This is a genomic window from Bacillus sp. ISL-77 (assembly GCF_018613105.1).
Genome location: NZ_JAGGQY010000033.1, coordinates 1 through 57,671, shown reverse-complemented (window position 1 = coordinate 57,671; position 57,671 = coordinate 1). Strand labels below are relative to the sequence as shown.

Genomic DNA, 57,671 nt, shown 5'->3' with positions numbered 1-57,671 from the left:
ACGATTAATCCGATGTCTGCGCTCAAACTGCTGGAATCGAAGGTCCCAGATTCTTCAAAGCTCGTAAGTATTTGCTCAAACCAAGCACCATCGCTGCCAACCTCTCGAAAAAAACTGGTTCCAGCCATGAGCTGGAGTATCGCTTGAAGCAAGTAAACCGGTCCCATGAAAATCAGTAAAATCATAAAAAAGTCCTTAAAGCGATTTTTTGTTAAATGAAAAGTATGATCGAGTATTTCTCCAAAACCTTTTGGGCTAGAAAACTTTTTATCCACAGGTAATATCCTCCTAGAATAATTATCAATAAGAATTATTTTAACATTATTCAGATATATTTAGTGTAAAAAGTTGTCAAAGAACGTAAATTATGGACTACTTCCAAAGGAATTTTACGTAAGAGATCTGTTTTTCGAATAATATTGTAATTTTTGTCAAAGAATAAATAATGGTTTTGCTTTTTACATATTAGTAAAAGTAAGAAAAAGAGGGACAGAAAGTTGAGGTATAAAACATGCTATGGAAATGGAAACAAAAGCAGCAAATAATGAATTATAACGCTGAAGGATATTATATCGTTGATCAAAAATTAAACACCCAGCGGAATCCCACATTAGTTTCTGTCATTACCCCAGTTTATAATGCTGAAAAATATCTAAGAAAAACGATTAACTCTGTCCTAAATCAATCCCTTGGCATGGAAAATTTGGAATATATATTAATCGATGATGGTTCTACCGATTCCTCAAGAGATATTTTATTAGAATACTCTTCAAAATTTGATAACATCATTGTCGTTTTTCTTAAAAGAAATACTGGTACACCTGGCCGTCCGCGTAATATCGGTATTCAATTGGCTAGCTCCAAATATATGACTTTTTTGGATGCGGATGATTGGCTTGAACCCAATGGACTCGAAGTATTATCGACCATTTTAGAGGGAACAAGTGATGATTATGCAGTTGGGAAAACCATTCAAATTCAAGCAAAAGGTAAGACAATTATTATCGGAGAGCATGAATCATGTAAAGAAAGAAGAAGTGAATCACCATTTTCGATCCCACATATCTTTCATCATTTAGGACCCAGGGCACGAATGATAAAAACGAGTGTAATAAAGGACAATCAGATTTTTTTTCCTGAAATGAAATTTGCTGAAGACAAACAATTTTTCATTGACGTTTTAACGCATTGTCAGTCAATTTCCACGACGCAACATCCAATTTATTATTTGAATCGAATCGATAATCAAAACACTCGTTTGTCAAATCAGACAAACATTATCCAAAAGACAAATTGTAATCTTAAAGTGATTAACCATATTATCAACAAGAATTTAGAAATAGAAAAAAAGAAGATGGTTTTAAATCGATTATATGAATTTGATTCAATTACGAGATTTTTCACTACACCTCATTTTCAAAAAACAAGGCTTAAGCGCGTCTATTACTATAAGTTTAATCAAGTGTTAAAAACAACGAAAAAGTTAAATTATGAGTTTTCAGGTGAATTCTTTCAACCAATGAACAAAGTCGTATATAACTTGTACACTGATCGAAAATATAAGCAACTTGAGAACCTTTTTGCGTGGGATAAGAATGAAAAAATAAAGGATGTCATCATTAAAGATAATCTTCCCTATGTTGTTGTCCCCTTTCTAGAAGACCCATTCAAATATATAAGAATTCCAATGCATTCGACATTTGAAGAAGAATATGTTGATAAGAATAAATATTATCTTAAATTTAAGGTATTTGGTGATCATCTGGATTCACTCACACATGGACTGATTCGTGATACAAACAATGGCCTGCTTGAATCTTCCCTGCCTGTGAAGGTTGATAAGAGTGGGAATGGGATATTAGAGTTGGATTTAGAACTACTAAGCCATTATCCGTCATCAAATTATGCTATCTTTCTACGTTTCAATGATTATTTAAAAATTAATATCAGAAAACACATTCAAAGTAAGAACCAATATCAATATAAGAATCGTGATTTTACTTTTTACAATACCACCTACTCGAACGTTGGCTTAAAAATATCTTCCATAAAATAAAGGGACAGTGGTTACTGTCCCTTTAAACTTTATTATTAAGCCACTAGAAAAAGACTAGTTCTCTTTTTTCACTACTTGATCATTATTTTCATATACAAGCCATGCAGAGCCGTTGATTTTGTTAGAACCATCAATTATCTTCTGCTTGACCCTTTCCCGTTCTGAGCCAGTTAATAACGTAGGTTGATAATCATTTCTCGAGGAAACCGAGGAAATCGAAAATGGAACAACATTAATTTCTTTTGTATCTGAAAGTACTCCATTTTTCAAATGAAAGGTTTGTTGAAAAACAAACGTATCCTTGTCACTTGGATTTCTATTTCCGCCAAACATAAAGTTGCCTAGACTATAGACTATAAATTTCCCTTTATATTCTTCAATCCCTTGGACTACATGGGGATGACTTTCCTCGTTTTTTGTTTTTTCTACTCATAATAGTACCAATTACCCCTTTTATTTACTTAACTTTCCTAATTCTACAATAAGTTCACCCATAACTCTATAAAAAAAAAACCCACGTTTGTCTCCATTAGGAAGACAACATGGGTTTTTTTGGAGTAGGTTATTTTTACAAGCGTGAGAATTCTTCTACCAATTCACCAAACCGTTTCATTGAATTCTCAATTGGAAATGGAGTGGTTAGGTCGACGCCGGTCTTTTTTAACAGTTCAAGCGGATAATCCGAACTACCGCTCTTTAAGAATTCCAAATAGGAAGTTAGCGTTCCTTGGTCGCCTTCAAGAATCTTAGTCGCCAAATGAATCGCAGATGCAAATCCTGTGGCATACTTGTAAACATAAAAAGGGCGGTAGAAATGAGGGATTCTTGACCATCCAAATTTTACTTCCTCATCAAAGACAACCTCATCCCCGTTGTATTCCCGGAATAGTGTCTCATAGGTTTGATTAAATACTTCCACATTTAAAGGCAGCCCCTTTTCAGCCATTTCATGTGTCTTCATCTCAAACTCGGCAAACATGACTTGTGTGAAAAATGTCCCCTTAAATTGATCGATAAAATGATTAACTAAATGTTTTCGCACATCAGGATCTTTCTCATTGTTAAGTAAATAGTTAATTAACAGAACTTCATTGACGGTTGACGCCACTTCGGCCACAAAGATGCTGTAACGAGCCGTAATCTGTGGCTGGTACTGCGAACTCCACCGGCTGTGGACACCATGCCCACATTCATGGACCAGCGTGAATAAACTGTCCAAATCATCCTGATGATTTAAAAGGATATAGGGATGGACCCCATAGACACCAAGATTGTAGGCACCTGACCGCTTCCCGGGTGTTTCTCTGACATCTAGATAACGAGCGTTTTTAAACTCCTTCAGGATATTGATGTAATCCTCTCCGAGTGGAGCTAAAGCCTTACACATCGTGTCATAGGCTTCATCATATGAAATCACCTGTTTGACTCCACTGACAAGCGGGACACTCATATCATATTGACGTAGTTCATCTAGCTCCAACTTTTCCTTGCGGATGCGTGAATATTGATGGAGCGGCCCGATATTTTGTTTGGTTGTTTTGATTAGATTCTCATAAACCTCTTTTGGTACCTTATCCCCAAATAATGCCTTTTCTAATGCAGAAGGATATTGACGGATTTTAGCAGTTGTCACATTATTTTTAATGGCGGCGGATAGGGTGGCGGCAATCGAATTTTTCAAATGCAAGTATGGTTGATAATAAGCTTTATAGGCCTCTCTTCGCTTTTCACGATCTTTTTCTTCGATTAATTTTGAATACATGCCCCTTGTTAATTCCACCCGTTCCCCGTTATCACTGGTTACTTCCCCAAACTTAATATCAGCGTTATTCATCATTCCAAAGATATTACCTGGGGCCGAGAGTGCTTCACCTAATTGGGAAAGAACTGCTTCCTGTTCCTTTGTTAATACATGCTGCTTGTATCGAAACGACTCCCATAAATCCTCTGCAAAGTATTCTAGCTCCTTTTCTGCTGATATGTATGCTTTTAATGTTTCTTCATCCAGGCTTAATAAATAAGGCATAAAGAAAGAGGTGGCAGCACTAACCTTAACACTCAGTTGTTTTGCTCTGTCTAAGTGGGACTGTGCCTGGGTATCCCTTGTATTTTCATCTACACTCAACATGGCATAGGCATAAACTTTGTTGAATAGAAAAGATAACTCTTCTCTTTGCTTAAGATATTGATAAAGTGAGTGTCCGTCTTGAATGGTTCCATCATATTGTTTTAGCTTAGCTGCCATCTTTTCAATTAGCAGATAATCTTCTTCCCATTTCTTGATATCCGAATAGATATCAGATAAGTTCCACTTCTCATGCGCTGGGACTTCTTTTCGATTGGTATAGGTTACCATTTGTCCAATCCGCTCCTCTCAATGTAAAAAATTACAATCAGCTTATACTCTCTATCATAATAAATCTATTCTTAAATTCCTATTCGCAAACCTTAAAAAAGAAGAACAAAAAAAGCAGGCCATTAATTTTGACCTACTTCTTAAATAATACTTATAGGGTTAATTCTTTCTCAATCACTGCTAATCTTTCCTTTACCTCATCTTCGCTTAAACCATGCTGTGCAACATAACGGTTGCTAGGATGAACCCGGCACTCATGCGAACAGCTTCGTAAGTGTTTATGTTCGTTTTCTTCAGAGCAAAGGATTTTTCGATTACATTCTGGGTTGGCACAATTCACGTAGCGCTCGCAAGGCTCACCAGTGTAATAATCCTTCCCAACAATTACATGCTCTTTTTGGTTAACAGGAACACTTATTCGCTCATCGAAAACATAGAGCTGACCATCCCATAAATCCCCTTTAACTTCTGGGTCTTTTCCGTAGGTAACAATTCCGCCCTCTAGTTGCGATACATCCTCAAATCCTTCTTTCAATAACCAGCCTGAGAATTTTTCACAACGAATGCCACCTGTACAATAGGTAAGAATCTTTTTGCCTTCAAACTCCTGCTTATTTTCTCTTATCCATTGTGGGAGGTCACGGAAGTTAAGAATATCCGGTCTTACAGCCCCTCTAAAATGACCTAAATCATATTCATAATCATTTCGGGCATCGATGACAACCGTATCTTCCTTTTGCATTTCCGTAAAGAATTCTTTTGGTTTCAAATGCTTACCGGTTTGCAAATTGGGGTTCACGTCATCTTCCAAACGCAAAGTAACAAGCTCTGGTCTAAATTTTACCTTCATTTTTTTGAAGGCATGCTCGGAGGCTTCATCTATTTTAAAAATAGTCCCTGCAAAAAGTGGATGCTCATCCATATATTTCATGTAAGCTTCAGTTTGTTCAATAGTGCCTGACACCGTTCCATTAATCCCTTCACCCGCAATGATAATTCGACCTTTGAGACCTAGTTCATTACAGTAGTTAAGATGTTCCTGGGTCACTTCTTCAGGATTCTCTATTGAGACATATTTATAATACAATAACACTCTATAGTCTTGATTCATGGTTACCACCTTACAATTTTATATATATTAAATACTTAGTTTTTTACATTAACCTTATGATTATAGCAAAAACCAACAAATAAATTCAAATTATTTTACTCCCCGAAGGCTGCTGTACCTACATAGGTTGATATTACCAACCGTTCTTCCTCGTTTTTTCTGTTACAATTTTTTATATGAGAAATAATAAGGAGGAACACAATCTATGAATAAACGTCATCTCCTCCTTGGTCTGGTAATTGCGGTGACCTTCATTGGAGGAATACTAACTGGAGTCATTTTCACTAAAAATAATGAAATGCAAGATCGTCCCAATACGCAAATATTAGAAGATGCACCTAAATCGGCCATTAAGCCAAATTCAAAAGAACTCCCTAAATTGAAGAAGGCATCATCAAAGGTGCTGATCGGCTATGTTCAGGATTTTCGTGATCCAAACATGGTTGATTATTCCAAATTAACACATGTCATTTTCTCCTTTGTTCATCCTACTAAGGATGGAGGAATTTTATTTAATGGTGATCCAGCTTTAAAAAACCTTAGAGATGTTGTTAAAAAAGCAAAAAAGCATGACACGAAGGTGATTCTGGCGATTGGTGGATGGTACCACATCAAGGGCGGAGAATCCTATAATTATTTTAAACCGGCGATCTCTGATCCTAAATCTAGAGCAAAGCTAGTTAAAGAGCTTACTAATATCGCAGTCCGTGAAAAGCTGGATGGGATTGATATCGATTTTGAACACCCTCTTTCAACAGAGGATGCACAAAATCTCTCTGCTTTTGCGAAAGAGTTAAGTGCCCAGCTTCATCCAAAAAAGAAAGAGCTATCCATTGCTGTTTATTCAAAGATTCATGCGGTGACGTTAACGGAAGTAGCTGCTATTCAGTATGATCCATCTATGTTCAAAACGGTAGACCATGTTAATATTATGGCGTATGATGGTCAGTATGACGGCAGTTACAATGCCGCAAATTTATCGCCCTATCCATATACAGAGAAAATCGTAAACTATTGGACGAACCTATTTGAAACTCAGAAACTTTCAAAGGAAAAATTAGTATTGGGCGTCCCGTCTTACGCCCAACCGGAAGATCCTAAAATCAAACAGGTATCCTTTGCGGCAATAATTAACAATAATCCTGCCAATGCTGGAAAGGACACTATTCAGATGAATGGTACGACCTACCATTATAATGGCGGTGTTACGATGATAAAAAAAACACGTCTGGCCCTCGATCACGGCTTTGGCGGCATGATGATGTGGGAAATTGGTCATGATGCACAAGGATCACAAAGTCTGACAGGGACAATTTTTACAGAATTAAAGAATTCAAGTAAAGAACCAGTAAAATACTATACAGCAAAAGGTTACTAATATAATAATAAAAGGCTGTTCTCTCGATTTTTGGAGGGAACAGCCTTTTAACATGAAAGGTGAGCTTCATTTGCAATCGTTTATAGGAGTGGAGCCGGTCCACATTAACCAATAACTTCTATTGGCTACTTTTTCTTCATTTTTTTCATAGTTTCGGTCGCCAATAAGCCCTATTGGCTACTTTTTCTTCATTTTTTTCATAGTTTTGGTCGCCAATAAGCCCTATTGGCTACTTTTTCTTCACTTTTTTCATAGTTTCGGTCTTCAATAACCCTTATACCCTCGATTGTTGCCTCGTTCCCTTTCTTCATACATTGCAGTCACCACCAAATGATGAGTTTTTTTACTATTCTAATTCCAACTCTTCTCTATACGTATAAATGTTTTCTAATTCCTGTTTGATATGAACGGGATCCGTCGGATTTCTGGGTCTGTAAATTAAAATTCACATAGTTTGCAGTTCCCTTTGCACATAACCGAATTAATTTCCTGGGAATCTCTTCGTACAGATCTAAACTCGAATTTACTATTCTTTTCATACATGTTTTAATTTCTACATTTTTTCCAAAATAAATCTGGTCAACATAATCTACATTCATGTTAAGGATAATCAACAACTAGGTGCCTGACACCCATTTTGACACGAAATTGTAATAAATATTGGTATTTGTCGAAGATTTTTCCAAACTTTTTGAAGGAGATTGTCGAAAAAGAGAGAATCAAGTTAGGAAGGTTAAATAAAGGAGGAAATAGATATGAAGAAATTGCTAACCGTTTTATGTGGAATCATTATTGCATTATCATTGTTTGTGACTACTGGGAATACGGCAAAAGCTGCAGGTCCAGATGAAGATTGCACCTGTCATAATCTTTTACCACTTCAGGGTGCACAAAGAAATAAGATTGTTGCAAATTTAATTAGCAGTGACGTGTTCAAGGAAGCGAAAAAAGATCTTCGAGAGGACGGATATAAATGGAATGGTGCAAATTCTATCGAAGTATATCAATTTGAGGGCGTTACCGCGGTTGGAGTACTTTTTACAAATAAAGAAGGAATTATAGAAAGACGTGCTTTTGTAAATGGTTATTACGTTGGACCTGCACCCGATATGGAATAATAAAAAAAATTCCTAACCAATTAGGTTGGGAATTTTTTAGTTTTACATTCGATCAATTTAGGGAGGAGCTATTTCCCCTATTTATCCCCAAACTGCCAAACACTATGACTGAGGTTTCCATATCGAAAACTGCGATGCAGCAAAGTAGCTTTTTGACTATCGTCAGCTGCTCCCATCGCATAGAAAATCGGAATGAAGTGTTCATTGCCATAGCGAGGTACGGCATATTCAGCATTTGGAGCAAGTGAATCATACTTAAATAAGGAATCCAAATCCCAATTCTTCAGATGGGTTGCCAACCAATCATCAAACTCAAGTGCCCATTGATCGACTTCGTTATCTGCCCATTTCACTGCTCTGAGATTATGCACGGTTCCTCCACTCGCAATAATTAAAATATCATTGGCTCTTAGTGCAGATAAACTCTTCCCGATTTTATATTGTTCTTCTGGTTTAAGTTTTGGATTGACGGACATCGAAATAACCGGAATATCGGCATTTGGATAAAGTAGACGAAGAACCACCCATGCTCCATGGTCAAGTCCGCGTTTCGTTTCAACTTCGAATGGTACACCGTTTTCCGTGAACATATCTTTAATTTCTTGAGAAATCTGCTGATTACCCTGAGCTGGATATTTGATCCGGTATAATTCCGGGTCGAATCCACCGAAATCATAAATGGTGTCATAGTTGTCGACCTGACTTACTTTTTGCATAGATGATTCCCAATGGGCCGAAAACAAGATTATCGCCTTTGGGTTGGGCAGCGTTTGCCCAAGCTGACTTAAAAACTGCGTATATTCATTATTCTCAATCGCTAATAGCGGTGCTCCATGAGCAATAAAAAAAGATGGCAACATATTGCTTCCCCCTATTTAGTTATTATAACTTTTCGAAAAAGATTTAGTTTCTTCCTTTTGACTTTTGAAAATAAGTTGATCCAATGCAAACATTTTACTTCCATTAATCGCAATAAACACAGCCATTGCCAATAAAGCTAAATCTAATTCATAACCAGCCATTTGTCCATTCCCTAAAAAGCCTATAGCTAGTTTCACTTTGATTGTTGCACCAATCATTAACAAAGCCAATAAAGCTGAAACGATTCTACTGCCTAAACCTAAAACTAATGCAGCCCCACCGATCATTTCTACTGAAGCAACTACATATGCTAAGGCTCCTGGTAACCCGATACTGTCAAACCAGCCAACGATATTTTCTATTCCGCCTTGGAATTTAACTAACCCATGAACAAAGAACGTAATTCCTAACATAACTCTTAAAATTAATGTACTAGCTTCGAATTTATTTAACATTTTTCATTTCCCCTTAGTTGTTTTTTAAGATTCTACTTTTTCCAATAACCAGTTCATAAAATCCTTATGGTTTTCCAATGAAACTGTATGTCCTTCTTGATAAGTTATAAAGGTGACATCTGCCCCCAACTCATGAAAATACTCATTATTTGCCAAACCCCATTCGAATGGAAGTACCTGATCCATCTCGCCATGGGAAATAAATAACGATAGTTTATCAACTGGCTTTATGTTGTATTCTTCTTTTACAAAAGCGGGAATGTAGCCACTTAAAGCAATAATGCCCTTAATTTGATTTCCCAATGTTAATCCTAGGGTCATCGATAGGATTGCTCCCTGGCTGAAGCCAAGTAAGAACAATTGACTCTCATCGATAGGGTATTCGCTGCATGCATATTCAATAAAGGTAGTAAGTTTACTGATTCCTTCATCGAACACTTCTCGATGTGGTTTTCCATATCCTTGAATCGTAAAATACGCAAATCCTGGTGGTTGTGAAAGATGCCCGCGAACACTGAAAATGTAAAAGCGATCTTCTAGTCCATTAACTAAAGACAGCATATTCTGCTCATTACTGCCGATTCCGTGCATTAGAAATAAGGCAGGATATGTTTTACCTGGTTCCGTTTGTGCTGGTCGACGAAGTTCATAAATCATCGGTGAATTCAATTTCCTCATCCCTTCTTATCACGAGTATGTTTATTAAAACGGTTATTGTTTTTAAATATGAACTTTTGTTGTTTATAGGATAACAAGTAATTAACCAGATTGTCAATTATTTTTTCTTTAATATAGAATTATGTTTTTTATTGGTAAACACAAATAAAATAAGGAACCGGATTGGTTCCTCTAAGAAGACTTAGATAGTCGATAAATATCCCTGAATCTCTGAAATAAGATCCAAAGGATTTTCATACATACTCATATGTCCCGAATCTTTTATTAATGAATGTTTAATATTGGCTTTGCTAACCGAAAATGTCTTTTCTGAAGGGATAATTTGATCTTGTTCTCCCGCGATTAAAAGGATCGGCACTTCAGAAGTTTCTAAAACACGATTGCGGTCTGGCCGGTCCTTCATCGCATGTAGTGCATCTATAGCGCCTTCTGCTGAAGTAGAATAGCCTATCTCCATTGCTGTTCCGACATAATTCTCATCTTGATTTTCCGGCGAGAATAGTTTTGGTACCAAACCGTCGATCAGCGAATAGATTCCCGACTGGTTGACTTTTTCAATATTGGCTTGCCTGCCTTTTTTCGCCTCTTCCGAATCTGGAAAGGCCGTTGAATGTATAAGCGAATACCCGTTTAATTGACCGCCATACTTTTCTGCGAAGGCAAGGGTGATATAGCCGCCTAATGAGTGACCAAACATCGTTACTTCCGATAGGTTTAATTGATCCAAAAGGTTTTTCATTTGATCCGCAATATTTTCAATCGTGCTCTTACCTTTTAGAGGACTTGACTGTCCATGTCCAGGGAGATTAGGGGCAATCACCCGATAGTCTGTTGACAGCGCAGGGATGACATGTTCCCAATATCCGGAGCCTCCACAAAAACCATGCAGAAGAACAATTGGTTTCCCTTCACCTTTATCTATGTATGCGATCGATGAATCATTAAGAGTAAGTTTCTTAAGTTCCATATAGTTTCCACTCCAGAGTTTTTTAGCTAATTTGCTCTTCAGAATTATCCGAATGTAATAAGATTCTTTTATTTGGAATATGCGTTAAGTTTGATTTTTTCAATAAATAACTTAAGTGTTCTATTGGCATGGAGCCATGACCTTTGCTATCAGCCAGAGTGAATTGGACGGTGACTCCGTTATAACTTTTGACCGTCAATGATTCAGCGGAATTGAAAAAACCTTTAATACCTTGAGAAATTTGATATTTCATGCCTTCTTCTATTAACATTACATTGCTCCTTTATAGGTATTCATCATAAGTAGTATGCCATGGAAGTTCATATACATACATAATTTTTCCAATTTCAAGTCATTGAAAATAAAAAGAGAGATTCATTAATCCCTCCACTTGACCCCAAGTATATTACTCTTCCATTCCTTCTTCCTCGTCCATCATTTCATCAAACGCAGTTGAAACTTTGTCGAACTCTTCATCACTTTCAATGGCGGAAAAATCACCATCTGCATCCACCTTTAGAAAAAAAATATCAATATCTTCATCAGATTCTTGTCTAACATCTTCGGCAAATCCAACTGCAACATAGTCATTTCCTTCTATATTCATTACCCCTAGCACTTCAACTTCTTGTTCCTCATCGTTCTCATCACTGATAGTAAAAATTTCGCCTACTTCAACTTTACTCATCTATACGTTCCCCTTTCATATAAAAAGTATATTCTTATCATAGTATCCCCTAAAAAGAAGAGGTTTAATTCGAAAAAATGTATTACCACTGTTTATTCGACAAAAATCTTATATAATTAGTTCATAATGCATTTTAAGGAGATTTTATATGAATCAAAAACAGTTAGAAGAAAAGATTATCGAAAACTATCGCGGTGAAGAGAAAATGATGATTCTTGTATTTGCTCAATGGTGCGTGAATCATGATCTGGATCCGGAAGAGTTATATTTGCAAGCCTATCCGAATCAGTCCTCCAATCCTGCCTTAAAAGAAGCCATTGAGCTAACCGTTTCGAAAGAAGAAGCGGGAGAAGTAGGTGACCAGACGTTGCTCGGTGTATTAGCGTTGTTTGGCAACGATGATCTGGCTTTAATTGTTACGGAGGAGATAAACAAACTGAGAAAATAAGATTTGTGTGAGTTTTGGGTGGTTTTGTGCAGATTAGAAAGGTTTTTGTGCACGACTGATATAACAAAAAAAGCAGACATGCTACCGAGCTTATGTCTGCTTTTTGTTATTAATAATGATACTCTCTGTTAACTGGTGAAGGCTTCAGTAAGAAATCCTTTAAAGCCTCTCGATTTGCCTCCATGTTTATTTCAAGAACGACTCCAGCATGAGGATAGGTTTTATTTACATAGCTATTTTGGATTGGGATCCGTAACCTATCGATATTCTTGATTGGATAAAAGACCAATTTAGATAATACCGATAATATCTCTCCTTTGTCCATATCTGACTCTACATGATTTAAACTCTCCTCCACAAAATCTGGTAGAGCTGCTAACGACTCAAAATGACTAAACTTATTTTTTAATTGTTCCTTTACCTTGACAATGACTTCCTGTTGTCGTTTCACTCGGCCAAAATCACTCTCGTCATCATGTCTAAACCGGACATATTTTAACAATTCTCTTCCTTTCAGTGCATTTTCTCCAGGCTTTACGTTCATTTGGAAATCGTCAATCATCTTTTGACTAACATTCACAGTTATACCTTCTGGAGCAATCAGGTCAATGAAGTTCGCAAACCCTTCAAAATCAATGGAAACGGAGTGATCCACTTTAATTCCGAAATTTTGATAAATAGTCTTTTTTAATAATTCATTTCCGCCAATAAAATAGGCCATGTTGAGCTTATCATAACCTTTTCGATGCCCAGGAATTTTGACATAACTGTCTCTCATTAAGGAAATTAACTTGATATTTCCTTCTTTAGGAGCATATTGGGCTATAATGATTGCATCTGAGAAGGAATGAGGTTCGCCTCTTGAATCACTCCCAATCAACAGAAAATTCATGGTTCCTTTTTTGTCTTTTTGATTTGTACTATCTTCAATTTTTGATGGTGAAGTGGGTTGGACTTGATTTTGGTCACTTAAATTTCCAGCTGAACAGCCTCCTAATAAAATAGAAAATAGAATTATCATGAATATTCTCAAGCTTTTCACCAACTTTCAATAATATTCGCTCAAAGATAATCATTGCATATACTTAATTTCTCATTTTTTACTTTTGATATTCCTCCTTTTGTTAATCTTTCCTTGCATTTTCTTAATGATCATGGATAATTTGCATAAAATTTCCTATTCTACACATAATTAGAAAAAAGTATTTTGAGGGATATCAATGACACCTAAGGAAGAACAATCTGACATGTGAACAAATTCACATAAATCCGACGAGGAAAATTGGCTTACCCGTGCCTGAACTGCTTATAATCGAAATGAAAGTTGGCGAACTTTCAAAAACAAATATTGCGGTTATATATTTGGATGGGGTCGCCGATTCAGAAAATGTTAACACGGTGGTTCAAAGTATAAACGATGTTCAAAATGATCATATTCAGGACAGTGCCTATGTTTCTTCCATGATTGAAGACAATTCAAATTCTTTATTTCCCCAATCCATATCAACTGAGCGAGTAGATCGGGTAGCTGCAGGTTTAACTGAAGGGAAAATTATCATTGCAGTGGATGGTTCCCCAAATCTAGTCATTGTTCCTATTACTAGAAAAAAGCACTATAAATGATTCGGAAATTTCAAAATCATAAGGTAGACCCCTTGGGTTTAGGTGCTACTTTTAAAGAGCATTCTCGCAGTTTTAATGAAAAAAATGGAATCGACTTTATCCCACTACAAAAGTGCATGTAAATGTAAAGGTAGATATCAAACAAACTGGGATTGTGAAATAATTTGTTAAATGAATTGGATATTTTTCAAAAACATGGTCAAAATAAAATCAGGGCTTGTAGCTCAAGTGGTAGAGCAACCTGTAGTCCTTCTTGTTGACTGCAGAGTGTCTTGTGGGTTCAAATCCCATCAAGCCCTTTTACTTTTTAACCAAGGAACAAATATCTTCCAAAATGAGTAAAGGGACTGACAAAAATGTCAGTCCCTTTTAAAGATTATAATAAGCCAAAGTATCTCACAGTCTGTGTAATAATAAGTGGAACAAGTATCGCGATAACCGTCGGAATTAAAAAGGCTAGGAAGGTCCATTTCTTACTCTTCGTTTCTTTATAAATATTAAGTAAGGTCGTACCGCACGGATAATGAAGAAGCGAAAATAACATCATATTTAGTGCAGTTAGCCACGTCCAACCGTGATCAAGAAAGATTTTCTTCAAATCTACCATGCTATCAACTTCGGTTAAAGATCCTGTTGATAAATAACCCATCAATAGGATTGGAAGAACAATTTCGTTTGCTGGTAACCCTAAAATAAACGCCATCATGATGTATCCGTCAAGGCCAAGCATTTTTCCAAATGGGTCCAAAAACTCAACAGCATACATCAAAATACTGGTATCACCAATGTAAATATTCGCAAACACCCAAGTTAAAATCGCTGCTGGAGCAGCAACTTTAACGGCGCGAACTAACACAGACCAGGACTTTGTTAAAGATGAGCGAATCACGGTATCAAATATCTTCGGTTTACGGTAAGGCGGTAGTTCTAATGTGTAATGAGTTGGTACTCCTTTAAGGGCCGTTTTCGAAAGAACCCAAGAAACAAAAAAGGTAACCACTATACCAAATAAAACAATACCGACAACGACCCCTGTGGTAACAAGTGAAGCTACACCACCTGTAAAATTGGCAGCCATGAATAACGAAGCTAAAACAATTAAAGTTCCCCACCTGCCGTTACATGGAACAAAGTTGTTTGTAAGGATGGCCAGCATCCGCTCTCTTGGAGATTCAATAATCCTTGTTGAAATAACGGCGGCAGCGTTGCAGCCAAATCCCATCGCCATTGTTAACGACTGCTTACCATGCGCTCCAACCCTTTTAAAGAGACGATCCATATTAAACGCTACTCGAGGTAGATAACCATAATTTTCAAGAAGTGAAAAGGTTGGAAAAAAGATGGCCATCGGCGGCAGCATGACGCTGATAACCCAAGTCGTTCCCCGATATAATCCGAGAACAAGAACTCCATGAAGCCAATCAGGAGCATGCAGGAAGGTAAAAAATGATGTAATATACCCCTCTAAGAATCCAAAAAACTCAGCTAACATGGAGGATGGAATATTTGCTCCAGCGATTGTTAAATAAAAGAGAACTCCTAACATAGTAATCATGATGGGAAAACCAAAAATAGGTGATGTAAAAACCGCATCCAGTTTTTCGGTTCGAGTATCCCTTTTTGATTGTGTATAGGTAATTCCTTCATGACATAATTTATGACTGCGATCGTAGAGGTTTTGAACAATGTCATCTCTCAGCTTTGGTGTCGACAGCTCCTGAGCTTCAGCATAAAGCTTTTGAATACTCATTCTCTAAACCACCTCCTGCAACCAATCGGTTGCTAATTTCATTAAGTAATGTTTCGTCTCCATCTAGCAACCTCAAAGAAACCCAACGAGCGGATAATTGATCGCCAACAAATTCACGTACTTTAGGTTCAATTTTTTTAATCTTGGCTTCGATCTCAGCAGGATAAGACACTTGAACTGGGTTGCATTCAATCGCCCCTGTCACAATTCGATCAATGGTATCTAAGAGCATAGGGAATCCCTTTTTGTTCCTGGCAGAAATCTTGATAACAGGAACTCCCAACCGATTGGTCAACAATCGTTCATTAATTTGAATTCCTTGTTCTTCCGCAACATCAATTAAATTGATACAAATGACAACATTTGTTGTCATCTCTAATACCTGCAAAGCAAGATTAAAATTCCGCTCTAATGAAGTCGCATCTAATACCACAACCGTCACATCTGGTTTTTCAAAAACGATATAATTTCGAGCTACTTCTTCATCCGTTGAATTCGAGAAAAGTGAGTAGGTGCCAGGAAGGTCAATAAGATTAAACGTTTTATCTTTATGCTGAACAGTCCCGTGTGCAAGTGAAACGGTTTTTCCTGCCCAATTCCCTGTATGTTGTCTGAGGCCGGTTAAGGCATTGAACAAGGTACTTTTCCCCGTATTCGGATTTCCAGCTAAGGCAATTCGATATTCTTTACCCATTAGATACCAACTCCCCCTCTATTTTTGAGCTTTCCTCTCTTCGTAGTGCGATGGTTGTTTGACTGACACGAAAAGCAATTGGATCTCCTAACGGACTTTTCCGGATAACCTCTACGAGCGCTCCATTCACAAATCCTAAATCTAATAATCTTCTTCTCATGACACCCTCTAGATTTATATCAGTTATTTTTATTAAATTTCCTTTTTGACCATTTACAAGTTTGATAATTTTAGGGTTATCCATCTCTCTTTCCCCGCCTTCAAAGTTTTTACCTTGTGCAACTTTTTATTAATTATATGTTTAATTTCCAAAATTGTCACCTTATTTGTAAAAATAAATATTATCTGCGTGTTGGAAACTAGGATTTTATCAAAAATTTAACTAAAAAAGCCCTTATGGATATTTTCCATAAGGGTTTATTTGCCTTTTAATAGAGGTGTTTGTGGAGAACCAACTGTATACTGCTGCCATTCCAGCGGCATGAGCATTTGATACTGCCGCTCCAGGAATCGGTCATCAATCAATACGATGGTTCCATGGTCCTCCTCCGAGCGAATCAACCTACCCCCTGCTTGCAGCACTTTATTCATGCCAGGATATACGTAGGCATAGTCATAACCGTTTTTGTCTTTTTGATAAAAATGTTCCTTAATAAGGTTCCGTTCAAAACACAGCTGTGGCAATCCTACACCAACAACCACCACCCCATTTAAACGATCTCCAATTAAATCGACACCCTCCGAAAAAATGCCACCGAGGACTGCGAAGCCCAGTAATGTTTCTGTTTGATTGGGTTTAAATGCCGCCAAGAAATCTTCCCTTTCAGTTTCGGTCATCCCTGATGCTTGGATGATCGTATTGGTTTCTTGGTCTTGTTGCTTGAACTGGTCATAAACAATAAGTAAATACTGATAGGATGGGAAAAAGATAAAGTAATTCCCAGGCCGGTTTTTAATCAAGGCTTGGATTGCAGATACAATTGAACGCTTTGTCTGTTCCCGGTCTCGGTAACGAGTAGATAATGGATTGATAAAGACGTCGACTTGATCGCTTGAAAATGGTGAAGGGATGGATATTGCATAATCATCGTCCTGCCCACCAAGGATTTCTTGATAATAGGGTAAAGGAGACAATGTGGCCGAAAAGAATAGTTTTGATCGATAGCCCTTCCCCATTTGTTTAAGAAGCTTTGAAGGATCAATGCAAAAAAGCTTCACGAGTAAATCGTTTTTAATTTTTTCGGCATAAACGACATAATGTTCATCAAGCAACTCGGTAATTTTAAAAAAATTATTTACCACAAAGTATGCTTCCAAAAGAGTTTGTGACGTTTCTGTTTGAAGAACCTGTTCTGCGCTTTCTACAAATTGAATCAGTTGTTCAATTAATTCTTCATCCAAATGATCAATGGTGAATTCATTTTTATCTAGATTTTCTTTTTTGAGAGAAATAAACCAAGCATTTAGCTTGGTTGCAGACTCATATATTGCTTTATTGACACCCTTAAAATCCTTTTTCAATTGGAGAAATAATTCTTTGTTTAAGGTTGCTGAAAACATCTCACGCCCCCGGTCCACCAGATTATGTGCCTCATCGACTAGGAGTGCGGTATGTTTTTTTTGCTCTTCAAACAGACGTTTTAGCGATACCCGCGGGTCGAAAATATAATTGTAGTCACAGATGATACAGTCCACTGTATAGGCAAGGTCAATCGAAAATTCAAATGGACAGACCGTATGTTTCCTTGCATATATTTCAATTACTTCACGGGTCATGCCGGTTTCATGTGTTAGGATATCATGAATCGCGTCATTGATCCGATCATAATAGCCATTTGCAAATTCACAATAATCCTTTTGGCAAATAGTTTCCTCTTTAAAACAAACCTTGTCCTTGGCCGTAATGGTCAGCGTGTTCATACAAAGACCTGAAGAGCGCATTTTTTTAAACGCCTCTTCGGCAGTTGTACGGGTAATCGTTTTAGCCGTAAGGTAGAAAACTCGATTCAGAAGCCCCTCCCCGATTGCCTTTACCGAAGGAAAGAGTGTCGATATCGTCTTGCCGATTCCTGTTGGCGCTTTAGTGAACAGATTTTTTTCATCTAAAATCGTCTTATAAACCACTCCAGCTAATTTCCGCTGTCCCTCGCGATAGGAATCAAATGGGAAGGCTAGCTCTTTACAGCTTCCATTTCGTTTTTCCCGATTCTCATGGAGCAGCTTAGCGTATGGTGCATAGTCTTCTATTACCTGACCAACAAATGCTTCAAGTTCTGAAATCGGGCACTTCTTTTTATAAAATGTTTTCACTTCTGTTTCAACGTGGACATAGGTAAGTTGGACAAAGATTTCCTCTAGCACCTTGTCCTTGGCATACATATAGGCATACATCTTTGCCTGCGCCCAGTGCACAGGATACCCTCCATTTTGTATCTGCTCTGACATCTGTGAAAATGATTTGATTTCGTCGATGATCACTTCATCCCCACGAAACAATAACCCATCACACCTGCCATCAATAAAGAAGGAAAGCTCATCAAATGGGACTTCCGCGTGGAGATACACTTCTTTTTGATCATCTTCTTGATACGTTTTTTGAATCTTTTGATGAATCCTTGTCCCATCCAGAAGCGTCGATTGAGAGCGGAAACGTGAATCAATACTGCCACCCTTGAAAACATGTTCAACGAGCGTTCTTACTGATATAGAAATAGCGTCGGACACTAAAACCACCAACTTACTAGAAAATCATTCATAAGAATATATGTTTGCTTTTACTATTATACCAGTTTTTCCTCTTGAATGGATCGTAACCATCCCATAAATAAAAAAACAAGTAAGGACTAACCAACATCCTTACTTGTTTTCTATTTTTGGATAACTATGACCGAATTTGTCCGGTGCCCCGCACAATCGCTTTTGTCGTTGTTAATGCACGGAGTCCCATTGGTCCACGAGCATGGAGCTTTTGTGTGCTGATTCCAATTTCTGCCCCATATCCAAACTGCTCACCATCGGTGAACCGAGTCGATGCATTATGGTATAACACCGCTGCATCCACTGCCTGAAAAAACAAACCAACATTTTCAGGATTTTCACTGATAATTGCCTCAGAATGTTTTGTTCCATATTGATCAATATGGTCAATTGCTTCCTTCACGTCACTTACCAGTTTTACCGCCAAAATTGGTGCTAAAAATTCTGAGCACCAATCTTCTTCTGTTGCTTGTTTTACAAATGAATAGGCAGAAGCTAATTCTTCATCTCCACGCAACTCCACCCCATGGTCATGAAGCGAACTTAATAATTCAGATGCAAAAGGCCACTTTTTGTGAATAATTACAGTTTCGGCTGCATTACAAACAGATGGACGGTGCAATTTTGCATTAATTGCGATATCTATTGCCATCGTTTCATTTGCTGTTTCATCAATGAAAACATGACAGTTGCCTACACCCGTCTCCAAAACTGGAACCGTAGCGTTTTGGATCACTGATTGAATTAACCCCGCTCCGCCGCGTGGTATGAGAACATCTAGGTATTGATTCAATTTAAACATTTCTGAAGCTGTTTCACGGCTGGTGTCCTCCAATAGTTGAACGGCATCGACAGGTATAGCCGTTTCTGCAAGTGCCTTGCGCATTACATGGACAAGTGCCTTATTGGAATGAATGGCGGAAGAGCTCCCTCTTAAAAGAACTGCATTTCCAGCTTTTAAGCAAAGACTTCCCGCATCAACGGTAACATTGGGTCGTGCTTCATACACCATTCCGACCACCCCGAGCGGGACACGGATCATCTCTATTTGTAAACCATTCGGACGGTCCCATGCTTCGATTATTTCACCAATTGGATCCTTCAAATCAATTAACTGACGAACTCCATCCACGATCTGCTCGATTCTTTCTTCTGTTAACATAAGTCGATCCAAAAGGGACGGTGACAATCCATTTTCTTTTCCCGCTTCAATATCCTTGGCATTTTCAGTAATTAACCATTCTTTTTCAGTTAATAAATGGTCAGCCATCATCAATAACGCATTGTTTTTTTCTTCCGCTGACAGCATTCCCAATTGTTTAGCAGCTTTTTTTAATTTACTGGCTTTTTCTAACAACTCACTCATTCCGTTTCACTCCTTTGGCATTGTGACCCAATTGTCACGATGAATGACTTCTGCTTTTTTATTAATGGAATAATCCTTCGATTGTTCACTTGGCAAGCCTTTTACTTTTAGTAAATTCTTAGAAGAATAATAAATTTGTCCTTTTCCGACAATTTTGCCTTTTTGATTCTGGACAACGACTACATCTAAGGCGTTAAACTCGCCAATGACATTTGTGACACCCACTGGAAGTAAACTTTTGCCCTGGAACACAACGGCCTTTTCCGCGCCATCATCAATTTCGATCACACCACCGACCTGAGAGTGGTAAGCAATCCATTGCTTTCTCATTTGCATTTGCGTCTGGAATGGTCCGCCGATATACGTCCCATCTCCCTTACCAGTTAAAATATCAACCAGTTTTTCCTTTCCAGTACCAGTGCCGACGAAAACACTGACACCAAGGGAAAGAGCTTTTTTTGAAGCTAGTAATTTTGATTTCATTCCACCTGTTCCAACAGAAGAACCGCTTTCTCCGGCAACACCGAGGAGTTTTTCAGATATTTCAGGGATAAAATGATATTTTTTTGCCTCTTTCGATGATTTTGGATTGCCATCATATAAACCATTCACATCTGTTAAAATAATCAATGCATTCGCATGTAAAAACCCACTAACGAGCGCTGAGAGCATATCATTGTCACCGAAAGTCAATTCCTCAATCGCAACCGAATCATTTTCATTAATGATCGGTAAAACACCTTTTTGAAGTAACTCATGAATGGTATTAAAGAGGTTATGGAACCGAACCTGGCTGTAAAAATCTTCACGAGTTAATAGGATTTGGGCTGGCACTATCGCAAACTCTTTAAATAACTGTATATAATTCTGCATCAACAACCCTTGTCCCACAGCTGCGGCCGCTTGTTTACCAGCAACTGTCTTTGGACGAGATGGATATCCAAGTGAGCCAAATCCTGCTGCAACTGCTCCGGATGAAATAAGGAGAACATCATGCCCTTGCTCTTTCAAAAAGGCAAGTGCCTCTACATGGTCTCGTATTTTCTCTTCAGAAATTGTTCCTGAGGCATTTGTGAGCGAGCTGCTCCCAATCTTAACAACCACCAGCTGTTTTTTCATAGCATTCCGAACCTTTCTTTTTGTAAAATAAAAAAACGACTCTTCTGTCCTAAAAAAAAGGACGGAAAGTCGTTTCCGCGGTACCACCTTTATTGATGCCATGCACCCACTTTAATCCCGTAACGAGGGTGACGGCTTATGTTTGCATAAGCAGCGTGTGAGGGCAGGTTCAGACTTTTTTCCGTGAGAAACCTTTCAGCCAACGGGTTTCACTCTCTATCACGTTCCAAAGATTTACTAATCCCAAACTGTTTTCGATTTATATTTCTTTGATTATCCTTAGAAATTGGATAAAAGTCAATAGAATATTTTAAATTATTGAAAAAAGAGCTAAATAGATTAGCTCTTTAAATGAGTTTTTTATACCATTGCGCTGCTGCCTCAACTTCATCAACGGTTAATTGATGTCCATTATGCTCCCAATGAAGATGGACCTTCGCCTGAGCCTGCTCCAACATCTTTTCGAGTTCACCTGATTCCAATGGTGAACAAATAGGATCATTTGTTCCAGCACCAATAAATACGGATGTTCCTGATAAATCAGGCAAAGAAATCCCTCTTAAAGGAACCATAGGATGATGGAGAATTGCTCCTTTTAAGGCATCTTGATAATGGAACAACAAACTGGCAGCAATATTCGCACCATTTGAATACCCAATCGCAATGACATTGTTTCGATCAAATTCATATTTTTTAGCTGCATCATCTAGAAATTCATATAATTCTTTTGTGCGAAAAATAAGATCCTCTTCATCAAAAATACCCTCCGCTAATCTTCGGAAAAAACGCGGCATCCCATTTTCAAGGACATTTCCACGCACACTTAGAAAAGAAGCCTCCTCATCGATTTTACCTGCTAAAGGAATCAAATCTAATTCTGTTCCGCCTGTCCCATGCAGCAATAAAAAAGTTGGTTTGCTTGCGTCTTTCCCTTTTTGAAAAATATGTTTCATCGTCGTCCGTCCCCTTCCTCAAGCTAAAAAGTTTCCTTACAGTTATTGTTAGAAACTTGGTCATTTCCTAATCGTCCTAAAATGTTCATCTTTTTTAAAAATATCTCGAATACGAGATAATAGTAATACTAAATGATTTTTCCGTCAACTTTTTTGAAACCTTTCGATAAATAATAAAAAAGCACCCACTCAATGCTTACGTAATTACTACTTTTAACAAAATACCAAGTGTGATTCCTAGAAACATTGAGGAAAGTGTTCCCAGCAGAAAATATTCTGCCCAGTCCCTGTCATCCATTTGTTTAAACCGGGCAATCGATTTGGCAGTGACAATAAATCCTATTGCTGGATAGGCACTATAAAACGTTAGCAATAAAACTAGTAATCTCTCAATATAGCCGATTAATTTGCCACGCGAAAGTTCATGCTTACTAAAAATAGTATAATTGTATACCTCAGTTAATCCGTTTTTACCCTTATGTACAATCTCTGCTTCATTTCGTTCATTTTTAAATGTATATTTCCCTTCAAAGGTTAAAAGCTGGTTGGGTAAGGTTCCTAGGAGAATTTTGATCATATGCCCGCTTACACTTGTTGCTAAGATGACAATGATGACTATAAATAGCACAGAATCAATAAAATTCAAGTCCGATTGCTTCTGAAAAAAACGTTCAATTTTAAAATCAAAACACAACTCACATACTAAAATAATTACTCCTAGATGCAGTAACTGATCTAGAACGAAGAAACCTAACCGCTTCATGTTTTCTTCGTTATTCATTTTTATATTTTCAAGCAGTTTAATCTTTAATAAATCCACCAAAAGATGCGTCAGCACGATAACAATCAAGGGGATTAATAGGTTTTTAAGGACATTCTCAACATTGAACTGGAAAATCCAGAAACTGATAAGGACAAGTGCAGTCATGAAAAAATGGTGAACGGAATGCTTTCGTAAATTCTTTCGTTTTTCAATGACCATGTCATCTGTTTGTAAATAAAAATCAGCAATTAAGTGTGCAATAACTAGACAGAAAAATAACATGGTTTCTCCTCTCTCTATGCTGGAATCTAAGAATCAATGAGTGTATTTATTCTTCCCTTCAAATCATTCTGGATGCTTTTGGTTAATTTTTCATTTATCTGTTGTGGAATGTTTGTAAATTCAGGGTAGGCCTTTTCCTGTAATGAATGCAGTATACTAATAATTTTTGAAAAAGTATCTAGGATTTCTTCACTATTTCCCTTTTTAAAATGGCTCGATATTGTAGGAGCCGTTCTCCCTAGAAGCTTACCAATCGCCTTTTGCTGATTTAAAATAAGGTAGAGCGAACATACGAGCTCCTGAATTTCCGTTTGACTCCTAATAAATTTTAGCTGCAAATTTAATAACGTATTCATCAGTTTCTCAAATTCATTTCTGAACTGGTGATAAGGTAAGGAGTAATCCATATCACTTGGGTAAAACTGGTCCAGTTCAAACTTAAATAGCGTTCTGTTCTTTTCTTGTTTTATTAAATCATTTGCATATCTTGCCTGTTTGACTAATGGATGGATCCATTTTTCAAGATCCACTTCCTTTAACTCTTTTTCAATATCACCAAAAGCCAAGCCAAAATAAGGCATATGATCCCTGTATCTCCATACCCTGCTTACAAAAAATGCAATCGTATAAGCGGTTGAATAACCAGGTCCAACAAAAATAATTTCATCTCCAGCACGATGCTTTATTTGGGAAGGACCAATATTCTTTGTCCAACAAGTGATCCTGTCGACTAACTCATCCAAATATACAGTGAGTTCCTCCCCCATTTTTTCTGATGAGGAATTGCTTACATCCAGAATAAAAATAGATATAGGATAATTCATTTTTTATCCCCTTTAACCAAATTAATTAGATTATATAATCTAATTTTAATTAAATTAGGTTATTATGTCAAACTATAGACAAATTAGTTCATTTAGTGAAATTATCATTCTGGTTATTTAAAAGTGGAGGGACTCCCCTCCACTCAAACTTATAATACAACTACTCCCGAGCCTGAAACTGTCCCATAAAATACTCACATACCTTCTCTGAATTGAGTCTGGCTGCAATATAAGGCGGTTGTACTCCTTTTGCCGCCTCCACCGGTAAACCTAACCACAAAAGCTGCTCATCAATCATGATAAATGGAAACGACAGGCTTTCGTTCAGCAATTGATTTGGTTGCAACTCCGTCCAAGGCTCTCCTGAAAAGACAGTTAATTTTACAGAATGGCTCCTATTTTTCAGCTTATCCTTCCATTGTGCGGAAAGAAATGTTTGTACTGGTAAAGAAATAATGATCGATGATCTAGCAGAATCAATGTCTCTGAATACTTTCTCTAACTTAAGTGCATGGATCCATTGCAATCTTGGGTGCTGATCCTTTATCCATTTTCCAATATCCTTTGTCCCGATAGTTTGCTGATTTCTTTCTTGATGTTCTACAAGCTGACGCATTGTTTTACGATTATAGACATGCTTCCGGATAAAGGATTGATTGCTGACATGAATGAACTTTCCCTTCGTTCTTGTGATCGCAACATTGATCAACCGTTCACTATCCTTGCCAGTTAGAAGCATCCCAGCCCGTGTTTGTGGCTCACTGTCAACGGTGTCAAAAACCATGACATCACGCTCACTGCCTTGGAATCTGTGTACGGTCGCAGCAATAATATCGGCTGCTAAGAGTTCTTGTTCATATAAATCTGATAGAATCAGCTCCATTAAATTGGCTTGAGCGCGGTATGGTGTGGCATATCCAATCGATCTTGACCCAGCCTGGTAGGATTCATGAATTAATTGAAAAGACAATAATACCTGCCACAAATTCAACCGTGAATTTGACCCCTTTTCTGTCATGCAATGTGCCCCAAGATGACTTGTATCAAGAAGTACCGCTGCCATCCCTGGAAAAGGCGCAAGGTCGACGATTCTTTTTCTACTTTTTAGTACACTTTCATGATCCCCCACAAGCGAATGATAAATGGTCTGATTCGTAAACGCAGAAATATCCGGGTGCATTCTCCGTTGCTCTTTTAATAAAAATAAGTGCGGATGAAGCATCCCATTCTTTACCCAATCGACAACGCCTGCCCGGTGGAAGATGTCCTCTTTTAGCCACATCGTGACTATCGGATCTCGAGAGGAGGCAATTGGAGGTAATTGTTTAAAATCGCCACAAATAATGACACGCTTTCCGAGTGAAGCAGCGAATGCCGCCTGAGGAACATAAGCCATGCTTGCCTCATCAAGGATTACAATCTCAAATTCTTTTTCATAGATGGCTGCATCACCCGCTGCCTTAGCCAATGTTGTCCCGACAATAAACGCATCCTTGATAAATTCAAGTTCCTTATGGCGAATCTTTTCGAGGACCCTGGCAATCTTGGTCTCAAGCTCTAGCAATTGATTTGTGTCCCTTTTACTAAAAGAACGGGCGATATCCTGTTTTAATTTCCGTCTTTCCTCTATTAAAGTTTCTTTATCTTCCGCAAGCTGAGGATCCTCTTTCAGAAGGAGTTGACTTGTTGTAACCGCTTCATGATTGGCGAGTTGCTCTCCTGTATTGAAACCATAGCGGAGCACATCCCCTTCTTGGAAACGTCCCTTCTTATTAATAAAGGTCGAAATCTCACTAATTAGAACATCAACTGCTTGGTTACTGTGTGATAAAATCAACACTTTTTTTTCCTGAAAATACTTATTAGCAGCTACACGAGCCAAGGTGTAGGTTTTACCTGTTCCAGGTGGGCCCCAAACGAAGGTAACGGGGTTGTATTTGGATCGTAAAACTAACTCATGAACATTGCTTTTACTTTTTTCCATCGGATGCTTAGCAGGCATCGAAGGGTCCATCAACCGTTTCACTCTGATTCGTTTTTGCTTATTTTTTTTCATCTCATCGAGACGTTCAATGAGCTGTTCTAGGAGCTCCCAAGGATCGTGAAAAAGCTGCGCTTCATGGATTAAATCTCCGAAAGATTGCTCCAAGGAGAGCATCACTCCTTTACCTTCTGAAGAAAGGACTCGTCCACTCAGTTTCATGCTTCCCCATTCAAGTCGAACCTGAGACCCAATCGGTATACGGATAGAAATAGCGGTATCAAAGTAGTATGTATAGGAACCTTCCGTTGAAAGCAACCTGCCATTTGAAACTTGAAATTTATTACTGCCAAATTTTTTTAAATGGAATATTTCATTTTGAAGTGCCTGCTGCCACTCTTTAATAAAATTTATCACTTTCATAAAAATAATCCCTTCTATATGCATATTCCCTACATATCTTTAATAAAAAAGACCATTGCGCTGCTTCCGAATATTATACATTAAATATATATGGAGGGATATTTCTTATGAGTAATTTTGATTTTCTACAAATAAGCCGGAATTTTAAGAGTTATTATCAAACCCTACGGGATGTCCATTATTATCTAACGAATGATTCTGATTTAAGTGAGGAGGAATTGCAAGCCGTTTCTAAGGTATTGAGTAAATTAATTTATGGATTTATTCGTATTAAAGGAACATCTTTTAGAGAAATGGACCGCGAACAGTTCGAACAAGAATTTAATCTATTTCATCAGGATTTTCTAAAAGTCATCCAAACTAGCGGTGAAAATTATGTGGACTTTGATCAATTCACTGCTCTAATTGATGAAATAATTGGTATCGCTGTTAAGAGGACAAATGCACTTGGAAAAATTATAAAAGTAAAACAACAACCTTTAATCGAAGATGACGAAATGATTGAAGTAACTGAGGATGAAGCGGAATTAAGTAATGAAATTGAGGACAATGTTGCCGATGAAGAAGTGGTGGTTGAGGTGATCGAAGTAATGGATGAAATTAAAGAGGAAGTACCTGAAGTTAGAACTAATAGTTCTGAATTAAAAACTTTTAATACTGAATTAAAAGCTTTTAATACTGAATTTAAAACTCTAAGTCCTGATGTCGAAACTCTAAGTACTGAGGTTGAAACTCTAAGTACTGAGGTTAAAACTTTTAGTACTGATCTAGAAAATTTGAGTATTGATGTTGAAGGTGTCCAAGATGAAACTGGAAATGCTAAGAACAAAAAGCCGCACCAGGATATTGAAGTGGTAGTAGCTGATGTAGTTAAGGAGGTTAAAGTGGCGCCTGTGATGCCTAAAAAAGTGAAAAATAATTTTGTGGATGCTGCCCCAGTTGTTAATACCTTTACCGATTATGAAAGTAGTGACGATTTCCGGTTTCGACCTAGAAGGAGAAAAAATAGATAACCTCTGAAAAAAAGAACCCATGAAATTTACATTTGTAAATACATGGGTTCTTTTTTTATTTTTATCTAATTTTCTGAAGTGACTCCGTAAGTGTTTTGATCAGGAAGGTTAAATCTACCTGCTTAATCGTTAATGGCGGTGCCAATGTTAATACATTGTTATATCCTGCTACTGTTGCGCCATTTTTTCCGATGATAATTCCTTCCTGCTTACAATTGGCGATAACCTGATTGACAAGGTCATTCTCCAATGGTTCCTTGGTCCGCTTATCCTTTACTAATTCAATTCCGATCAATAACCCTTTTCCACGAACATCGCCAACATGGGGATGATCTTGTAAAAGATTCTTCAAATCATTTAAGAGTTGCTCCCCTAAATCACGGGAACGATCAAATAATTTTTCATTTTCCATAATTTCAAGGTTTTTTAAGGCGAGTGCACAAGCAGCTGGATTTCCTCCAAACGTATTGACATGGCGGAAGTAATCATACTCCTCTGTGCCTTTAAATGCTTCGTAAATGTCTTTACGGACAGCTGTAGCGGAAAGGGGCAGGTACGCACTGGTAATCCCTTTTGCCATCGTTATGATGTCTGGCTTCACGCCATAGTTCATATACCCGAATGGCTTTCCTGTACGGCCGAAGCCACAAATAACCTCATCGACAATGAGCAGTGCCCCGTGTTTTTCACATACCTCTTTTGCCGCTTTCATATAGCCATCGGGCGGAATGAGGACACCACCTCCGGTAATAATCGGTTCCATAATCATTGCCGCAATTGTTTCACTTAACTCCCATGTCATGGTCCGGTCAATTTCTTTGACGGAAGACAATTCCTTCGGATCTCCTACATTCGTATCATCCCGGTAGGAATCCGGTGGTGAGACATGAATAAAACCTGGTGCAAGCGGTTCGTACTTGTATTTTCTTTGCGCCTGCCCGGTGGCAGCCAAGGCCCCCATAGAATTCCCGTGATACGCTCGATAGCGGGAGATAATTTTGTAACGATTATGTTCACCCTTTTGCTGATGGTATTGTCTTACTATTTTAAAGGCGGTTTCGTTTGCCTCAGAGCCGCTATTTGAGAAAAAGATGACATATTCATCACCTAACATCTGATTCAGCTTTTCTGCTAGTTTAATTGCTGGAACATGGCTTTGTGAAAGTGGAAAATAGGCCATTTCCTTCAGTTGTTCATAGGCCGCTTCGGCAAGCTCGGTCCTGCCATAACCGACGTTCACACACCAAAGGCCTGCCATCGCATCTAAGTAACGTTTCCCGTCGGCATCAGTCACCCATGACCCTTCAGCCTTGGCTGCAACGATTGTGGCTTTAGGGTTATAAGGCTTCATTGAGTGCCATACATATTTATCATCCTGTTCCAATAAAGTTTCCTGAGGACGACTTGTTTGAACCATCGTGCTTCCCTCCATTTCAAATTATGGTGCCTGACACCAAAAGTAATATTGCCACTTGCTTAACCGTCAAAACGAGAGGTAATCATTTTTTTGCGCGTATAGAAATTTAAGCCGTCTTTCCCGTTTACATGCATGTCACCATAGAAGGAATCCTTCCAGCCCGAAAATGGGAAGAATGCCATTGTTGCTGGTACGCCAACATTTATGCCAAGCATACCTGCTTCTGCTTCTTCACGGAATTGACGGATCGCTTTCGCATTGTTCGTATAGATGGTTGCGCCGTTGCCATACCTGGACTTTCGAATATATTCCAACCCTTCGTCTAAATCATTGGCACGTAGGAGACTTAATACCGGGGCAAAGAGTTCCTCCTTGGCAATTGTCATTTCAGGTGTGACGTGATCAAAAATAGTAGGTCCCAAGAAATTTCCTTCTGGGAGCTCATCCATTTCTCTGCGTCCATCCCTAATCAAATCAGCGCCTTCCGCAAGCCCATTTTCAATATAGCCAAGTACTTTTTCACGGTGTTCCCTACGGATAATCGGTGTTAATAACACTTCATCATCCATTCCGTTACCAATGATAAGTTCATCTGCCTTTTTCTTTAATGCGGCTACAAACGGCTCATTATCACCGACAACAACAACTGCACTGCAGGCCATACAACGTTGTCCCGCACTTCCAAACGTAGAAGTTATCACATGTTGGACAGCCTTATCCATATCTGCATCAGGCATGACAATATGATGATTTTTAGCTCCAGATAGGGCTTGAACTCTCTTTCCTTCTGCAGCAGCTCGCTGATAAACATACTTTGCAACAGGTTGTGAGCCAACAAATGAAATGGCCGCAATGTCCTTATGCTCGAGTAAGCCATTGACAACATCATGAGCACCGTGGACCACATTTAACACGCCTTTTGGTGCACCAGCTTCCATGAACAACTCTGCTAATCTATTAGCTAATATTGGTGTACGTTCAGATGGCTTTAGCACAAACGTATTACCACAAGCGATCGCTAGCGGGAACATCCATAGCGGGACCATCATCGGGAAGTTAAAGGGTGTAATCCCGCCGACAATCCCTACAGGGTATCGGAACATTTCGGAATCAATATCTTCAGCAATACCTGATAACGTTTCTCCCATCATTAAGGTTGGAGCACCTGATGCAAATTCAACACACTCAATCCCGCGCTGGACCTCACCGTAAGCTTCTTTGTATGCCTTTCCATTTTCTAGCACAATTAATCTTGCTAATTCTTTATGGTTTTCAGTTAACAGATGGTGGTATTTAAAAAGAATTCTGGCTCTTTTTGGAACCGGGACATTTTTCCACTCCTTAAAAGCAGCCTTAGCCGCTGCTACTGCTAGATTTACATCCTCTTTCGTTGACACAGGTACCTTTGTTAACAGCTCATTCGTAGCAGGATTGGGTACATCTAGTGTTTGGACGCTGTTCGAGTTCACCCATTCACCGTTAATGAAATTCTTTAAAATGGCCGTATCTTTTTTTATTACACTCATATATATAACCTCCTAATTTTTTTATATATAGTGTTTTGAATTTTCTACCTTGATAGCCTTATAATCTCATTATCTCGTATCTAAACCATGCTTTCATTAGACAAAATGTTAATTGAGGCGAAACAATTCTTTGACGATTTGAATAGTAATTGGACATTTATTCTGTTTTTCTGAAACTGGTATTGCTTGTATTTTGTTGGGAAGCTGATAAGTAATCTTGGACAAGAAGCATGAATTCGATAGCTACTCGTTTTTCATGATCCATAAAGTCTTCTCCCAGAATGTTTTCAAGCTTTTGCAGGCGATGGTACAGTGTTTGCCTGACAATAAAAAGCTTGCTTGCGGCTTCTTGTTTTGATCCATTACATTCTAAATAGACCTTTAATGTCTCTAGCAGCTTGCCATTATATTTTTGATCATATTGAATAACAGGCTGTAAATACTCTGCTGCAATCTCTTTTAGGTTAACGTGTTTACTCATTTGTGAAATAAGACGATATAAATGCAGATCCTCATAAAAATAATAGGTCGCTTTATTGGTCATCTTTTGCTGTATTCGCTGAGTTTCCTTCGCTGTGAGATAACTTCTATGTACTTCATTAAAATTTCCAATAAAATTTCCTACTGCAATCAAGATTTTTGCTGAGCACTGTTTTCTAATAAACTCTGATTCGGTAATGGATTCAATTGCCTTCTTAATCCGTTCCTTTACATTCTTTTTCGTCCGATTATTTACAAGAATGAATGTAAGCTCATTCCTTTTTTCAACAGGAAACACAGTGAAGCCATTCTGTTCAAATACCGAGCGAAATAATAACTTTAAATAGGTAACATCTTGGGTTATTTTTTCTTTTAGAGGAATAAGCTTTGTGATTAAGACCACTGCTTCATTCGTTTTTGTTTTTATCCCGTTCTGGGTAAAATATTCACTAATGCTTTCGAGTGAATGTTCACCCTCAAGCCAGCCGTAAAGCCACTCAAACTCCTCGACGCGCTTTTTTTCTTCGACATACATTTCCCTTAATAAATGCTGGGCCAGTGCTGTTGCGGTACGATCCAAAATCAATAAATCGTATTCACTGATAGGGATATCCTCTGAATAAATAAATAACTCTGCATATTCTTGACCAAATAAGAATATAGGGGCAGACGCTATATGATCACATGGGTGTATTTCGGTCCCTTCAAGCTGGGTCATTAGTTTTTTTTGTTCTGCTTGACTAATTTCCGGGACAAATTCATAGTCCAGATTCTTTAAGCGGAAAATAATTTGTAAATCCAATGCAGAAAAAATGCATTGAAGAATATCACCATAACTCTCCATCGTTAGAAGTCGTTTATTTAAGCTTTGCGAGTAATGCTCTAAATCTGAAATCTTCTGGTATTGCTGGTTAATAATGATTGAGTGGATGTCTTGAGTAATTTTCACAAACGGAACTTCCTGTGTGAAAATAATAATCGGAAATTGATGTTCATTAGCAATATCTATGACTTCCGCTGGGATGGCTGTCATGTATGTCCCCATTTCAATACATAAACCAGCTGCATTGTTTTCAAGAAATTCCATTACCATCGAAACAAATAAATCGGTATTATCTTTCCAGGCAACACCTGTTGCTAGAATAAGTTCATCTCCATTAAGAAGATTTCGAATACTGGTGACCTCGACGATATGAACCCATTTGACGAATCGATGAATACCGTCTTCCCCAGCGATAACCCGTGCATGTTCAAAATGCTTTCGATTTAAAATATCTGCCACCGTTAATTGAAAATGTTCTTTCATCATTTGGCTCTCCTCGCAAAAGTGAAAACAGAATAATAGGTGAAAAAGGATTGGTCCTGCAACCAATCCTTTCACTATATTTCTAGAGTATTATCGGGAAGTATACTTTTATTTCACTAAGCATTGACTCAAATTCATTACGATCTAGAAAGTCTTCAGACTGCCAATTTTCCATGATCCAGGCCACTAATTCTTTAGGAGAGTTGAAGTACTCACCGCTAGAATCAGATTTTCGTATCGTATAACGTCCATTGTCTTCATCTATTGTGACTACACAAGGGTACGCATTATCCTTTGATCTTAAATAGAATTCCAAACTTCCCACCCCTAATATTATCTTTTAACACTTAGCACTCACGAACTTGTGTGATTCTGTTTCAATAAAAGACTAGTAAAATATTTTCGTGCATTTGCTGTTCCAATCAAAAGTGTTTCAAATACATTTCCTTTGGGATGTAAAAATTCAACAGTAGCCCCATTTAAATGTTCTTTAACCCCATTAATTCGATAGCCTTTCTGAATAAAGAAATCAATTTTGTCTCTTTCATCTAGAAATTGCTGATAATCTGACATCCAATCTCCCCCTTTTAATTTCATAAACTATTTGTTATATCCTGTTTTGTTTAATATAAATCTACATTATTTGGAATTTCCTCCATTACTGTTTCAAATGCGTTTTCTTCAATTACCCAATCCCGGCCAACGGAAATACCTAAATATTTCTCGTCGCTCGGATCCACGATTTCTGCCTGAGGATACTTTTGGAACCACCAGTATTTGGCGAGCACATAATACACCCCAGCACCAATGATAAAACCAACTAAAAACCCATAATTCGGAACAAAGTAAGCTGCTACTGCCCCAATAATCCAGGCAATAAATCCAGCTAAATTTACTCCGCCCATATATTTAAATTGGCCATGGTTCTCGTATAATTCTGTTACATTTACACGTCTTTTCCGAAGCAGATAATAATCAGCAAACAATATACCGACTATTGCTGCTAGAATACCTCCGACAAAGAGAAGAACTTGAATAATAACATCAAACAACTGCCATGGCTGAACAATAGTTCCGACAATTCCAGCAGTGATGACCCCTGCCCAAAATGGGAACTTCGGACCGCCCACGTTTGAAAAAATGGTTGCTGCTGGCACAACATTTGCTGCCGTATTGGTCGACCACTGGGCTAGGACAATCATTAACAGTAATATAGCAAGGATAAAGCCGCTTGCTGCCTTTTGGAGTGCGACCACTGGATCAGCGTTTAATACGGCAATATAGGAAACCGCACCAATGACAATCATAAATGTTTGTGTAAGTGGCATTGCGACAAGGTTCCCCATTAAAGAAGCTCTATTTCGCTTAAACCAGTTCTTTTCATTTTTTGGTGCCTTGATGAAGCGTGAAATAGTGGGAATATCTGCACTTAATGTCGCCCAAAAACCCATATTACTAAAAATAACAACTAAAAAGGCTGAAAAAGCAGCGCCGCCGGTTACAGGGGACTCGACCCAACTCCAGACCTCTCTGCCTGCAGCTGTTGCCTGATCTGATAATGACACATACATCCATAGTGAAATAATCAGAATAATAGGTGCGGCTAAATCGGCAAATCGCTCAATCGATTTTATACCAAGTGCAGTATTAATCAGTTGAACCGCCGCAAAGATTAGAAAGCAAACAAACCAATTATCAAAGCCAAATAAAATATTTAAGATACCATTCATCGCCGTCGAGCCAAAGTAAGTATTTACGCCGAACCACATCGATGCCGTTATTCCTCGGGTAATAGAAGGGATATGGGTTCCGATTGTTCCAAACGGTGCTCTCATATAAACAGGGAAGGACAAGCCATGTTCAATTCCGATATCTGAGATCAATGAAATGAAAAATCCAATCGCAAGACTTCCAATGATCGTTGCCAGAATGACCCATGGTAAAGATAAACTCTTAACCCCTGCTCCACCAATCGCAAAGGTGGCAAGTACGACCACCATTCCTACCCACATAAACGAGTAACCTAATTTAGTGATTGTCCTGTCCTTATGGTGAATCGGTAATAAATCTGGTGATTTTAAGTGGCTTTTTTTCATGTGAACACTCCTTGTTTTCGGTTTGATTTTCTAGAATCCTAGACAAATTCAACAAACGGTCAACAAACAATTAATAAGGCAATTGCTCAGCAAATCTGAGCAATTGCAAATAGGAGTAGTTCGATTAGTGTTTGAGTGAAACTAAGATAATTAGCTAGATAGATAGTGTTTCACTTTGGTTTACTAGTGTATTTTTATTATATTTTGCCCTCTTCAAATATTGGCCAGAACCTGGTTTTCCAACAAATTGCTTGTCGCGAACAACAAATTCCCCACGAGACAACACCGAAACAGGCTCGCCGGTTACCTTCATACCTTCAAACGCATTGTAGTCAACAGCCATATGATGTGTTTCGGCCGAAATCACACGTTCGATATTCGGATCAAAGATAACAAGGTCTGCATCTGCACCGATGGTGATTGTCCCTTTTTTCGGGAATAATCCAAAAAGCTTTGCGCTGCGGGTTGAGGTAATATCAACAAATTGATTCAGACTAATCCGTCCCTTCTTCACCCCCTCAGAGAATAAAACCGACAAACGATCTTCAATAATTGGACCGCCGTTCGGTATTTTAGTAAAATCATCTCTTCCTAAATCCTTTTGCCCTTTAAAATCAAAGGAACATTGGTCAGAACCAATCGTTTGCAATTGACCACTCTTCAAAGCATTCCAAAGAACATCCTGATTCCACTTCTCTCTTAATGGCGGTGACCAAACATATTTAGCCCCTTCAAAATTAGGCTTTTCTAAATAGCTTTGATCAAGGACTAAATATTGAGGACAGGTTTCTCCCCAGACATCAAAGCCCTTGCTTCGGGCTATCGCTATTTGTTCCACTGCATCTGCACAGGAGACATGTACTACATATAGCTGTGAATTGGCAAGTCCCGTGAATTTTGCTGCACGCCCTGTAGCTTCGCCCTCTAATTCCTGCGGTCTCGTTAGTGCGTGATAAATCGGGGCCGTTTTCCCTTCATCAAGGGCTTTTTTCGTTAAGTAATCAATGACATCCCCATTTTCTGCATGGACCATGACCAAGGCTCCGTGTTCTTTTGCAGAGATAAGTGTCTTGAACAATGTTTCATCATCCGCTTGAAATACATTTTTGTAAGCCATAAATACCTTAAAAGAGGTAATTCCTTCTTCAGTAATAACTTGAGGGAGCTCACTGAGAACATTCTCGTTGATTTCTGAGATCATTAAGTGGAAACCATAATCAATAACAGCTTTTTCTCCTGATTTATCATGCCATGTTTGAATCGCATTTTTCAGCGGCTCCCCCTTATTGGTTAAGCAAAAATCAATAACCGTTGTCGTTCCGCCAAAGGCAGCAGCAATGGTCCCTGATTCGAAATCATCCTTTGTCACCGTTCCACCAAATGGCATATCGAGATGGGTGTGTGGATCGATCCCTCCTGGAAAAACAAAACAGCCTTTCGCATCGATTATTTCCGCGCCAGTCACTGATAGATTCGTCCCGATTAGTGATATTTTACCATCTTCGATTAATATTTCTGCTTGGTATGTGTCTGTAGCCGTGACAATGGTCCCGTTTTTGATAATTTTTTTCATGAATAATTCCCTCCAAATCTTCTACTTGGTTAGATCTGCTTTACATTCTACAACTCCACTTAAGGCAGCCTGTCGTTCATTCCAAGTCATCGGCGGCAGTTCTCTTGCTGCTTCGACCATATCAATCGCCCCATCTACAGGACATACGATCGAACATAAATTACAACCGACACAATCCTCTTCCCTCACTTTGAGGAAGCTCTTTCCATTTGCGTCCGTCAACATATCGATACATTGATGCGAGGTATCTTCGCAGGCGATATGGCACTTATTGCAATTGATACAAACCTCGGTATTGATTTTTGCGACGATATTGTAATTTAAATCCAAGTTGCCCCAATCGGAGTATTTAGGGACGGATTTCCCAATGATTTCAGAAACAGAATCAATCCCTTTACTATCTAGATAATTGCTTAATCCTTCAATCATGTCCTCAACAATTCGGAAACCATGGTGCATGGCGGCCGTACAAATTTGAACGCCTGTCGCTCCCATCAACATAAATTCAACGGCATCCCTCCAATTGGAAATACCGCCAATCCCCGAAATTGGCACGTTAATATGCGGATGTCTAGCACATTCAGCGACCATATTTAAGGCAATCGGCTTAACTGCAGGTCCGCAATAGCCGCCGTGTGCTCCCTTCCCAGCCACATGTGGAATGGTATTCCAAGAATCTAGGTCGACGCCCATGAGGCTATTAATCGTATTAATCATACTGATCGCATCAGCACCACCGTTGCAAGCAGCTTCAGCTGTTGCAGTAATATCAGTGATATTTGGCGTTAATTTTACAATAACAGGTGTCTTAGCAACTTCTTTCACCCAAAAAGTCTGACGCTCAACAAGTGCAGGGACCTGGCCCGAAGCCGAACCCATGCCGCGCTCTGCCATCCCGTGGGGACATCCAAAATTCAACTCAAGTCCATCAACACCGACATCCTCCACACGTTTAACGATTTCATGCCACTTTTCCTGCTTTGGTTCCACCATTAACGAAGCAATGATCGCATGGTTAGGAAATCGCTTTTTGGTTTCATAGATTTCTTTTAAGTTGACATCTAAAGGTCGGTCGGTGATTAGTTCAATATTATTGAAACCGGCCACCCTTTGTCCGTTAAAACTAATTGCAGCAAACCTTGATGATACATTCAAAATAGGATCGCCCAATGTTTTCCAGACTGCCCCACCCCAACCAGCTTCAAAGGCTCTCTGTACCTGATAGCCAGAGTTGGTAGGCGGTGCTGATGCCAGCCAGAACGGGTTAGGAGATTTAATCCCTGCAAGATTAATACGTAAATCAGCCATCTATTTTTCTCCCCTTTTTATCAAATAAGAAGTTATTTTGCCGTTCCGACATAAGAATATTGTTTATGAATGGAATAGGCCACATCTTTTCCCTGTTGCGCAGCGGTTACGACCATGGCGTCCCCATTCCCTTTACCAAACACAACATCGCCGCATGCAAACACTTTGGGATTAGAGGTTTGGAAGGTTTCTTTATCTACCTTGACAACCCCGCCATCATGGCTAAGATCGAACCCTTCAATTAATTTCAGGTGTCTGGTTTGCCCGATTGCTTTTACCACAGCATCGACAGGAAGCACATATTCGGATCCCTCGATTGCTACAGGTCTGCGCCGTCCATCTTTTTCTGGGTCCCCCAGTTTCATTTTGATACACTCTATTCCGGTTACCTTCCCGGTTTCATCACCGATAATCCTTTTTGGTGCTGTTAACCAGCGGAATTCCACACCGTCTTGTTTGGCAAAATCATATTCAAATTCATAGGCCGTCATTTCTTCTTCCGTTCTCCGGTATAAGATTTTGACGTTTTCAGCTCCTAACCGAACGGAACAAGTCGCACCATCAATCGCGGTATTCCCAGCACCAATTACGACAACCCGTTTTCCAACAAACTCTTCGGATAACTGGCCACTTTTTGTTGCCTTGACAAATTCAATCGCATCAAATACACCCGCTAAGTTTTCGCCTTCAACTCCCAGGTTTGGAACATGTGCCATACCTACTGCCAATACTACATAATCAAAATTTTCAGTAATTTCTTCCGCTGAAATATCCTTGCCGACCATTGTGTTCGTTTTAATGGTTACATTCAATTTCTCAACCTGCTCTACTTCCCAGAAGGAAATTCTTTGAGGTAAACGGAAAGAGACAATTCCATACGTATTTAAGCCGCCTGCTTTCTCGGCCCCCTCAAATATCGTAACCTCGTAACCCAATCTCGCCAGTTCCCTTGCCGCCGATAGTCCAGCCGGACCACCGCCGATGACAGCAACTGTTCGTCCATTCGCTTGACCTGGTCGAAAAAGTACTTGATCATTTGTCATTGCCCAATCCGTAGCATATCTTTGTAAATTGCCTATCATAATCGGCTTGGTTGAATGATTTAGGACGCAAGCTCCTTCACATAGTTCATCCGTTGGACAAACCCTAGAACAGCTTGCACCAACTGGATTTGAGGACATGATTGTTTTAGCAGAACCTAGTAAGTTTCCTGAGGCAATTTTTTTAATAAAGGTTGGAATATCAATACCTGTCGGGCAGGCCTTTATACATGGAGCATCATAGCAATAGAGGCATCGATTGGATTCTTCAACAGCTTCTTGGTTTGTCAGTCCCTGCTCCACCTCTAGAAAGTTCTGATCAAGATTGGATAAGGAAATACGCTGCATTTTTTCATTCGCCAAAGAGAAGCCCTCCTTCTTATATGAATGGTTTACGGCCAATACATATGGAATAAATAAATTATTTAAGTGCTGATCTTTAAAATGTAAGCGCTTTAATAAACTGATATTACCAAAAAGGGACCAACTCCTTTAGTCAATTATCTATTTTGCAGAAAATTCTGCATCTTATTATAATTATACAGACTGATTTTAGACATTTCACCTAACAATCTGTAAATTGATGCAAGCATTTAATTAATCATTATGTAAAAAGAAAGTAGTTTACTATGAATGCAACCCAAGGGGAGTATTGTTGTCAGGTGAAAATTGGAAATGATAAAGAATTTTGGATATAGTTTTATCAGCGGGCAGATTTCTTGTACACTTTTCTGAATTCTTTTTCAATTTAACACAATGATACCAAAAATATTGTAAAAAGAAATCGAATTGTCAATCTTTCTTACATGCTTTATTTGTTCAGTTTCTAAAGTCTAATCCGTAAAGTATTACTTACCTAACAATACATCATCCTTCTAAGGACCACTGGCTTCTAATGAAACAATCTTAAAAAACTTCTCGACATTTTCTACGAAAGTGGAGGAATCTACACCTTTTTTATAAAAAAAAGTGTACCAACCATTTATTGAAGGTACACCCAGCCATGTTTAACTCTGAAAATATTTAGACAACTCGATAACCATTGCTCCCATTCTCTCATTTTCAGGAACAAGGATCCGTTCTACCCCTTGCTCTTTTAATGCTGCTGCGGTTACTTTTCCAACGGCTGCAGCTACTGTTTTTTGTTTGAAGGAATCAATGATGTCTGTCAAGATTTCATGTTCTCTTGCATAATCAAAAAGCGAGTGAACCTGGGTTGCCGTAGTAAAGCATACCGCGTCACATTCCTCGGACTGAAGTTCATTACATAACTTTGCCACTATCTCTTTTTCAGGTGCTATATGCTGGTATGGGAGTAACTTCTGGACAGTGGCACCGCGATCTTTGAGAAATTTTGTTAATGCTGGTGCTGTTTCCCCGTGAAGTTGTAACATAACTCTTTTTCCAGAGAGATCTACGGTTTCGAGTGATTGAGCTAAACCCTTTGTTGTTCCATCCTCATCGACAACGATTGGTTTAATCTCATATTTCTTTAATGCAGATAGTGTTTTATAGCCTCTAGATGCTATCTTTGCTTCACGAAGGTTCTTTAAAAAGGACTCTTTTAATCCAAGCTTTGTTGCTAAATCCACAAGTGTCTCAAAACCAATCCCCGTTGTGAAGATCACCCAATCGGCACCTTTCTGTACAAATTCGCGTAAATCAGGTTCCACTTCCTTTTCTGCTAAAAATACAGTCCCTTGCAGGGTACGGACTAGAGGAACACCTCCTTGTTTTCCAATTATCGTACTTATTTCTTCTATTTTTCGCGAACCGCAAATGACGACTCGCTTTCCAGTTAAACCCTTTTCCATTGCACTAACCTCTCAATTCTTATTATTTTTTTTCTCTTGCGATTCGTTCAATCTCATGTGAAGGATAAATGTTCACGCCACTTTTATCAGTCTGGGCCACGGCTGCCATTGCTGCAGCGACGTTCCTTGCTTCAATCGCTTTATAAGGCCGTAATGGGCCAATCATAAGTAAATTTAAAATGGCACTTGCTTTTTCCGCAATTCTTTCCCCAAAACGAAACTCTGTCCGCTCTCCTAACAATAGTGATGGCTTGAAAATATGAACTGATGGTATAATTAACTTACGTAGAGCTTCCTCCACTTGTCCCTTCACTTGATTGTAGAAAATCAATGATTTAGAATTTGACCCCATCGCTGTTATTATGAGAAATTTCTCTACACCACTTTTTGATGATATTTTTGCTGCCTCGACCGGATATTTATAGTCTACTTTTCGAAAAGCTTCCTTGCTTTTTGCCTTTTTAATAGTAGTTCCTATACAGCAAAAAACATCTGTTACCTGAAACAATTCTTGGTATTTATGCAGCTGATCAAAATCAACAATATGTTCTTCACATGATGGATCATTGAATTCAATCGGTCTTCGTACTAACAAATGGATTTTTTCATAATTATTTTGTTGGATGAGGGTTTTTACTAATTCATTTCCTACTAGTCCGCTAGCACCTAGAACAAGTGCCGTTTTATTTCCGATACTCACAATATATCCCCTTTCTATCCAACCATTTATCTCAAAATTTCTTTAACAAAAGAGATAAGATATTATTTATATCGGTATCATTAAGATTATTACACAATCCTCGTGAATAATGAAGAATATTAATCCTTAGATGTATAATTTTGACTCTGTATCTTACTCTAAAAGGAAGATACAAAATTCAATGAGGTAAATATGGAAGATCACGATAAAGTTGTCAATATAATAGATTATTTTTGTTCAATTATTTTTTCCTTGGACATACTGAGGATGTGAAAAATTTTTTAAGGAGGAACATGGATGACTAACGATTTCCAATTTAGTAATTTTATTAATGATGTATCGCTGCAAACAAAAATGGAGAATGTGTGGAGTAATACTTGTGGTTCATGGGAGAATTGCAACGAAGAAACGATTCAATCTTTCCTAGCCCAGTGCCTCGATTATAATATTGACCCACAGTACTGCATGAGTTGGGTTGAACAACATAAGGAAGAAATACCCAATTGGACTAATGTCTCGGAAACATCGCTAGGCTGGGTAAACCAGCACACATCAACGGGTTCAGCCATTTCGATTACAGAGCAGGATTTTAGTTGATTTTTAGGGAGGGGGTAAAACCCTCCCTTTTCATTTACCGTACAGAGAAAATTTACGATCCCTTGGTAAATGGAAGTCTTTTCATTTACCCAAAAATAAAAAAAGTGCTTCTGTGGTCATTTAAATCTATGAATCAAATCTACTAACCTTTCTAATCCATCGAGCAGTCTTGGTGAGGGGCGGCAGTACAGTTCTTCCTCAAGAATGAGAATTTGGTCATCACTTTTAAATCCTAGTTCTTCAAATCCCGTTCTCTTTTTTACAAGGCTTTTTTGAATCTTATCTTTCCTCACTCCTACCCAAGCAAGACAAATAAAATCGGGCTTGCGACTTATTACATCTTCCCATTCCGTTTGAACACTGGCCAATTCAACATTCTCAAAAATGTTCATTGCCCCAGCAGCTTCGGAAATCTCCGTGAGCCAGTTTATTTTTCCTGGTGTGAAAATCGGCTTTGGCCACCATTCCCAGTACAAACGTGGTCGGTAACTTTGATTTGCACTCTGCTTTTTTACTTTTTCAAGCCGGGAACGAAATTGCCGTGCCACCTCCACTCCCCGTTCACGTTCGCCAAGAACTTCAGCCGTTGTGATTAAATCGTTTTCAATATCTGTTAGTGATTGTGGATTTAAAACAAGATGGGGGATTCCTCGTTTCTTTAGAGCTTCAACATTTTTTTCCATCCCTGGAACACTTAAGGAGGCCAGGACCATATCTGGCTCAAGGTGTTCAACCAAATCCATGTTAATCGATAAATCGGGACCTAACTTAGGCAGACTTTCGATTGAGGCGGGCCAATCGGAAAAGTCATCCACCCCTACTAATAAGTGTGTTAAACCCAGATATTCCATGACTTCGGTATTACTAGGGCACAAGGAAATGACTCGCATGATCTACCATCTCTCCTCTCATTTTAGCTATAGCAAAAGAATCATAAAACGCATGGATGGAATATCATCCATGCGCTTTTGGGTATTTTTATTTCCTTTCCCCTTCTACGGCCTCAACCAACTGAAATAGAAAGCTATAAATGAGCTGGAACGCCTCACCTATGGATATCTCTTCGTTAAAACCTTCCACATAGTTTAGGGCAAAATTCAAATTCCATAATCCATCTTCCAAGCTGAACATTAAGTCGAATTTTGCTTCATCCCCGTGTAATTGGGTATTTAAATTTTCCTTTAACGCTTTTTCAAATTTCTTTTGTAGTTTTAATCCCAACATTACATCGTATGTCCCAAATACATCGTCCGCTTCTAATGAAACAGCCTCGACACCAATTAAATCAAACCAATTGGACTCTAAATAAATAAATTCATTTTTATGCATTTTTAAGTAATCGAGAGGCTGAGTCAAGAATGAAGACGATTCATTCTTTAGCATATTTTCTGTTTCTTTATCACAACGTTCAATGTAGGCGTCTGCAAAGCGCACACTAACATCCTTCTCCGCAAATTGGATATTATCACCCAGCTGATTTTTTTCGAGATACTCTTTTTCTTCTTTAAAAATGGTAATACTATTGCCGTTTGGGTTATTTTGCTGTTCAGATATGTACTGTTTGATTTGGTCTTTTAACATCAGGAATGTCCTCCTATGATTCACTTTTCTATTTTAATATTGAGTGTTTATGTGTAAAAAAGCAAATGTGATAATGTTATTTTGCAAAAAAAAGAGGTGACTATATAAAAGCCACCCCTCTAATTGCTATTTAATTTTCCGCTAATTTCGTTTTTACCTTTTGAGAGGACTGCTTTACCTCACCTGGATCTTCTGCTTGTTTTGCCCGTTTAATAAATAAGGCAAGAACTAAAGCGAGACCAGCGATAAATACACTTACAAAGAAAGCATCATTAATTCCTTCCAACAGAGCTTGCATCTCAATTTGATGTTGCATTTTTAGTTTCATGGCTTCTGTAACCTTTATTGACGGGTTAGGTACAATCTTCTTTGCAGCCTCAACTATTTCAGTTGCATGTGTTTTCGCACGAGTTGTCATAATCGTCACCAACAACGCTGTACCAATGGCACCAGATACCTGCGACATCGTATTATTCATCGCCGTGCCATGAGGATAAAACCGTGCCGGTAATTGGTTTAAGCCATTGGTCGTAACTGGCATATTTACCATCGAAAAACCAAACATACGGATCGTGTATAAAACAATTAAATGAGTATAAGTGGTTTCCAGTGTTAATTTACTTAATAAATAACTTGTTATTACTGTAATCGCTAAACCAATAATAGCTAAAGCACGACCACCGAACTTATCAAAAAGTTTACCTGTAATCGGCATCATAATGGCCATTAGAATTGCCCCTGGCAACAGCATTAAACCCGCATCTATCGGGGAAATCCCGCGAATATTTTGAACATAAATTGGCAGAAGAAGCATTCCTGAAAACATCGCCATTGTAACTACCATGGAAATAGAAGAAGATAAAGCAAACATTGGATATTTATAAATCCGGAAGTTAAGAAGTGGCCGTTCTTGACTTAATTGACGCAAAATAAATATTACCAATGAAATGAGCCCAACAGCAAGAGTACCATAAACCTGCGGACTATCCCATCCTTCTTTTCCAGCTGAACTAAATCCATAAAGTATTCCGCCGAAACCTACGCTTGATAACACCACAGATAAGAAATCAAGACGAATATCAACCTTACCTTTTTTATCTTTAAGTAAGAAAAAGCCAAGCAAAACGACGAGAATCGCTATTGGTGTGACAAAATGGAAGAGCATTCTCCAGTCATAGTGTTCGATAATCCAACCGGATAAAGTCGGTCCAATTGCCGGAGCAAACATTAATACTAACCCGAAAACCCCCATTGCTAATCCCCGTTTTTCAACTGGAAAACTTGTTAACATTACATTCATTAACAAGGGCATCATAATCGCTGACCCAGAAGCCTGAATCATCCGACCAGATAACAATAGAGGAAAGGCATGAGCAAAGCCTGCTAATACAGTTCCTAACGTAAATAAAAGCATGGCTGCTAGGAATAATTGCCGAACAGAAAATTTTTGAATTAAAAATGCTGATAATGGAATCAGAATTCCATTTACTAACATAAAACCGGTTATCAACCACTGACCAGTTGATGGGTCAATTTTTAAGTCAGTCATGATCGAAGGCAGTGCGATATTTAATAATGTGTTATTTAAGAATGCAATAAAAGCTCCGATAATCAGTATGGCAAGAACGCCATACGGTGGGCCAGCTGTCTTTTTTATGGTTTGATCCATTAAATTTCCCCCTATAATATATGTTCAATTTTTTATACCCCTGTTTCACACTTACATAATAATATACGCTCAGTTTAATTTTTGCAATTAAAAAAACCTACAAAATTATGGATTTGTAATAATGCTTTAAATAATGTACTATATTTTTATACTGATAGTACAAATGGAAATAAAGGTGATTTTATGAATGACCGAAAGCAGCATGTAGTAAATATGGCTCATCAATTATTCATCGAAAAAGGATTCCAAGCGACATCTATTCAAGATATTTTAGACTATAGCGGGATTTCTAAAGGAACGTTTTATAATTATTTTTCATCTAAAAGCGAATTATTAATCGCGATTTATAAAACAATTTTTAATAGGCTCGAAAAGGATCGAAACGATTTATTAATCGGTCAAAACCCTTCTAGTATTGAGATTTTTATAAAGCAAGTGGAAATGCAAATGATTTCTAATAGGAAAAATAAATTAATTGCCCTTTACGAGGAAGTATTGTCCTCTAATGATGCTGACCTTAAACAATTTATCCAACGGTGTCGTTTAAATTCACTTCGTTGGTATTACAATCGGTTTATCGACATCTTCGGCGAAGAGAAAAAACCATTCCTGCTAGATTGTGCGATTATGTTTCAAGGGATATTACAATATAATGTTCAATACAATAGAATGGCCCATGAATCTGGTGAAAAAGTAAACAGTGTTGTCCGCTACAGTGTAGCGCGTTTGGTTAAAATGGTGGATGAGGTTTCTGAATCAGGGGATCAATTAATAGAGCCTAAAACTATAGAAAAATGGGTCCCTGGCTGCCAAAAAAACAATCATGAGATAATCACTCAACTGATGAAAATAGCGGTAACGTTAAGGGCATCGATAACGAAAAGCATTCAAGATGTAGAAGAACAAAGCAAATACAATGAACTTCTGGATTTTATTCATGAGGAAATCATCCATACAAAATCACCAAGAAAGTTTCTTATTCAAAGTGCCCTATTATCATTAACGCAAAACCCCGAATCACTTTGGAAAAAAGAACTAGGGCAGCTTAATGAATTGATCGAGGCTTTTTATAGTGTGACAGAGTCGGAAGAAACAAACCCCTAATCCAAGGATTAGGGGTTTGTTTTGTGTATGTAAGGCTTTTATTATTTGATAAGCGTTGCTGAATTTCCTAAATAAAGTAATTCCTTGAATATTGTTTTACCACCACGATTGCATCCTCACCATTTTTTGTAAATATTAACCCTGAACCCATTTGTTCTTGAAACTTCCATCCTTTTGATTTCATATATTTTTTTGCAACATTATAGCTGCTATCTTGACTACTTTCGGATAAGTATCTGCTTCGTTTATCTGTTTTTGAGAACAGCTCAAATTCAGAATCGGAAAAGTGAAGCTTCATTGCAGAAATAATTAATGGTAATGGATTTCCCTCCTGAAAAATCGCAGAACCAAAACTGCTGAAAACTAGACCAAATCCTATGACCAAAACGATCAATAGGGTAACAGCCATTTTTCTTATCCCCTCCACCCGTTCGCCTCCTTATTTATCTGCTTCTATTTAATTTGACGACGGATGGGTATTTTTGGTTTCAGATAGAAATATTTCATTTTCATTAAAATGTTTTAAGAAGACGGTAATGAATTTATTAATTATGATTAAGAGTTATTTAATAAAGGAAAGTTGCAATAATAGAGGTATCATAATAGACATGATCAATGCGGAGGTAATCATCGCTATGCTCCCCATGACCCCTTCTATTTCTCCCCATTCAAATGCACGGTTGGCACCAATTGCCTGAGCAGAGGTTCCTAACGCTAATCCCTTAGCAATTCTACTTCTAATTCGAGTAAAATTTAAAAGAATTGGCCCAACCATTAAAGAAAAAACCGCAGAAATACAAACAAATAAAATCGTAAGTGACGGAATTCCCCCTAATGACTGGGATACGGATAAGGCAATTGGAGCAGTGACTGATTTTGGAATAAGCGACAACATAATTTCCTTATTCATGTGCAAATACTTCGTCAACAAGACAATTGAAATTACACCAGTTAATGTGCCTGGCATGACCGCCCCGAAAATAATTAAGAAATTTTTTCTAATAATTCTCACATGTTTATATAAGGGAACAGCCAGTGACACAGTGGCAGTCCCTAATAAAAGTGAAAATATTCCTGTTCCAGATGAATATTGGGCCACTTGTACATGAGAAAGCGTCAATAAACAAATGATGAAGACTGTTACAGTATATAACGGATTTAACCATGCCTTGTTATAAGTTTTAAACACCTTATTTCCTACTGCATAACTCATTAAAGTAATACTGGTACATAACAATATATTAGAAATCATGGTTCCCATTTTGTTTACTCCTTTTTCTTTTAGTTTCTAAATACTCAGCAATAAATGCTGTAACAAGAAGAACAACCAGGCTGCTTGCGGCTAGGATGATTGCTAATTTTATACCTTCTACTCTAAAAATCCCTGCAAAATGCCAAACACCTACTATAAATGGAATAAATAGAAGTGTTATATGTTTAATATGGAGCTGGGCGGCTGCTTCGACCCAATTAAGCTTACAAACACCTGACAGCAATGCAATGAATAAGAGCGCCATACCAACAATACTTCCTGGGACAGGAAGATCCAGCCAAGTAACGAGCCTTGTACCAATCAAATATATTACTAATATTGTGAGAAACTGAGCAATAGTACGAACCATTCGGCTCACCCCCCGGTTTTAAATCTAATCACCCATTTTTTTATAAATGGGGTCATAATTAATTTCTCTAACGTCAGTATTGCATACCTTTTTGAGTTTTTCTGTAAATGTGGAATGGTTTCTAACATAAATTTTATAAAAGCGATTTAATACATGTTAGAAAAACTTACTTTTATTTCGTATTTCCCTACATAAAGCAAAAAAGCCGATTCCCAGTAGTAGGAATCGGCTAAAAACGGAATATTTACATACCTATTTAAGAAAGGATTTAGGCATGACAACAGCGACAACCTCTCCACGAGCACAGAGAAGATCATTTGCATAAACTTCTGTCTCAACCTTAAACTTTTTAGGGTGGATTTCATGTACGGTTCCGATTGCTTTTAAAGGTATACCATGTGGAGTTGGCTTGAGAAAGGTCACGTTTAAGGAAGCCGTTACGAACCTTGGGGGCTCCGATCCATCACCAGCTGCATGTCCATTTTTTCGATGAAGCGCCAATGCAGCAGAACCTGTTCCATGACAATCTATTAACGAGGCAACAATGCCGCCATATACAAAACCTGGAAGTGCTAGATGCTCTGCTTCTGGTGTGAATATAGTTACTGTTTGTTCACCCTGCCAGCCAGTTCGAAAATGATGTCCCTCTTCGTTTAATCGACCACAGCCATAACACCAGGCGAAATCATCCGGATAATCATCCTGAATTGCTTTTAAAACTTTATCTTCCATTAATTTCTCCCCCTTCACCGAAAACGCTTTCATAGACATGATAACATTGTTAAAATTCCCTGGTCAATCAATTGACAAAATATTAGAAAATCCAAACATTTCACATAAGTTAGAAAAGGAAAACCCTTGTGCTGCAAGGGTTTTCTTCTGAATATTTCTGTAGTAATAACAAATAGACTCTATATGGAGCAAAAAAACCCAATTAGACTACTAATTCCAAACTTCCTCTGCAATTACCCTATTCCCTGCTTCCGGCTTAATTGATCCAAAAAGATAGTCACGAATCTACTACACCGATCAATATCCTTCATTTGGAGGCTAACCTCGATTTTTAGGGTGGCAATTAAATTTGTGTGTACGTAAAGCATATCCTTAAATTCATCAACAGCTCCGCAAAACTTCGGGTAACCACTATCCCCTGTGCCGATTACACCTGTCCGTACCTTTTTTACGTCCTGAGTTTCGAATGCACGATAAATCTCCATCATTTCTTGAGGAATTTCGCCATTTCCCCAAGTATAGGTTCCGATCACAATAGCCGCAAACTGGGATAAATCCCTAACTCGAAATTGCTCGATCCGAAAGAGAGAAACCATTACATTCTTCTTTAAAAATAACTGACAAATTCGTTCAGCTAATTCTTCAGTATTTCCTGTTTTGGAAGAATATACGATGGCAATTTTCATAACTCATCGAAACCGTTTGATTGTGTTACCTTTGCATAGCTTCTTGACTTCTGTTCAAAAAAATCGGATTTTGTTCCATTCATCATTTCATCACTGAAAACATGGATCCAAGGCATTGGGTTTACCCTTTCTTTATATAAGTTCTGTAAACCCAGCTGACGCAGTCGTTTATTTGCAAGATATTCGGTGTATCCTTCGTACTCGCTCAATTCAATACCATCTATATCCCTCAAAATCATATGTGCCCACTCTTTTTCAAGTTGGACAGCTTGTCCAACCACTTTATACACATAATCAATGTTAGCCTCAGTATGTAAATCCGGATTTTCTGTTAAAAGAATTCGTAGAAACTGTGCCATGAAATACGCATGTTGCATTTCATCCCGTTGAATATAGCTAATCATTGTACTAGTCTTAAGCATTTTTTGCTGGCGGGCAAGATGATAGAAAAAAGCAAAGCCAGCATAGAAATATATACCCTCTAGATTAATAGAATTCACACCTAGTTGAAATAAATTTTGTGGTGTAGGATTCTCACGGAAACGTTCATATGCGTCTAATATCAGTTGGTTTCTTTTTTGCACGAATGGATCATTTTTGGCTTGATTGAACCGATCCTTTTGTTCATTCAAAGGTACAAGTGAACTTAATATATAGGAATAGGATTCATTATGGACCGCTTCCTGCTGGGCGATGACAGCAAATATTGCTTTAAAGCTAGAATCTGTCACATAATCCATTACTTGACACATTGTTGGTGTTTGCAGGCTGTCTAAAGAAGCAAGTTGTGTATTTATTCGTAAAAAGACATCTTTCTCCGTTGAACTGAGAAAGTCCCACTGTTTTATATCATCTTGCATATTAATCTCTTGAGCTTTCCAAAAGTTTGACAATAATGTCTGATATAAATCGTATATCTGTGGATAGGCAATATCATTCCAGTTGAGCAAGCCTGATGATTTTCCATTAATAATACCGGTTGATTTATTGGGAAACTCGGGGTTTAACAGTTTTATTCTTGATAGCGGTAAATGAATATCCATAAAATAATCTTCTCCAATCTATTCTAAAAGATGTTAGCTATGGCAAGCATCACATTCGTCAATTTCTGTTTGAGATGTGCTTCTAACATAGTACGTTGTCTTTAGTCCTTGCTTCCAAGCTTCCATATGCAGGTTGAGCAAGTCCTTTGCTTTTATATCGTGCCTAACATATAAATTAAAGCTAATGCCCTGATCAATATGGCGTCCACGTGCCGCATTCTGTTTAATACTCCACACTTGATCTAATTCATGTCGCGAGCGACGATAATAGTCATATGTGATATGGTTTAAATCCGGTGCAGTAACTTTAAATTTAAAATTTTTCTTTTCCTCTGCATATTCAACAGAATAGATAGGATCGATTCCGTCAGTGGAACCTCCAATTTTCGCTGTGGATGAGTTTGGAGCGATAGCCATTAACCATCCGTTCCGAATGCCATTATTAACGACATCCCTTTTTAGTTCAGTCCATCTTTTCGATTGATAATTTTTCCGTTCAAAATAACTTCCTGTATGCCATTCTGAATCGTTAAATAGACTATAAGACCCTTTCTCCTTTGCTAGTTCCATTGATGAACGGATCGTATAAAATGCAATGTCCTCATACAGATGATCTGCATAATTTACCGCTGCTTCAGACTCCCAGTAAATCCCTTTAAGAGCTAGTAGGTGGTGCCATCCAAATGTACCAAGACCCACGGCTCTGTACTTTTTATTTGTAAGTTGAGCCTGTCCAACAGAGATTGTATTTAAATCAATCACGTTATCGAGCATTCTTACTTGGATCCTAATTAAACGCTCTAAAACATCTGCAGGGACTGCTTTTGCCAGATTAATAGACGATAAATTACAAACAACGAAATCACCAGGCTTCCGAATTATCACGATATTGCCCTCTTCATTCTGGTATTCGTTTACAATCGTCGTTGCGGACATATTTTGAGCAATTTCTGTACATAAATTACTGCAGTAAATAGAAGTTCGGCCCTTACCCAATACATGCTTATTCGGATTTTGCCTGTTTACTTCATCACGATAGAACATGTATGGTGTTCCTGTTTCTAATTGAGCAACCATGATTCGTGTCATAATATCCATGGCACGGTAGGTTTTACGAGGAAGAAGCGGGTTACCTGCGGCCTCTTCATATTTCTCGGTAAAGAATTTAACATCCGTTTCATCATAAAAATCCTCAAGTCCGAGAAGGTTCCCTTTTTCATCCTTCCAGCCCATAAATTGTTTTACTTGATGGGGACAAAATGTATGCCACTGCCCAATACTTCTTCCATCCTCATCTTTCTCTTCTAATTTTTTCATAAATAGGTCTGGTATCGTGACACCCGTGAAAATGTCATGGGCCTTACGGCGTTCATCCCCATTATTGGTTTTCAAATCGAGAAAACCGTTCATGATATCTTTATGAAATAAATCTAGGTAAACCGCAATGGCACCTTGCCGTTGACCTAACTGATCAACACTGACAGCTGTATTATTTAACAATTTAATCCATGGCACAATTCCGGAAGAGTTTCCTTTGAATTTCTTAATATCGGAACCAAGGGCACGAACTTTACCATAATAAATCCCTATACCACCGCCATCCTTGCTTAGTCGAGCAATATCCCAATTATTTAAATAGATGCTATCAAGGGAATCATCTACTGTATCAATAAAGCAGGAGGAAAGCTGACCAAAGCTTTTGCCTGCATTCGCTAAAGTGGGGGTAGCAACCGTCATATATAAATTACTAAGTGCCCAATACGCTTCCTTTACAAGTTGGAAGCGGATGGACTTCTTTTCATCCTTCATAATCGTCATGGCAATAATCATGAACCTCTCCTGCGGGAGTTCATATACATTTCTATTATGATCTTGAGCCAGATAGCGATCCGCCAGTAAAAATAACCCTATGTAATTAAATAATAAATCTTTATCTGGATTTATCTCTTTTGCTAGTTGCTCGATTTCATCTTTGCTATATAAGCTAAGTAAATTATGAGAATATATCCCGGTATCAGTCAATTCTTTTATTAATCTATAAAAATCTCCATATTTTAAAGAACGATTATAGCCTCGATTTTTTGCTGACTTTCTATATAATTCATTCAGATATAAACGGGCAGCGACAAATGTCCAATTTGGTTGGTCTATTGCAATTTGATTCACAGCATATAATAAGGCTTGGTGATTAGCTTCCCCCTCTGTTTCATCCAGTTTACTAATTTGCTCTTTAAGCTCCGTAGTATCTATCTGATATTTTTCTGAAACTTGATTAATAGATTCTAATACGTAATTAAGTTCTGCTTGAATCTCCTTAGTTATCATTACATTTCCCCCTATAATAAAAAAAATCCGCTCAACGGTAATTGAGCGGATGAAACGATACACTACAAAAGGAATAAAAAAATCCAATGCCTCCTGTCGCCACCGTTCATCTTCTCAATCCCCGAAGAAGTTGAAACATCTTAAGAAAGACAGGTCTCCTGACTCATGCTTCTTCCTACTTTGAACCCTTCCCATATAAGTACCTAATAGATTAGACATTTCTTATACAGTGGTTTGCTCATTTCGTCAGCATTTACAGTTGCGGGGGCAGTTCTGGATTTACACCAGATTCCCTATTAAGCCACAATGGCATCGTCTCTTAAGGTTAACACAATATATAGTTTGATTATTATTTATTGAAACAATATATAGTGAATCGATTAATTTAAATAATAGTATAGTCACCAAAATAATTCAAGTCTATTATTAAATAAAAATGAAACCTATCTGGCCTGACACCTTTTTTTAAAACACCAAGGATGTCACTGAACCCTTTGTATTCTATTTTGAATGCCATAAGTGAACGGTTTTGGCTGGGCTTTACTGAAGTTAACTAATGCATCAAGGTCAACGGGTCCGACTTCTTTGTTTTTAGCTTGAGTAAATACAGTAAATCCATCTCCGCCTCCAGAAAGAAAAATATTCGCTGTCACAGAATAGGGTTTATTAGGATCCATTTCCGTGCCATCTGGAAGCTTGGTGCTCACTACCCTTTGCCCTGCTGGTTTATTTGGATCCCAAGTATAGCTTAAGCCAGAAATCTGCAGCATGTTCGTTTTTGTTGCCCCCCACTGCTGGTTGAGCAATTCTCGGATTTGCTGTCCCGTCATCGACATTTTGACAAGGTCATTATTAAAGGGCTGTACCGTGTAAATTTCTCCCCAGGTGATATCGCCAGGATCAATATCGGCTCGAATGCCGCCAGGATTCATAAAGGCTAATTCGGTATTCAACGCTTTCCTTTGTGCATCCGCAATGAAATCGCCAAGCACTGACTCACCATTTTCATTTTGCTTGGCCGTCAGACTTTCAGATGAAGAGCCAACAACTTGATTAACTATCGGTTCTATTTTTGCTTCATATCCTTCTATCATTTTCTTAATTTCGGGATCGGGCTCGATTCCTTCTTGAAAGGTAGTTACAATCTCAGCTCTTTTTGAGACAATATCCTTTGTTTTAGGATCTATCTCAAGATCAACATCAGAGAAAGCAGTTCCATAGGAATAGGATTGAACAACTAGTTTATTGTCAATCGTTGCGTTCATATAGGCATGGTTATGGCCGCCGAAGATGATATCCACTTCATCGTCGACCCGGTTTGCGATATCGACAAGCTGCCCTGCTGGATTTTCTCCGTTTGTACCTGAAGTGCCTGGGTTATGGGCTAAAACGACAATCGACTTTACCCCTTGTTTTTTCAACTCCGCTACATTCTGATTAATTGCTTCTACTTCATCCGTGAATTTTAATCCTGCCACGCCGCTAGGGACAACAAGCGTTGGAGTCTCAGTAGTTACCACACCGATAAAACCAATGGGCATCCCATTTACTTTGATCACTTGATAAGGAGGCAGAATCGTTTTTCCTGTTTTCTCATTGACTACATTGGCAACAATCCATGGGAAGTTTGAACCTGCAAAATTGCCAGTTTTCGGATGTGTTCCCCCTTTTATGAGGCGCATCAGTTCCGTTAAACCTTCATCAAATTCATGATTACCAACAGTACCGATGTCAAAACCCAGTTTGTTCAAGATCTCGATTGTTGGTTCATCCTGTAAAAGGGCCGAAATTGGAGGGCTGGCCCCAACCATGTCTCCATCTTCAACCAATAGCGTATTTTTATTTTCTGCTTCACGCTGTTTTAAATAGGCTGCTAAATAATCGACCCGACCGGCCGGTTTCCCGTTAACTTTCCGAGTCACATTTAATTGGCCATGCAAGTCATTAATCCCTAATAGTTGGACCTGAATGAAACGATTATTTGCGGCCGGTGGCTTTCCCTTTTTGGGATTGACCGTTTCTGGACGGTTGGATTTATGTCCATGATATTCTTCAGATAACCCTTGATCTTTTCCTATAGTTGGTTTCTGTCTGCTAACCTCTACAACTTGAGGCTTAGTAACAGTTTGAAATTGATTATCCATATCCCTTAGGGCACGAGCTGAAGCACTTTGATATCCCGTTATCGCCACCAGTGCTAGGATCGTTAAGGAAAGAAGCGTTTTTTGAAACAATTTCATACTATTCCTCCTACAATTTTCTAAAAGAACCAAAGGTATTTTTCTCCTTGTAGGTTAGGAATATGCAGAAAAGGCACCAAAGAAGTTTGGTGCCTGACACTCATTATTGTTTGACTATCAGACTTTGGTAGGTTGAGGATGTCCTTACTTCGATGGTTAAGGTTCCCTTTTTATAGATGGATTTAATGATAAATGGGGCACCGGTGGTATTCTGAAATTGAAAGTCCGGTCCACCATAAGATACGGTTGCATCTCTGCCAGCAGGTACATACCCAACCGACAAGGAATGGTGATGTTTTTCAATATAACTAACACCTACCTGATCCACTGCATTGAACAGGGTTGATGACGTCTGGCAAATTCCTCCGCCGATTCCGTCGACTAATTGCTTATTTACAATTTCCTTCGCCTTTTGATATCCGTGGGCGGCATCACTTGGACCTACAGTGGTATTAAATGAGAAAATATCTCCCGCTCCGACAATGATATTATTAATGGCCTGTGCCGACAGCTGAATATTCTTTGAACGGCCTACAACTCCGCTATTAAATCTCGTTGTAAAGCTTGCCACGACAACTTCCCCTAACTGGTCAACATCCTCAGGCTTATAACCGCTCTCTGTCACATATAAAGGTAGTTCGATATCTCCACCCGTTGCTGATGCTGTTATGACCTTTTCAACTAACTCTGATTCCTCTAAGATAATTCTTGGTTTGCCTTTAATGATTTGACCATTGGAGCCAATCTTATCAAGAACCATTCGTTGGTCATATCCTTTGGTACTTTCCGTCCCTCTTGCTAAATCCTTTGCCCATTTTTCAAGTTCCTTTTTATAGGTTTCATTATCGGTTCCAAAACCCATTTCCACCGGTAAAAAGGTTTCCAAAATAGCATTTGTATTCGGATCAATGACATTTACCGTAATTGGTTTTGGTTCTTCTTCATTCTGTGGTTCTGGTGGTGTTTTATTGGGCTTTTGTTGTCCTGATTCAGATACTTTTTCTTCAACTTTCTTTACTGTATTCGTTTTTTCTGTACATCCGGCAATAAGTATTAAGCTACAGATTAATAAAATTGATACTAGCCACGAGCTCTTTGTCATTTCCCCCAACCTCTTATCCTTTATTTTCATGCAGTAAATGCTGACCTCCAACGAAGTCCATTCATTCTTGGATTTTATTCCCGTTTGCATGTCAATATGACTTATATGTATTGATTAATATGCAAAAAGCCCCTTAGGTGTAAGGAGCTTAATCAGTGAAGATATATGATTTTTTTGACCTGTAAATTATCTTACGCTGCTTTTCATCATTGGTTGAACCACTTTTGGTTCCGAATATGTGCGTTCATTTTTCATATAGGCGTGCCAATATGCGAGTGCGATAAAGACAGATCCGCCAACCGCATTGCCTAGAAAGACAGGGATAAAATTTTCAATATATCCTAGCCAAGTAAAATGGCCGGCAAATATCGCTGCAGGAATTACAAACATATTCGCTACAACGTGTTGGAATCCGATTGCGACAAATGCCATCGTTGGAAACCAAATACCTGCAATTTTTCCGACCATATCGTTTGCTCCATAACAAAGCCACACTGCCGCTGCCACCAGCCAATTACAGCCAATCCCCGAAACGAATGCTTGGAGAAAGGTTGCTTCTAATTTATGGTCAGCAATACTAAGCGTTCTTTCCAAGAACGGGCCTGATTCGGTAAGTCCAACCAGATGTCCAAAAAAGTATGCTACAAAAATGGCCCCGATAAAGTTACTGACCGTAACAAGAAACCAGTTATAGACAACCTGTCTAGTGCTAATTTTGTTCGCCATTCGAGCTAGAGGCACAGCCATCATATTTCCTGTTAATAGCTCACCACCTGCAAGCAAGGTGAGGATAAGGCCGATTGGGAAGACAGACGCACCAATCAAACTGCTTAACCCCTCAAAATTTCCTGTTAAAGTTGCTGTGACACGGATGAAAAGTAAATAACCTAAAGCAATGAACGCACCTGCTTCAAAACCTAATATCAGTGTTTGTAAAGGAGGGTATTTTGATTTTTTCACTCCATTTTCAACGGTAATTCCCATGATTGTTTCGGGTTTACTATATCCCATTTGATATGCTCCTTTTTAAATGAACCATTTAATATGTGAAACATTTAACATACTTCTATTTTATAATAAATTCTTCTAAAATCCTGTGAATATTTCTTTAACTATTTTAGAGCGCTTACATTTACTTTTGTAATCTTGCTTTTATATTCAAAATAGCTTACTTCCCTTACTTAATAGAGGTATACTGATTCCAAGGTGATATGGTAAAGAGTATAGAAACACTACAGGAGTTACGAACGGAGACGAATGGTCTAACAGATCAGTATGTTAGTCGGTATCCCAAACCCGACCCATTTTGCTACACTTTTTAAAAAATAACCAGCCATACTCCATCAGAGTATCGCCTAATGATCCGAAAGGAATAAAGAATGAAGTTTTATACAATGGAAAAGAAAATTTATTGGAGTTTGTTTGTATATGGTCCATGGAAAATGTATCTCGCAGCAACGGTAGATGGACTTTGTTATGTTGGGTCCAATCATAAGGACTTCGAAGAACTGGTGACTTGGGTCCAAAAAAAACTCCCGCATCACCTTTTGGAGCGTGATGATAGAAAATTACAACCTTTTGTAGACGAATTCACCGAATATTTTCAAGGAAAGCTCACGTCTTTTACCTTTCCAATCGATTTTCACGGGACTCTCTTTCAACAATCTGTTTGGAACGTAATAAATGAAATTCCCTATGGATGCACACATACTTACGCAGAAATCGCGGAACTCCTGCAGAAACCTAAATCGGTACGTGCCGTTGCCGCTGCAATTGGGGCAAACCCGATATTAATTACTGTTCCTTGTCATCGTGTGATTGGTAAGAACGGGAAGTTAACTGGTTTTCGCGGCGGTTTAGATATGAAGGAAAAACTGTTAGATTTGGAAAAAGAACCTCCACTATGAAAGATGTAATCACACATGCGAAATAAACCAAAAAGGCAGAGAGAAAGTCTCTGCCCCAGACTGTCGACAAATCCGAAAAGCTAGGGTTTGCCCGCAGTCTTTTTTGTCTTTGTTAAATTGTCTGTTGATTTGCGCTCCA

The 57,671-nt window shown here is 38.3% G+C and carries 52 protein-coding genes, 1 tRNA gene, 1 pseudogene and 1 riboswitch (1 of these 55 running past the window's edge); of the genes and pseudogenes, 10 read left to right on the top strand and 44 right to left on the bottom strand.

The window, feature by feature from the left end; all coding sequences use genetic code 11:
• Positions 1-275, bottom strand: partial view of a hypothetical protein gene (locus tag J7E77_RS12950; RefSeq protein ID WP_214714873.1) — the beginning only. Its footprint begins 643 nt before the window's first position; the window shows 275 of its 918 coding nt (coding positions 1-275); it begins with the start codon at positions 273-275; the stop codon falls past the left edge of the window.
• A gap of 236 nt (positions 276-511) precedes the next feature.
• Between J7E77_RS12950 and J7E77_RS12945 the strand changes: the two genes are divergently transcribed.
• Positions 512-2,056 (top strand): glycosyltransferase family 2 protein, encoded by a 1,545-nt coding sequence (locus J7E77_RS12945; protein WP_214714871.1) that lies wholly within the window; start codon positions 512-514, stop codon positions 2,054-2,056.
• Between the two features lie 54 nt (positions 2,057-2,110).
• On the opposite strand, the pseudogene J7E77_RS12940 reads toward J7E77_RS12945, so the two are convergent.
• The 3 genes and pseudogenes from J7E77_RS12940 to trhO form a co-directional block, all read right to left on the bottom strand.
• Positions 2,111-2,458: pseudogene (locus J7E77_RS12940) on the bottom strand (CapA family protein); the annotation flags it as partial.
• A 166-nt stretch (positions 2,459-2,624) separates the two neighbouring features.
• A complete protein-coding gene (pepF, locus tag J7E77_RS12935) occupies positions 2,625-4,412 on the bottom strand; it encodes an oligoendopeptidase F (protein WP_214714869.1) in 1,788 nt (595 codons plus the stop codon).
• Positions 4,413-4,563: 151 nt separating this feature from the next.
• Positions 4,564-5,523 carry an oxygen-dependent tRNA uridine(34) hydroxylase TrhO gene (trhO, locus tag J7E77_RS12930; protein ID WP_214714867.1) on the bottom strand — a complete coding sequence of 320 codons (960 nt, stop codon included), beginning with the start codon at positions 5,521-5,523 and terminating at the stop codon, positions 4,564-4,566.
• A gap of 205 nt (positions 5,524-5,728) precedes the next feature.
• Between trhO and J7E77_RS12925 the strand changes: the two genes are divergently transcribed.
• Both J7E77_RS12925 and J7E77_RS12920 read left to right on the top strand, forming a co-directional pair.
• Positions 5,729-6,901 (top strand): glycosyl hydrolase family 18 protein, encoded by a 1,173-nt coding sequence (locus J7E77_RS12925; protein ID WP_214714865.1) that lies wholly within the window; start codon positions 5,729-5,731, stop codon positions 6,899-6,901.
• Between the two features lie 755 nt (positions 6,902-7,656).
• A complete protein-coding gene (locus J7E77_RS12920; RefSeq protein WP_214714863.1) occupies positions 7,657-8,019 on the top strand; it encodes a hypothetical protein in 363 nt (120 codons plus the stop codon).
• A 77-nt stretch (positions 8,020-8,096) separates the two neighbouring features.
• Here J7E77_RS12920 and J7E77_RS12915 read toward each other — a convergent pair whose 3' ends face one another.
• From J7E77_RS12915 to J7E77_RS12890, 6 genes are all read right to left on the bottom strand, one after another.
• Entirely contained in the window at positions 8,097-8,879 is a 783-nt protein-coding gene (locus J7E77_RS12915) for a dioxygenase family protein (protein WP_214714861.1), read from the bottom strand.
• Between the two features lie 15 nt (positions 8,880-8,894).
• Entirely contained in the window at positions 8,895-9,335 is a 441-nt protein-coding gene (locus J7E77_RS12910) for a DoxX family protein (protein WP_214714860.1), read from the bottom strand.
• A 24-nt stretch (positions 9,336-9,359) separates the two neighbouring features.
• On the bottom strand, positions 9,360-10,013 hold the full coding sequence (locus J7E77_RS12905) for an alpha/beta hydrolase (RefSeq protein ID WP_251028069.1): 654 nt from the start codon (positions 10,011-10,013) through the stop codon (positions 9,360-9,362).
• A gap of 181 nt (positions 10,014-10,194) precedes the next feature.
• On the bottom strand, positions 10,195-10,980 hold the full coding sequence (locus tag J7E77_RS12900; protein WP_214714857.1) for an alpha/beta fold hydrolase: 786 nt from the start codon (positions 10,978-10,980) through the stop codon (positions 10,195-10,197).
• A 22-nt stretch (positions 10,981-11,002) separates the two neighbouring features.
• Positions 11,003-11,251, bottom strand: a complete 249-nt coding sequence (locus J7E77_RS12895; RefSeq protein ID WP_214714856.1) for a hypothetical protein — start codon at positions 11,249-11,251, stop codon at positions 11,003-11,005.
• Positions 11,252-11,386: 135 nt separating this feature from the next.
• Complete coding sequence (locus J7E77_RS12890; RefSeq protein ID WP_214714855.1) at positions 11,387-11,668, bottom strand: DUF1292 domain-containing protein; 282 nt, start codon at positions 11,666-11,668, stop codon at positions 11,387-11,389.
• Between the two features lie 148 nt (positions 11,669-11,816).
• Here J7E77_RS12890 and J7E77_RS12885 point away from each other — a divergent pair, with 148 nt between their 5' ends.
• A complete protein-coding gene (locus J7E77_RS12885; protein WP_214714854.1) occupies positions 11,817-12,116 on the top strand; it encodes a hypothetical protein in 300 nt (99 codons plus the stop codon).
• A 109-nt stretch (positions 12,117-12,225) separates the two neighbouring features.
• On the opposite strand, the gene J7E77_RS12880 is transcribed toward J7E77_RS12885, so the two are convergent.
• On the bottom strand, positions 12,226-13,137 hold the full coding sequence (locus J7E77_RS12880) for an LCP family protein (RefSeq protein WP_214714853.1): 912 nt from the start codon (positions 13,135-13,137) through the stop codon (positions 12,226-12,228).
• Positions 13,138-13,409: 272 nt separating this feature from the next.
• Here J7E77_RS12880 and J7E77_RS12875 point away from each other — a divergent pair, with 272 nt between their 5' ends.
• Both J7E77_RS12875 and J7E77_RS12870 read left to right on the top strand, forming a co-directional pair.
• A complete protein-coding gene (locus J7E77_RS12875; RefSeq protein ID WP_214714852.1) occupies positions 13,410-13,739 on the top strand; it encodes a spore germination protein in 330 nt (109 codons plus the stop codon).
• A 213-nt stretch (positions 13,740-13,952) separates the two neighbouring features.
• Positions 13,953-14,038: transfer RNA gene (locus J7E77_RS12870), tRNA-OTHER, on the top strand.
• Positions 14,039-14,115: 77 nt separating this feature from the next.
• Here J7E77_RS12870 and J7E77_RS12865 read toward each other — a convergent pair.
• From J7E77_RS12865 to J7E77_RS12820, 10 genes are all read right to left on the bottom strand, one after another.
• Positions 14,116-15,489 carry a nucleoside recognition domain-containing protein gene (locus tag J7E77_RS12865; RefSeq protein ID WP_214714850.1) on the bottom strand — a complete coding sequence of 458 codons (1,374 nt, stop codon included), beginning with the start codon at positions 15,487-15,489 and terminating at the stop codon, positions 14,116-14,118.
• On the bottom strand, positions 15,464-16,183 hold the full coding sequence (locus tag J7E77_RS12860; protein ID WP_214714849.1) for a FeoB small GTPase domain-containing protein: 720 nt from the start codon (positions 16,181-16,183) through the stop codon (positions 15,464-15,466). Before J7E77_RS12860 ends, J7E77_RS12865 begins: the two co-directional genes overlap by 26 nt.
• Positions 16,176-16,427: a FeoA family protein gene (locus J7E77_RS12855; RefSeq protein WP_168244009.1), complete on the bottom strand. Its 252-nt coding sequence runs from the start codon at positions 16,425-16,427 to the stop codon at positions 16,176-16,178. The genes J7E77_RS12860 and J7E77_RS12855 overlap by 8 nt, the downstream gene beginning before the upstream one ends.
• Positions 16,428-16,600: 173 nt before the next feature.
• Positions 16,601-18,907: an ATP-dependent DNA helicase gene (locus tag J7E77_RS12850; protein ID WP_214714848.1), complete on the bottom strand. Its 2,307-nt coding sequence runs from the start codon at positions 18,905-18,907 to the stop codon at positions 16,601-16,603.
• A gap of 157 nt (positions 18,908-19,064) precedes the next feature.
• On the bottom strand, positions 19,065-20,306 hold the full coding sequence (locus tag J7E77_RS12845; protein ID WP_214714847.1) for a glutamate-5-semialdehyde dehydrogenase: 1,242 nt from the start codon (positions 20,304-20,306) through the stop codon (positions 19,065-19,067).
• A 6-nt stretch (positions 20,307-20,312) separates the two neighbouring features.
• Positions 20,313-21,425 (bottom strand): glutamate 5-kinase, encoded by a 1,113-nt coding sequence (gene proB, locus J7E77_RS12840; protein ID WP_214714846.1) that lies wholly within the window; start codon positions 21,423-21,425, stop codon positions 20,313-20,315.
• Positions 21,426-21,772: 347 nt separating this feature from the next.
• The gene (locus J7E77_RS12835; protein WP_214714845.1) at positions 21,773-22,378 is read right to left on the bottom strand and encodes an alpha/beta hydrolase; all 606 of its coding nucleotides are present in this window, start codon (positions 22,376-22,378) and stop codon (positions 21,773-21,775) included.
• A 196-nt stretch (positions 22,379-22,574) separates the two neighbouring features.
• Positions 22,575-23,423 (bottom strand): DUF3307 domain-containing protein, encoded by an 849-nt coding sequence (locus J7E77_RS12830; RefSeq protein WP_214714843.1) that lies wholly within the window; start codon positions 23,421-23,423, stop codon positions 22,575-22,577.
• A 26-nt stretch (positions 23,424-23,449) separates the two neighbouring features.
• Positions 23,450-24,247 (bottom strand): hypothetical protein, encoded by a 798-nt coding sequence (locus tag J7E77_RS12825; RefSeq protein ID WP_214714841.1) that lies wholly within the window; start codon positions 24,245-24,247, stop codon positions 23,450-23,452.
• Between the two features lie 160 nt (positions 24,248-24,407).
• Positions 24,408-26,651: an AAA domain-containing protein gene (locus J7E77_RS12820; protein ID WP_214714839.1), complete on the bottom strand. Its 2,244-nt coding sequence runs from the start codon at positions 26,649-26,651 to the stop codon at positions 24,408-24,410.
• Between the two features lie 107 nt (positions 26,652-26,758).
• Between J7E77_RS12820 and J7E77_RS12815 the strand changes: the two genes are divergently transcribed.
• Entirely contained in the window at positions 26,759-27,664 is a 906-nt protein-coding gene (locus J7E77_RS12815; RefSeq protein WP_214714837.1) for a hypothetical protein, read from the top strand.
• 61 nt (positions 27,665-27,725) lie between these two features.
• Here J7E77_RS12815 and J7E77_RS12810 read toward each other — a convergent pair whose 3' ends face one another.
• The 10 genes from J7E77_RS12810 to J7E77_RS12765 form a co-directional block, all read right to left on the bottom strand.
• Positions 27,726-29,081 carry an aspartate aminotransferase family protein gene (locus J7E77_RS12810; protein ID WP_214714835.1) on the bottom strand — a complete coding sequence of 452 codons (1,356 nt, stop codon included), beginning with the start codon at positions 29,079-29,081 and terminating at the stop codon, positions 27,726-27,728.
• 59 nt (positions 29,082-29,140) lie between these two features.
• Positions 29,141-30,607, bottom strand: coding sequence for a CoA-acylating methylmalonate-semialdehyde dehydrogenase (locus tag J7E77_RS12805; protein WP_214714832.1), 1,467 nt, complete (start codon positions 30,605-30,607; stop codon positions 29,141-29,143).
• A 157-nt stretch (positions 30,608-30,764) separates the two neighbouring features.
• Complete coding sequence (locus J7E77_RS12800) at positions 30,765-32,393, bottom strand: PucR family transcriptional regulator (RefSeq protein WP_214714939.1); 1,629 nt, start codon at positions 32,391-32,393, stop codon at positions 30,765-30,767.
• 354 nt (positions 32,394-32,747) lie between these two features.
• The gene (locus tag J7E77_RS12795) at positions 32,748-32,966 is read right to left on the bottom strand and encodes a hypothetical protein (protein WP_214714830.1); all 219 of its coding nucleotides are present in this window, start codon (positions 32,964-32,966) and stop codon (positions 32,748-32,750) included.
• 50 nt (positions 32,967-33,016) lie between these two features.
• The gene (locus J7E77_RS12790) at positions 33,017-34,489 is read right to left on the bottom strand and encodes an NCS1 family transporter (RefSeq protein ID WP_214714828.1); all 1,473 of its coding nucleotides are present in this window, start codon (positions 34,487-34,489) and stop codon (positions 33,017-33,019) included.
• Between the two features lie 154 nt (positions 34,490-34,643).
• Entirely contained in the window at positions 34,644-36,062 is a 1,419-nt protein-coding gene (gene hydA, locus J7E77_RS12785) for a dihydropyrimidinase (RefSeq protein ID WP_214714826.1), read from the bottom strand.
• Between the two features lie 21 nt (positions 36,063-36,083).
• Complete coding sequence (gene preA, locus J7E77_RS12780; protein WP_214714824.1) at positions 36,084-37,370, bottom strand: NAD-dependent dihydropyrimidine dehydrogenase subunit PreA; 1,287 nt, start codon at positions 37,368-37,370, stop codon at positions 36,084-36,086.
• A gap of 32 nt (positions 37,371-37,402) precedes the next feature.
• Positions 37,403-38,758 (bottom strand): NAD(P)-dependent oxidoreductase, encoded by a 1,356-nt coding sequence (locus J7E77_RS12775; protein WP_214714937.1) that lies wholly within the window; start codon positions 38,756-38,758, stop codon positions 37,403-37,405.
• 659 nt (positions 38,759-39,417) lie between these two features.
• Entirely contained in the window at positions 39,418-40,224 is an 807-nt protein-coding gene (locus tag J7E77_RS12770) for a uroporphyrinogen-III synthase (protein WP_214714822.1), read from the bottom strand.
• A gap of 22 nt (positions 40,225-40,246) precedes the next feature.
• Positions 40,247-40,918: an NAD-dependent epimerase/dehydratase family protein gene (locus J7E77_RS12765; RefSeq protein WP_214714935.1), complete on the bottom strand. Its 672-nt coding sequence runs from the start codon at positions 40,916-40,918 to the stop codon at positions 40,247-40,249.
• A 303-nt stretch (positions 40,919-41,221) separates the two neighbouring features.
• Between J7E77_RS12765 and J7E77_RS12760 the strand changes: the two genes are divergently transcribed.
• Positions 41,222-41,521 carry a hypothetical protein gene (locus tag J7E77_RS12760; RefSeq protein WP_214714820.1) on the top strand — a complete coding sequence of 100 codons (300 nt, stop codon included), beginning with the start codon at positions 41,222-41,224 and terminating at the stop codon, positions 41,519-41,521.
• A gap of 116 nt (positions 41,522-41,637) precedes the next feature.
• Here the strand turns inward: J7E77_RS12760 and J7E77_RS12755 are convergent, their stop codons facing one another.
• From J7E77_RS12755 to J7E77_RS12745, 3 genes are all read right to left on the bottom strand, one after another.
• The gene (locus tag J7E77_RS12755) at positions 41,638-42,411 is read right to left on the bottom strand and encodes a cobalamin-binding protein (protein WP_214714817.1); all 774 of its coding nucleotides are present in this window, start codon (positions 42,409-42,411) and stop codon (positions 41,638-41,640) included.
• Positions 42,412-42,499: 88 nt separating this feature from the next.
• Complete coding sequence (locus J7E77_RS12750; RefSeq protein ID WP_214714815.1) at positions 42,500-43,102, bottom strand: branched-chain amino acid aminotransferase; 603 nt, start codon at positions 43,100-43,102, stop codon at positions 42,500-42,502.
• A 130-nt stretch (positions 43,103-43,232) separates the two neighbouring features.
• The gene (locus J7E77_RS12745; protein ID WP_214714813.1) at positions 43,233-44,771 is read right to left on the bottom strand and encodes a DHA2 family efflux MFS transporter permease subunit; all 1,539 of its coding nucleotides are present in this window, start codon (positions 44,769-44,771) and stop codon (positions 43,233-43,235) included.
• A gap of 183 nt (positions 44,772-44,954) precedes the next feature.
• Between J7E77_RS12745 and J7E77_RS12740 the strand changes: the two genes are divergently transcribed.
• Entirely contained in the window at positions 44,955-45,875 is a 921-nt protein-coding gene (locus tag J7E77_RS12740) for a TetR/AcrR family transcriptional regulator (RefSeq protein ID WP_214714811.1), read from the top strand.
• 67 nt (positions 45,876-45,942) lie between these two features.
• On the opposite strand, the gene J7E77_RS12735 is transcribed toward J7E77_RS12740, so the two are convergent.
• The 10 genes from J7E77_RS12735 to J7E77_RS12690 all read right to left on the bottom strand — a co-directional run bounded on the left by J7E77_RS12735 (position 45,943) and on the right by J7E77_RS12690 (position 56,636).
• Entirely contained in the window at positions 45,943-46,302 is a 360-nt protein-coding gene (locus J7E77_RS12735; protein WP_214714810.1) for a hypothetical protein, read from the bottom strand.
• Positions 46,303-46,437: 135 nt separating this feature from the next.
• Positions 46,438-47,136: an LrgB family protein gene (locus tag J7E77_RS12730; RefSeq protein ID WP_214714808.1), complete on the bottom strand. Its 699-nt coding sequence runs from the start codon at positions 47,134-47,136 to the stop codon at positions 46,438-46,440.
• On the bottom strand, positions 47,117-47,497 hold the full coding sequence (locus J7E77_RS12725) for a CidA/LrgA family protein (RefSeq protein ID WP_214714806.1): 381 nt from the start codon (positions 47,495-47,497) through the stop codon (positions 47,117-47,119). Before J7E77_RS12725 ends, J7E77_RS12730 begins: the two co-directional genes overlap by 20 nt.
• Positions 47,498-47,749: 252 nt before the next feature.
• Positions 47,750-48,229, bottom strand: a complete 480-nt coding sequence (locus J7E77_RS12720; protein WP_214714804.1) for a PaaI family thioesterase — start codon at positions 48,227-48,229, stop codon at positions 47,750-47,752.
• Positions 48,230-48,462: 233 nt separating this feature from the next.
• Positions 48,463-48,915: a flavodoxin domain-containing protein gene (locus tag J7E77_RS12715; RefSeq protein WP_214714802.1), complete on the bottom strand. Its 453-nt coding sequence runs from the start codon at positions 48,913-48,915 to the stop codon at positions 48,463-48,465.
• Positions 48,912-49,958 carry a ribonucleotide-diphosphate reductase subunit beta gene (locus J7E77_RS12710; RefSeq protein WP_214714800.1) on the bottom strand — a complete coding sequence of 349 codons (1,047 nt, stop codon included), beginning with the start codon at positions 49,956-49,958 and terminating at the stop codon, positions 48,912-48,914. Before J7E77_RS12710 ends, J7E77_RS12715 begins: the two co-directional genes overlap by 4 nt.
• 33 nt (positions 49,959-49,991) lie before the next feature.
• On the bottom strand, positions 49,992-52,283 hold the full coding sequence (locus J7E77_RS12705; protein WP_214714798.1) for a ribonucleoside-diphosphate reductase subunit alpha: 2,292 nt from the start codon (positions 52,281-52,283) through the stop codon (positions 49,992-49,994).
• A 131-nt stretch (positions 52,284-52,414) separates the two neighbouring features.
• Positions 52,415-52,616, bottom strand: a riboswitch (cobalamin riboswitch).
• 149 nt (positions 52,617-52,765) lie between these two features.
• On the bottom strand, positions 52,766-54,523 hold the full coding sequence (locus J7E77_RS12700; protein WP_251028067.1) for a bifunctional metallophosphatase/5'-nucleotidase: 1,758 nt from the start codon (positions 54,521-54,523) through the stop codon (positions 52,766-52,768).
• Between the two features lie 103 nt (positions 54,524-54,626).
• Complete coding sequence (locus J7E77_RS12695; RefSeq protein WP_214714796.1) at positions 54,627-55,625, bottom strand: VanW family protein; 999 nt, start codon at positions 55,623-55,625, stop codon at positions 54,627-54,629.
• Positions 55,626-55,811: 186 nt separating this feature from the next.
• Positions 55,812-56,636 (bottom strand): formate/nitrite transporter family protein, encoded by an 825-nt coding sequence (locus tag J7E77_RS12690; RefSeq protein WP_214714794.1) that lies wholly within the window; start codon positions 56,634-56,636, stop codon positions 55,812-55,814.
• Between the two features lie 383 nt (positions 56,637-57,019).
• Between J7E77_RS12690 and J7E77_RS12685 the strand changes: the two genes are divergently transcribed.
• Positions 57,020-57,532, top strand: coding sequence for a methylated-DNA--[protein]-cysteine S-methyltransferase (locus J7E77_RS12685; protein WP_214714793.1), 513 nt, complete (start codon positions 57,020-57,022; stop codon positions 57,530-57,532).
• The last annotated feature ends 139 nt before the right edge of the window (positions 57,533-57,671 follow it).

Bases quoted from the DNA above. Each gene is read 5' to 3' on its own strand.
- trhO (WP_214714867.1), bottom strand. From the start codon at position 5,523: ATGAATCAAGACTATAGAGTGTTATTGTATTATAAATATGTCTCAATA.
- J7E77_RS12830 (WP_214714843.1), bottom strand. From the start codon at position 23,423: ATGTTATTTTTCTGTCTAGTTATTGCACACTTAATTGCTGATTTTTAT.
- J7E77_RS12835 (WP_214714845.1), bottom strand. From the start codon at position 22,378: ATGAAACATATTTTTCAAAAAGGGAAAGACGCAAGCAAACCAACTTTT.
- J7E77_RS12775 (WP_214714937.1), bottom strand. From the start codon at position 38,758: ATGCAGCGTATTTCCTTATCCAATCTTGATCAGAACTTTCTAGAGGTG.
- J7E77_RS12800 (WP_214714939.1), bottom strand. From the start codon at position 32,393: ATGAAAGAACATTTTCAATTAACGGTGGCAGATATTTTAAATCGAAAG.
- J7E77_RS12845 (WP_214714847.1), bottom strand. From the start codon at position 20,306: ATGAGTGAGTTGTTAGAAAAAGCCAGTAAATTAAAAAAAGCTGCTAAA.
- preA (WP_214714824.1), bottom strand. From the start codon at position 37,370: ATGGCTGATTTACGTATTAATCTTGCAGGGATTAAATCTCCTAACCCG.
- J7E77_RS12690 (WP_214714794.1), bottom strand. From the start codon at position 56,636: ATGGGATATAGTAAACCCGAAACAATCATGGGAATTACCGTTGAAAAT.
- J7E77_RS12685 (WP_214714793.1), top strand. From the start codon at position 57,020: ATGGAAAAGAAAATTTATTGGAGTTTGTTTGTATATGGTCCATGGAAA.
- J7E77_RS12860 (WP_214714849.1), bottom strand. From the start codon at position 16,183: ATGGGTAAAGAATATCGAATTGCCTTAGCTGGAAATCCGAATACGGGG.
- J7E77_RS12725 (WP_214714806.1), bottom strand. From the start codon at position 47,497: ATGGTTCGTACTATTGCTCAGTTTCTCACAATATTAGTAATATATTTG.
- pepF (WP_214714869.1), bottom strand. From the start codon at position 4,412: ATGGTAACCTATACCAATCGAAAAGAAGTCCCAGCGCATGAGAAGTGG.
- J7E77_RS12895 (WP_214714856.1), bottom strand. From the start codon at position 11,251: ATGTTAATAGAAGAAGGCATGAAATATCAAATTTCTCAAGGTATTAAA.
- J7E77_RS12885 (WP_214714854.1), top strand. From the start codon at position 11,817: ATGAATCAAAAACAGTTAGAAGAAAAGATTATCGAAAACTATCGCGGT.
- J7E77_RS12720 (WP_214714804.1), bottom strand. From the start codon at position 48,229: ATGGAAGATAAAGTTTTAAAAGCAATTCAGGATGATTATCCGGATGAT.
- J7E77_RS12855 (WP_168244009.1), bottom strand. From the start codon at position 16,427: ATGGATAACCCTAAAATTATCAAACTTGTAAATGGTCAAAAAGGAAAT.
- J7E77_RS12750 (WP_214714815.1), bottom strand. From the start codon at position 43,102: ATGTTAAAAGACCAAATCAAACAGTACATATCTGAACAGCAAAATAAC.
- J7E77_RS12915 (WP_214714861.1), bottom strand. From the start codon at position 8,879: ATGTTGCCATCTTTTTTTATTGCTCATGGAGCACCGCTATTAGCGATT.
- J7E77_RS12910 (WP_214714860.1), bottom strand. From the start codon at position 9,335: ATGTTAAATAAATTCGAAGCTAGTACATTAATTTTAAGAGTTATGTTA.
- J7E77_RS12700 (WP_251028067.1), bottom strand. From the start codon at position 54,523: ATGAAATTGTTTCAAAAAACGCTTCTTTCCTTAACGATCCTAGCACTG.
- J7E77_RS12815 (WP_214714837.1), top strand. From the start codon at position 26,759: ATGAGTAATTTTGATTTTCTACAAATAAGCCGGAATTTTAAGAGTTAT.
- J7E77_RS12755 (WP_214714817.1), bottom strand. From the start codon at position 42,411: ATGCGAGTCATTTCCTTGTGCCCTAGTAATACCGAAGTCATGGAATAT.
- proB (WP_214714846.1), bottom strand. From the start codon at position 21,425: ATGAAAAAACAGCTGGTGGTTGTTAAGATTGGGAGCAGCTCGCTCACA.
- J7E77_RS12710 (WP_214714800.1), bottom strand. From the start codon at position 49,958: ATGGATATTCATTTACCGCTATCAAGAATAAAACTGTTAAACCCCGAG.
- J7E77_RS12920 (WP_214714863.1), top strand. From the start codon at position 7,657: ATGAAGAAATTGCTAACCGTTTTATGTGGAATCATTATTGCATTATCA.
- J7E77_RS12880 (WP_214714853.1), bottom strand. From the start codon at position 13,137: ATGATAATTCTATTTTCTATTTTATTAGGAGGCTGTTCAGCTGGAAAT.
- J7E77_RS12890 (WP_214714855.1), bottom strand. From the start codon at position 11,668: ATGAGTAAAGTTGAAGTAGGCGAAATTTTTACTATCAGTGATGAGAAC.
- J7E77_RS12905 (WP_251028069.1), bottom strand. From the start codon at position 10,013: ATGAGGAAATTGAATTCACCGATGATTTATGAACTTCGTCGACCAGCA.
- J7E77_RS12820 (WP_214714839.1), bottom strand. From the start codon at position 26,651: ATGAAAGTGATAAATTTTATTAAAGAGTGGCAGCAGGCACTTCAAAAT.
- J7E77_RS12705 (WP_214714798.1), bottom strand. From the start codon at position 52,283: ATGATAACTAAGGAGATTCAAGCAGAACTTAATTACGTATTAGAATCT.
- J7E77_RS12740 (WP_214714811.1), top strand. From the start codon at position 44,955: ATGAATGACCGAAAGCAGCATGTAGTAAATATGGCTCATCAATTATTC.
- J7E77_RS12810 (WP_214714835.1), bottom strand. From the start codon at position 29,081: ATGGTTCAAACAAGTCGTCCTCAGGAAACTTTATTGGAACAGGATGAT.
- J7E77_RS12805 (WP_214714832.1), bottom strand. From the start codon at position 30,607: ATGAGTGTAATAAAAAAAGATACGGCCATTTTAAAGAATTTCATTAAC.
- J7E77_RS12925 (WP_214714865.1), top strand. From the start codon at position 5,729: ATGAATAAACGTCATCTCCTCCTTGGTCTGGTAATTGCGGTGACCTTC.
- J7E77_RS12760 (WP_214714820.1), top strand. From the start codon at position 41,222: ATGACTAACGATTTCCAATTTAGTAATTTTATTAATGATGTATCGCTG.
- hydA (WP_214714826.1), bottom strand. From the start codon at position 36,062: ATGAAAAAAATTATCAAAAACGGGACCATTGTCACGGCTACAGACACA.
- J7E77_RS12795 (WP_214714830.1), bottom strand. From the start codon at position 32,966: ATGTCAGATTATCAGCAATTTCTAGATGAAAGAGACAAAATTGATTTC.
- J7E77_RS12745 (WP_214714813.1), bottom strand. From the start codon at position 44,771: ATGGATCAAACCATAAAAAAGACAGCTGGCCCACCGTATGGCGTTCTT.
- J7E77_RS12865 (WP_214714850.1), bottom strand. From the start codon at position 15,489: ATGAGTATTCAAAAGCTTTATGCTGAAGCTCAGGAGCTGTCGACACCA.
- J7E77_RS12770 (WP_214714822.1), bottom strand. From the start codon at position 40,224: ATGGAAAAGGGTTTAACTGGAAAGCGAGTCGTCATTTGCGGTTCGCGA.
- J7E77_RS12730 (WP_214714808.1), bottom strand. From the start codon at position 47,136: ATGGGAACCATGATTTCTAATATATTGTTATGTACCAGTATTACTTTA.
- J7E77_RS12900 (WP_214714857.1), bottom strand. From the start codon at position 10,980: ATGGAACTTAAGAAACTTACTCTTAATGATTCATCGATCGCATACATA.
- J7E77_RS12715 (WP_214714802.1), bottom strand. From the start codon at position 48,915: ATGAAAATTGCCATCGTATATTCTTCCAAAACAGGAAATACTGAAGAA.
- J7E77_RS12695 (WP_214714796.1), bottom strand. From the start codon at position 55,625: ATGACAAAGAGCTCGTGGCTAGTATCAATTTTATTAATCTGTAGCTTA.
- J7E77_RS12945 (WP_214714871.1), top strand. From the start codon at position 512: ATGCTATGGAAATGGAAACAAAAGCAGCAAATAATGAATTATAACGCT.
- J7E77_RS12790 (WP_214714828.1), bottom strand. From the start codon at position 34,489: ATGAAAAAAAGCCACTTAAAATCACCAGATTTATTACCGATTCACCAT.
- J7E77_RS12825 (WP_214714841.1), bottom strand. From the start codon at position 24,247: ATGAATTATCCTATATCTATTTTTATTCTGGATGTAAGCAATTCCTCA.